The 57,421-nt window shown below is 67.8% G+C and carries 55 protein-coding genes (1 of these 55 cut by a window edge); 23 read left to right on the top strand and 32 right to left on the bottom strand.

Annotation, left to right across the window (positions count from 1 at the left end):
• The 3 genes from AWC18_RS09735 to AWC18_RS09725 all read right to left on the bottom strand — a co-directional run.
• On the bottom strand, window positions 1-802 hold the 5' portion of the coding sequence (locus AWC18_RS09735; RefSeq protein WP_234806478.1) for an SDR family oxidoreductase. 50 nt of this gene lie to the left of the window's left edge; only the first 802 of its 852 coding nucleotides appear in the window; the start codon lies at window positions 800-802; its stop codon lies beyond the left edge, outside the window.
• A 108-nt stretch (window positions 803-910) separates the two neighbouring features.
• Complete coding sequence (locus tag AWC18_RS09730) at window positions 911-1,951, bottom strand: NAD(P)H-dependent amine dehydrogenase family protein (protein ID WP_085138546.1); 1,041 nt, start codon at window positions 1,949-1,951, stop codon at window positions 911-913.
• A gap of 13 nt (window positions 1,952-1,964) precedes the next feature.
• Window positions 1,965-3,131, bottom strand: a complete 1,167-nt coding sequence (locus tag AWC18_RS09725) for a cytochrome P450 (protein ID WP_085138672.1) — start codon at window positions 3,129-3,131, stop codon at window positions 1,965-1,967.
• Between the two features lie 196 nt (window positions 3,132-3,327).
• Between AWC18_RS09725 and AWC18_RS09720 the strand changes: the two genes are divergently transcribed.
• Window positions 3,328-4,392, top strand: a complete 1,065-nt coding sequence (locus AWC18_RS09720) for an NAD(P)H-dependent amine dehydrogenase family protein (RefSeq protein ID WP_234806477.1) — start codon at window positions 3,328-3,330, stop codon at window positions 4,390-4,392.
• On the opposite strand, the gene AWC18_RS09715 is transcribed toward AWC18_RS09720, so the two are convergent.
• Entirely contained in the window at window positions 4,384-5,529 is a 1,146-nt protein-coding gene (locus AWC18_RS09715) for an ABC transporter substrate-binding protein (RefSeq protein WP_085138544.1), read from the bottom strand. The two genes, AWC18_RS09720 and AWC18_RS09715, sit on opposite strands and share 9 nt — an antisense overlap.
• A gap of 40 nt (window positions 5,530-5,569) precedes the next feature.
• Here AWC18_RS09715 and AWC18_RS09710 point away from each other — a divergent pair, with 40 nt between their 5' ends.
• The 4 genes from AWC18_RS09710 (at window position 5,570) to AWC18_RS09695 (ending at window position 9,796) form a co-directional block, all read left to right on the top strand.
• Window positions 5,570-6,202 carry a TetR/AcrR family transcriptional regulator gene (locus AWC18_RS09710; protein WP_064997224.1) on the top strand — a complete coding sequence of 211 codons (633 nt, stop codon included), beginning with the start codon at window positions 5,570-5,572 and terminating at the stop codon, window positions 6,200-6,202.
• Between the two features lie 161 nt (window positions 6,203-6,363).
• Window positions 6,364-7,155, top strand: coding sequence for an SDR family oxidoreductase (locus AWC18_RS09705; protein WP_064997223.1), 792 nt, complete (start codon window positions 6,364-6,366; stop codon window positions 7,153-7,155).
• 14 nt (window positions 7,156-7,169) lie between these two features.
• The gene (locus tag AWC18_RS09700) at window positions 7,170-8,639 is read left to right on the top strand and encodes an aldehyde dehydrogenase family protein (RefSeq protein ID WP_234784401.1); all 1,470 of its coding nucleotides are present in this window, start codon (window positions 7,170-7,172) and stop codon (window positions 8,637-8,639) included.
• Window positions 8,636-9,796: an NDMA-dependent alcohol dehydrogenase gene (locus AWC18_RS09695; RefSeq protein WP_064997269.1), complete on the top strand. Its 1,161-nt coding sequence runs from the start codon at window positions 8,636-8,638 to the stop codon at window positions 9,794-9,796. The genes AWC18_RS09700 and AWC18_RS09695 overlap by 4 nt, the downstream gene beginning before the upstream one ends.
• Window positions 9,797-9,831: 35 nt before the next feature.
• On the opposite strand, the gene AWC18_RS09690 is transcribed toward AWC18_RS09695, so the two are convergent.
• Entirely contained in the window at window positions 9,832-10,149 is a 318-nt protein-coding gene (locus AWC18_RS09690; protein ID WP_064997222.1) for a DUF4229 domain-containing protein, read from the bottom strand.
• Between the two features lie 70 nt (window positions 10,150-10,219).
• On the opposite strand from AWC18_RS09690, the gene AWC18_RS21070 reads away from it, so the two are divergent.
• Window positions 10,220-10,369, top strand: coding sequence for a hypothetical protein (locus AWC18_RS21070; RefSeq protein WP_109470315.1), 150 nt, complete (start codon window positions 10,220-10,222; stop codon window positions 10,367-10,369).
• Window positions 10,370-10,400: 31 nt separating this feature from the next.
• Here AWC18_RS21070 and AWC18_RS09685 read toward each other — a convergent pair whose 3' ends face one another.
• From AWC18_RS09685 to hemL, 7 genes are all read right to left on the bottom strand, one after another.
• The gene (locus AWC18_RS09685; protein ID WP_082961021.1) at window positions 10,401-11,750 is read right to left on the bottom strand and encodes a nucleotide-binding protein; all 1,350 of its coding nucleotides are present in this window, start codon (window positions 11,748-11,750) and stop codon (window positions 10,401-10,403) included.
• A gap of 85 nt (window positions 11,751-11,835) precedes the next feature.
• Window positions 11,836-12,813: a c-type cytochrome biogenesis protein CcsB gene (ccsB, locus tag AWC18_RS09680; protein WP_064997220.1), complete on the bottom strand. Its 978-nt coding sequence runs from the start codon at window positions 12,811-12,813 to the stop codon at window positions 11,836-11,838.
• A gap of 2 nt (window positions 12,814-12,815) precedes the next feature.
• Window positions 12,816-14,480, bottom strand: coding sequence for a cytochrome c biogenesis protein ResB (resB, locus tag AWC18_RS09675; RefSeq protein WP_085138542.1), 1,665 nt, complete (start codon window positions 14,478-14,480; stop codon window positions 12,816-12,818).
• Window positions 14,480-15,259: a cytochrome c biogenesis CcdA family protein gene (locus AWC18_RS09670; protein ID WP_085138540.1), complete on the bottom strand. Its 780-nt coding sequence runs from the start codon at window positions 15,257-15,259 to the stop codon at window positions 14,480-14,482. Before AWC18_RS09670 ends, resB begins: the two co-directional genes overlap by 1 nt.
• A complete protein-coding gene (locus tag AWC18_RS09665; RefSeq protein WP_064997217.1) occupies window positions 15,256-15,846 on the bottom strand; it encodes a TlpA disulfide reductase family protein in 591 nt (196 codons plus the stop codon). The genes AWC18_RS09670 and AWC18_RS09665 overlap by 4 nt, the downstream gene beginning before the upstream one ends.
• 2 nt (window positions 15,847-15,848) lie before the next feature.
• The gene (locus tag AWC18_RS09660) at window positions 15,849-16,457 is read right to left on the bottom strand and encodes a histidine phosphatase family protein (protein ID WP_064997216.1); all 609 of its coding nucleotides are present in this window, start codon (window positions 16,455-16,457) and stop codon (window positions 15,849-15,851) included.
• Window positions 16,457-17,776, bottom strand: coding sequence for a glutamate-1-semialdehyde 2,1-aminomutase (hemL, locus tag AWC18_RS09655; RefSeq protein ID WP_234806476.1), 1,320 nt, complete (start codon window positions 17,774-17,776; stop codon window positions 16,457-16,459). Before hemL ends, AWC18_RS09660 begins: the two co-directional genes overlap by 1 nt.
• 91 nt (window positions 17,777-17,867) lie before the next feature.
• Here hemL and AWC18_RS09650 point away from each other — a divergent pair, with 91 nt between their 5' ends.
• The 4 genes from AWC18_RS09650 to AWC18_RS09635 all read left to right on the top strand — a co-directional run bounded on the left by AWC18_RS09650 (window position 17,868) and on the right by AWC18_RS09635 (window position 21,406).
• Complete coding sequence (locus AWC18_RS09650; RefSeq protein ID WP_064997267.1) at window positions 17,868-18,251, top strand: nitroreductase family deazaflavin-dependent oxidoreductase; 384 nt, start codon at window positions 17,868-17,870, stop codon at window positions 18,249-18,251.
• A gap of 84 nt (window positions 18,252-18,335) precedes the next feature.
• Window positions 18,336-18,635, top strand: coding sequence for a nitroreductase family deazaflavin-dependent oxidoreductase (locus AWC18_RS09645; protein ID WP_234806490.1), 300 nt, complete (start codon window positions 18,336-18,338; stop codon window positions 18,633-18,635).
• Between the two features lie 5 nt (window positions 18,636-18,640).
• Window positions 18,641-19,843, top strand: a complete 1,203-nt coding sequence (locus AWC18_RS09640) for a JmjC domain-containing protein (RefSeq protein WP_234806475.1) — start codon at window positions 18,641-18,643, stop codon at window positions 19,841-19,843.
• Window positions 19,844-19,963: 120 nt separating this feature from the next.
• Window positions 19,964-21,406 (top strand): PPE domain-containing protein, encoded by a 1,443-nt coding sequence (locus AWC18_RS09635; RefSeq protein WP_085138538.1) that lies wholly within the window; start codon window positions 19,964-19,966, stop codon window positions 21,404-21,406.
• A gap of 10 nt (window positions 21,407-21,416) precedes the next feature.
• Here the strand turns inward: AWC18_RS09635 and AWC18_RS22210 are convergent, their stop codons facing one another.
• Window positions 21,417-22,874 (bottom strand): PGRS repeat-containing protein, encoded by a 1,458-nt coding sequence (locus tag AWC18_RS22210; protein WP_165757989.1) that lies wholly within the window; start codon window positions 22,872-22,874, stop codon window positions 21,417-21,419.
• Window positions 22,875-23,066: 192 nt separating this feature from the next.
• Window positions 23,067-24,407: a PPE family protein, SVP subgroup gene (locus tag AWC18_RS22205; RefSeq protein WP_085138536.1), complete on the bottom strand. Its 1,341-nt coding sequence runs from the start codon at window positions 24,405-24,407 to the stop codon at window positions 23,067-23,069.
• Window positions 24,408-24,587: 180 nt separating this feature from the next.
• Here AWC18_RS22205 and AWC18_RS09615 point away from each other — a divergent pair, with 180 nt between their 5' ends.
• The 3 genes from AWC18_RS09615 to AWC18_RS09605 are packed head-to-tail and all read left to right on the top strand — an operon-like array spanning window position 24,588 to window position 27,503.
• Window positions 24,588-25,631 (top strand): ABC transporter permease, encoded by a 1,044-nt coding sequence (locus AWC18_RS09615; protein WP_085138669.1) that lies wholly within the window; start codon window positions 24,588-24,590, stop codon window positions 25,629-25,631.
• A gap of 3 nt (window positions 25,632-25,634) precedes the next feature.
• The gene (locus tag AWC18_RS09610; RefSeq protein WP_085138534.1) at window positions 25,635-26,624 is read left to right on the top strand and encodes an ABC transporter ATP-binding protein; all 990 of its coding nucleotides are present in this window, start codon (window positions 25,635-25,637) and stop codon (window positions 26,622-26,624) included.
• A 48-nt stretch (window positions 26,625-26,672) separates the two neighbouring features.
• Window positions 26,673-27,503 carry an alpha/beta hydrolase gene (locus AWC18_RS09605; protein WP_064997264.1) on the top strand — a complete coding sequence of 277 codons (831 nt, stop codon included), beginning with the start codon at window positions 26,673-26,675 and terminating at the stop codon, window positions 27,501-27,503.
• Window positions 27,504-27,515: 12 nt separating this feature from the next.
• On the opposite strand, the gene AWC18_RS09600 is transcribed toward AWC18_RS09605, so the two are convergent.
• Genes AWC18_RS09600 through mce1N form a run of 3 tightly spaced genes read right to left on the bottom strand, consistent with a single transcriptional unit; the run spans window position 27,516 to window position 30,453 of the window.
• Complete coding sequence (locus AWC18_RS09600) at window positions 27,516-29,600, bottom strand: heavy metal translocating P-type ATPase (protein WP_085138668.1); 2,085 nt, start codon at window positions 29,598-29,600, stop codon at window positions 27,516-27,518.
• A 26-nt stretch (window positions 29,601-29,626) separates the two neighbouring features.
• Window positions 29,627-29,920, bottom strand: a complete 294-nt coding sequence (locus AWC18_RS09595) for a hypothetical protein (RefSeq protein WP_085138533.1) — start codon at window positions 29,918-29,920, stop codon at window positions 29,627-29,629.
• Window positions 29,914-30,453, bottom strand: a complete 540-nt coding sequence (gene mce1N / locus AWC18_RS09590) for a transport-regulating membrane protein Mce1N (protein WP_085138532.1) — start codon at window positions 30,451-30,453, stop codon at window positions 29,914-29,916. The genes AWC18_RS09595 and mce1N overlap by 7 nt, the downstream gene beginning before the upstream one ends.
• A 159-nt stretch (window positions 30,454-30,612) precedes the next feature.
• Here mce1N and AWC18_RS09585 point away from each other — a divergent pair, with 159 nt between their 5' ends.
• Window positions 30,613-32,826 carry a cellulase family glycosylhydrolase gene (locus AWC18_RS09585; RefSeq protein ID WP_234806474.1) on the top strand — a complete coding sequence of 738 codons (2,214 nt, stop codon included), beginning with the start codon at window positions 30,613-30,615 and terminating at the stop codon, window positions 32,824-32,826.
• On the opposite strand, the gene AWC18_RS09580 is transcribed toward AWC18_RS09585, so the two are convergent.
• The 6 genes from AWC18_RS09580 to AWC18_RS09555 all read right to left on the bottom strand — a co-directional run bounded on the left by AWC18_RS09580 (window position 32,827) and on the right by AWC18_RS09555 (window position 38,700).
• Entirely contained in the window at window positions 32,827-33,267 is a 441-nt protein-coding gene (locus AWC18_RS09580) for a hypothetical protein (protein ID WP_064997211.1), read from the bottom strand.
• On the bottom strand, window positions 33,264-34,235 hold the full coding sequence (gene hemB / locus AWC18_RS09575; RefSeq protein WP_085138531.1) for a porphobilinogen synthase: 972 nt from the start codon (window positions 34,233-34,235) through the stop codon (window positions 33,264-33,266). Before hemB ends, AWC18_RS09580 begins: the two co-directional genes overlap by 4 nt.
• Before the next feature lie 18 nt (window positions 34,236-34,253).
• A complete protein-coding gene (locus AWC18_RS09570; protein WP_085138530.1) occupies window positions 34,254-35,951 on the bottom strand; it encodes a bifunctional uroporphyrinogen-III C-methyltransferase/uroporphyrinogen-III synthase in 1,698 nt (565 codons plus the stop codon).
• Window positions 35,952-35,984: 33 nt separating this feature from the next.
• A complete protein-coding gene (hemC, locus tag AWC18_RS09565) occupies window positions 35,985-36,920 on the bottom strand; it encodes a hydroxymethylbilane synthase (protein WP_085138529.1) in 936 nt (311 codons plus the stop codon).
• Between the two features lie 5 nt (window positions 36,921-36,925).
• Window positions 36,926-38,305: a glutamyl-tRNA reductase gene (locus AWC18_RS09560; RefSeq protein ID WP_085138528.1), complete on the bottom strand. Its 1,380-nt coding sequence runs from the start codon at window positions 38,303-38,305 to the stop codon at window positions 36,926-36,928.
• A gap of 134 nt (window positions 38,306-38,439) precedes the next feature.
• Complete coding sequence (locus AWC18_RS09555) at window positions 38,440-38,700, bottom strand: glutaredoxin family protein (protein ID WP_064997206.1); 261 nt, start codon at window positions 38,698-38,700, stop codon at window positions 38,440-38,442.
• 137 nt (window positions 38,701-38,837) lie between these two features.
• Here AWC18_RS09555 and AWC18_RS09550 point away from each other — a divergent pair, with 137 nt between their 5' ends.
• Genes AWC18_RS09550 through AWC18_RS09540 form a run of 3 tightly spaced genes read left to right on the top strand, consistent with a single transcriptional unit; the run spans window position 38,838 to window position 40,825 of the window.
• Complete coding sequence (locus tag AWC18_RS09550) at window positions 38,838-39,293, top strand: nuclear transport factor 2 family protein (protein WP_085138527.1); 456 nt, start codon at window positions 38,838-38,840, stop codon at window positions 39,291-39,293.
• A 56-nt stretch (window positions 39,294-39,349) separates the two neighbouring features.
• Window positions 39,350-40,237 carry an HAD family hydrolase gene (locus AWC18_RS09545; protein WP_085138526.1) on the top strand — a complete coding sequence of 296 codons (888 nt, stop codon included), beginning with the start codon at window positions 39,350-39,352 and terminating at the stop codon, window positions 40,235-40,237.
• A 60-nt stretch (window positions 40,238-40,297) separates the two neighbouring features.
• Entirely contained in the window at window positions 40,298-40,825 is a 528-nt protein-coding gene (locus AWC18_RS09540; RefSeq protein WP_064997203.1) for an FAS1-like dehydratase domain-containing protein, read from the top strand.
• Between the two features lie 196 nt (window positions 40,826-41,021).
• Here AWC18_RS09540 and AWC18_RS09535 read toward each other — a convergent pair whose 3' ends face one another.
• The 9 genes from AWC18_RS09535 to AWC18_RS09495 form a co-directional block, all read right to left on the bottom strand.
• On the bottom strand, window positions 41,022-42,050 hold the full coding sequence (locus AWC18_RS09535) for a lysophospholipid acyltransferase family protein (RefSeq protein ID WP_085138525.1): 1,029 nt from the start codon (window positions 42,048-42,050) through the stop codon (window positions 41,022-41,024).
• Window positions 42,051-42,054: 4 nt separating this feature from the next.
• Window positions 42,055-43,170 carry an SDR family oxidoreductase gene (locus AWC18_RS09530; RefSeq protein ID WP_064997201.1) on the bottom strand — a complete coding sequence of 372 codons (1,116 nt, stop codon included), beginning with the start codon at window positions 43,168-43,170 and terminating at the stop codon, window positions 42,055-42,057.
• A gap of 81 nt (window positions 43,171-43,251) precedes the next feature.
• Window positions 43,252-43,353 carry a 30S ribosomal protein bS22 gene (locus AWC18_RS09525; protein ID WP_003402602.1) on the bottom strand — a complete coding sequence of 34 codons (102 nt, stop codon included), beginning with the start codon at window positions 43,351-43,353 and terminating at the stop codon, window positions 43,252-43,254.
• Between the two features lie 184 nt (window positions 43,354-43,537).
• Window positions 43,538-43,747, bottom strand: coding sequence for a helix-turn-helix domain-containing protein (locus tag AWC18_RS09520; protein WP_024442553.1), 210 nt, complete (start codon window positions 43,745-43,747; stop codon window positions 43,538-43,540).
• 139 nt (window positions 43,748-43,886) lie between these two features.
• Window positions 43,887-44,738, bottom strand: coding sequence for a pyrroline-5-carboxylate reductase (gene proC, locus AWC18_RS09515; RefSeq protein ID WP_109560035.1), 852 nt, complete (start codon window positions 44,736-44,738; stop codon window positions 43,887-43,889).
• Between the two features lie 219 nt (window positions 44,739-44,957).
• The gene (locus AWC18_RS09510) at window positions 44,958-45,791 is read right to left on the bottom strand and encodes a thioesterase family protein (RefSeq protein WP_085138523.1); all 834 of its coding nucleotides are present in this window, start codon (window positions 45,789-45,791) and stop codon (window positions 44,958-44,960) included.
• Window positions 45,792-45,823: 32 nt separating this feature from the next.
• Window positions 45,824-46,666 (bottom strand): sugar phosphate isomerase/epimerase family protein, encoded by an 843-nt coding sequence (locus AWC18_RS09505; RefSeq protein ID WP_085138522.1) that lies wholly within the window; start codon window positions 46,664-46,666, stop codon window positions 45,824-45,826.
• Between the two features lie 17 nt (window positions 46,667-46,683).
• Window positions 46,684-47,598: an Rv0497 family membrane protein gene (locus tag AWC18_RS09500; RefSeq protein WP_085138521.1), complete on the bottom strand. Its 915-nt coding sequence runs from the start codon at window positions 47,596-47,598 to the stop codon at window positions 46,684-46,686.
• Window positions 47,595-48,590: a Ppx/GppA family phosphatase gene (locus AWC18_RS09495; RefSeq protein WP_064997196.1), complete on the bottom strand. Its 996-nt coding sequence runs from the start codon at window positions 48,588-48,590 to the stop codon at window positions 47,595-47,597. The genes AWC18_RS09500 and AWC18_RS09495 overlap by 4 nt, the downstream gene beginning before the upstream one ends.
• Before the next feature lie 71 nt (window positions 48,591-48,661).
• On the opposite strand from AWC18_RS09495, the gene AWC18_RS09490 reads away from it, so the two are divergent.
• From AWC18_RS09490 to AWC18_RS09465, 6 genes are all read left to right on the top strand, one after another.
• Window positions 48,662-49,468: a DUF3109 family protein gene (locus AWC18_RS09490; protein ID WP_085138520.1), complete on the top strand. Its 807-nt coding sequence runs from the start codon at window positions 48,662-48,664 to the stop codon at window positions 49,466-49,468.
• A 289-nt stretch (window positions 49,469-49,757) separates the two neighbouring features.
• The gene (locus AWC18_RS09485; RefSeq protein WP_234806473.1) at window positions 49,758-50,555 is read left to right on the top strand and encodes an ABC transporter ATP-binding protein; all 798 of its coding nucleotides are present in this window, start codon (window positions 49,758-49,760) and stop codon (window positions 50,553-50,555) included.
• Entirely contained in the window at window positions 50,537-53,068 is a 2,532-nt protein-coding gene (locus AWC18_RS09480) for an FtsX-like permease family protein (RefSeq protein WP_085138519.1), read from the top strand. The genes AWC18_RS09485 and AWC18_RS09480 overlap by 19 nt, the downstream gene beginning before the upstream one ends.
• A gap of 29 nt (window positions 53,069-53,097) precedes the next feature.
• Window positions 53,098-54,465, top strand: a complete 1,368-nt coding sequence (locus AWC18_RS09475) for an FAD-binding oxidoreductase (protein ID WP_085138518.1) — start codon at window positions 53,098-53,100, stop codon at window positions 54,463-54,465.
• 94 nt (window positions 54,466-54,559) lie between these two features.
• Window positions 54,560-56,005 (top strand): amidase family protein, encoded by a 1,446-nt coding sequence (locus tag AWC18_RS09470; protein ID WP_085138517.1) that lies wholly within the window; start codon window positions 54,560-54,562, stop codon window positions 56,003-56,005.
• Between the two features lie 132 nt (window positions 56,006-56,137).
• A partial coding sequence (locus AWC18_RS09465; RefSeq protein ID WP_109560034.1) for an HNH endonuclease signature motif containing protein occupies window positions 56,138-57,421 on the top strand: 1,284 nt, incomplete at its 3' end.

Below are 57,421 nucleotides of genomic sequence, written 5' to 3'. Positions count from 1 at the left end.
TGTGGCGGTCCATCGTGACGGCGCCGTTCCATCCCCCGTCGGTCCACAGCACCGTACCGCCTACGTAGCTGAGTCTGCGACTGCCGAGGCACACCAGGGGCCAGGCCTGCTCCTCGGGCCTGGAATAACGTCCGACCGGCCCGACAGCATCGTCCAGCGTCTTCTTACCGAAAGAGTCTTGAAACACCGGCATCATCGCGGTCTCGGTGGGACCGGGGTTGATGCAGTTGATGCGGATGCCCTTTCGCCCGAGCTCGGGGTACCACCAGCCCACCCACGCATCGATGACGTATTTGGAATAGGCGTATCCACTCCACGACCACTTGCTCTCGTTCGCCTTCAACCACTCCACGGCGCCGTCGAAACCGTCCGTCTCGAGCAGGCCGGTGACGGTCTTGATGTGGTTCTGCCATCCGATGGCGGCCGACGACGAAATCACACTGATCGCCGATCCCTCGGACATTTTGGGCACCAGCTGTTCGGCAAGATGGCGTGCCCCGACGAAGTTGACCAGGATGGTGTCCCATTCGCTGAACGGCGGTCCCGGCAGGCCGGCGCAGCTGAACAGACCGTCGATGGGACCGTCGATCGATGCCGCGACCTCTTCGATACTCGTCCGGTCCCGAAGGTCGATCGTCAGAGTGCGGGCGACCTTTGCGCTGGTGGGCTTGATGTCGAGCGCTGTGACCTCCGCGCCGAGATCGGAGAGGATGCGGGCGGTGGCCTCCCCCATGCCCGATGCCGCACCGGTCACCACAACGGACTGCCCTGCGTAGCCCAGCACGTCCTCCATCAGCAGCATCCCTTCGATCTCATGATTGCGAGAGCATTGTTTAACGAATAACGAGAATTGATATTATCACGCAGCTACCCCCGCTTGACTTCAAGCGGGACAATCGATTTGCGCACCTCACCGTCCCCCCACGCGATACGGCTCTATGGTCGACAGGTCGTAGAGTCCCGGCGCCGCGGCAAGCACCGTCGGGATGGTATTGATGGCGTGCATGGCGGTCGCCAGGCAGCCCTGCTCGGCATGGTCTTGGCCCTCGGAGCCGATCACGAACTGCAGCCGCATGTCGGGTTCTCCGGAGAAGGTCACCTGGTAGCCGATGTCGGTCGGCCAGGCCGGCGCCAGGTCATCGGCCATCCGGGTCAGATGCTCGACCGACAGGGTGAGCTCGCCACAATCGACATGCACGCCGAAGCGCATTGCCGCCACGGTGCCCTCGGGTATGTGACCGGCGGCCACGGTCAGCGCGCGAGGTGTGGTGACCACTTCGCGGTACCCCTTGTACCCCTTGATCTCCAGGCCGAGCGCCTCGGTCAATACGGTTGCGCTGCCGATCCAGGCGATCGCGGCGTATTCCGGATTGGACAGCAGTGGCGTGGTGTCATCCGGCAGGTGGCCAAAACCCATGGCGTTGAAGATCAGATCGTGGCTGGCATAGGTCGAGTAGTTCAACACCTCCCGCACCCCGATGTGGGTGGTGTGTGCGGCCAGGCGCGCCAGGACCGGCGCGAGCGATTCTCCGATGAATCCTGGGTACAGGCCCAGGCCGAGGAAGGACGACGAGCCCGCGCGGCAGGCGGATTCGATGCCATCCGCCAGTCCGGCGTCCAGTGAGCGGGGGTGGACGAATCTGCTGCCGGTGGCGACCACGTTCTTGCCGGAGGCGAGCAGGTCGCAGACGTCGCGGAAGCAGCCCGGGGTGTCGGTCTCGACTTTTCCCATGTAGAGCACGATGTCGGCATCTGCCGCGATGAGCGCGTCCCGGTCGTCGGTCGTCCTCACTCCGGTGTGTGGCAGCCCGCAGAGTTCTCCGGCGTCTACCCCCGATTTGGCCGGGTCGTAGACGCGCACTCCCACCAGCTCCAGATCGGGCCGGTTGATAACGTGCCGCAACGACATCATGCCGGTCACGCCGGTGGCCCACTGGATCACTCGCGTCATGCGCCGCCTCTTCTCAGTCCCAGATGACGTCGAGTCGCGGCGGTGACCGGAATATGGTTCCCGATATGTACGGCGGTGCCGCATCGGGATCCAGCCGAAGACCGGGCAGTTCGTCGAAGAGCGCCTGGAAGATCTTGGTGGTTTCCAAGCGGGCCAGATGCATTCCCAGACATACGTGTGCGCCGTGGGCAAAACCCAGGTGCGGCTTGCGTTCCCGGAAAATGTCGAATTCCTCCGGCTGCTCCCACCGAGTCTCGTCATGGTTGGCGCTGCCCAGACTGAGCATCATCGTCGATCCCTGCGGAATGCGGACCCCGGCCAACTCGGTGTCGCAGGTGACTTCCCGCATGAAGTTCAACAACGGAGTCTCCCAGCGAATCCCCTCCTCGATGGCCTGGGGCAACAGGCTGCGATCCGCACGCACCGCCTCGAGCTGATCGGGGTGGGTCAACAGTGCCAGCGCCAGGCTGGCGGTGGAGCGGGCTGTGGTCTCAGCCCCGGCCGGCAACAGATTTCGCATGAAACCGTAGATCTGCTCATCGGACATCTTGACGCCGTTGACTTCCGCGGCAGCCAGTATCGAGACCATGTCGTCGCCCGGCTTACGCCGCTTCTCCGCAAGGATTTCCACAAAGTACTCGCGCAGCTGCGCTGAGGCGTTCATCGCGGTGTCCATATCGGCACGAAAGCCCAGGAGGTCGATCGCCAGCCGATGGAACCACAGCACGTCGGCTTCGGGAAGTCCCAGAAGGGCGGCGATCACCCGCACCGGGATCGGTGAGAAGACGGCGTCGACGAGGTCCGCCTGTTTGTCGGCCTTGAACGCGGCGATGGTGCGGTCCACCAGGGGTCCGACGAGTTCGCCGTCCCATCTCTTCATCGATGACCTCGCGAAGGCGAACTCGTGCAGCCTGCGATAGGTGGCGTGTTCGGGCTCCTGCATCTCCAGGATGGTCGGGCCCTGCAGCGGACGCACCACGTTCTCGTAGCAACGCGTACTGAAGGTCAGGTTGTCGGTGAATACCGCTTTGACCGCATCGAAGGAGTAGGCCGTGAAGGTCTGCGGTCCGTCGGTGTCTTTGCCGGCCAGCCCCATCTCGGGCCAGCCGGGATGCACTGCGGCCTGTTCACGCAGCGTCTTGAGGAGGGGGTAGGGCGACGCGTCGCCGTCTGCGCCCATTCCTTCGTTGAATCTGCGTTGAGCGTCGCGAACACCCTGTTCGAGTTCCTCCACGCTTGCCTGCTGGACCACGCGATAACTCCCACCGTTGCGCCGACAGGCTCAACATTCATCCTGTCGGTTGTCAACGTACATGATGTATGTTGATGGGCGCCAGGCATGAGCCGTCCGCTAATGCCCAACCAGGAGTGATTGATTGACGCCACGAGTGGTTCAGTGGGCGACCGGCGCCGTCGGGCGCGCGGCGCTGCGGGAGATCATCGAGAAGCCCGACTTCCACCTGGCCGGTGTGCTGGTCTACGACCCGGCCAAGGAAGGCGTGGATGCCGGCGCGCTCTGCGGTCTGCCGCCGACGACCGGCGTCCTGGCAACCACCGACAAGGACCGGATCGCGCAGCTGCGCCCGGACGTGGTGATACATACCGCCAGCAAGGCCCATGCGGTGGACACCAACGCCGCGGATATCTGCCGACTGCTGGAAGCGGGAATCAACGTCATCACCACGACGTCGTATAACCACCTACCCACCTATGGTGCGGACACCGAAGCGGCGTTCGTCGCAGCCTGCCGCACCGGCGGTGCCCGCTTCCATGCCGCGGGCGAGAATCCCGGCTTCATGTTCGAACGCCTGGTGGCGACCGTGACCGGGTTGAGCAAGACCGTCGACAGAATCGACCTCTACGAAGCGACCGATGTTTCCGGGGTGGACAGTCGTCCCATGCTGTTCGACCTGATGGGTATGGGACGCCCGCCGGCCGACGTCAGCATCGACTCCCCCATCGTCAAAAAGCTCGACATCGCCTACCGCCAAGCGCTGAACGCCACCGCCGATGTGCTGGGGATCGAACTCGACAGCGTCGAGGTGTCCGTCGATGCCACGACACTGCCCCATGACATCGAGGTGAAGGCCGGGACCATCGAGGCAGGGACCGTTGTCGGACAACGCTTTTCCTGGGTCGGGCATTGGGCGGGCCGGGCGCTGCTGGCCATCCACGAGGAATGGGTTCTGACGCGCGATCTGCCGCAGTGGGGTCTGAGCCCGCTGAAACCAGGTGAGAACGTGCCGCTGATCCGCGCGGAGATCAGGGGAGATCCCAGCTTCACGCTGCAGCTCGACGTGGGGGACGGGCCCAGCGGGACGGAAACCATGCCCGGCCATCTGATGATCGCGATGAGCGCGGTGCGCGCCGTCCCATATGTGCTCGCCCAGCCGCCGGGCATCGTGACCGCGCCGGTGTTCGGCGCCATCCGGCTAGCCTGAGCTGAGGCCCACTGCGCGGGCGATGTTGTCGCTGGGCACGGCATGGAAGACGTGTGCGCTGCCGTCGGGTACCACGCGGCGTGCCACCAGATAGTCCGAACCCAGCCAGCCCTGGCGAAGGTAGCGGCCGAAGCGCAAGAACGTTCCCGGTGCACCACTGGCCGCCGGGATCAGCTTCACCTGCTCGATGCCGGCGCGCACGCCGTCCCCGGTCAACGGGCGGGCCGCCGACAGGCCGCGAGCGATCACGGTCGCCGCATCATGGGCCAGGCCCGGCATCGAATGTCCGGGACGTCGGCCGTATTTGGCTTCGAACCTGTCCAGAAAGCGCTGGCCGACCATATTGCGCTCGTCATAGCTGTCCAAGCCGATCCAGCCACGCAGCTGCCACATCCACTCGGCGTTGATATGCGCCATCTCGAAGGCGGTGGTCGTGTATCGCGGCGGATCCCAGCCGGCACTCAACAGCGCATCGGAGAACCCCCAGAGTCCGTGACCGAACCCCACATGCACCAGCGCGTCGGGGTTGGTGGCCCGCAACTGCTCGACTGCTGCCTCTTTCTCCGCCTCCACCTGGGGAATCGCCACCGTTGCGGTGATCGTGAGACCGGCTGCGGTGTACGCCTTCTCAGAGAACGCGAGGTACTCCTTGCCGATCAGCGAGGACTCATAGGCGATGGCGATCCGTTTGCGACCGTCGCCGATCATCACTGCCGCCAGCATCACCGGCTCCTCGGCCATCGAGCCGTTGTTCAGCGCGAAACTCCACTCCCCGAGCGCGCCCTCCGAACCGGACAACGTGATGATCGGGGTACGCGCCGTGGCGTCGACATGCGGTCGAAGCGGGACCACGTTGTCCGACACCCAGGGCCCGAAGATGGCCAGGCAGCCTTCGGCGACGAGCTCGTCGAAGGCCCGTTCGACGACGTGGTACGTCCCGTTGGGCAGGCCCACCACGTCCCGTCGGACGATCTCCACCGGACGATCGATCAGGCCGGTCGCGTGCGCTTCCTCCATCACCAGCGTCAGAGCTGCAAGGGTGTCGTTGTCGGTGTCGCCCTTCGTCGGATAGTCGTTGAGCAGACCCACCTTCAGCGGAGCGACCGCGCCGTAAGCCCGATCCTTCTCGTCAGCCATACCGGCAACATACATGATGAATGTTGCTAGGATCGCCCTCATGGCCAGGCGCGGAGGCACCGACGACGAACGCCGCGAAAGAGGCGATCAGACGCGGCGCAACCTCATTGATGCAGGTCGCATTTTGTTTGTGGAGAAGGGTTACTTCAACACCAGCATCGGCGACTTGGTCGAGCGATCCGGCGTGGGAACCCGCGGGGCCTTCTATCACCACTTCAAAGACAAGTCGGAACTGTTCCGCGCGGTGTTCGAGGAAGTGGAACGCGATCTGACACTGCGGTCATTGGCATCGCCACCGCCGGGGACGGATACCTGGGCGCGACTCAGCACCGGGCTGCACGGTTTTCTCGACGCCGCACTCGAACCGGAAGTTCAGCGCATCATGCTGCTCGACGGTCCGGTCGTGCTGGGCTGGGAGACGCTTCGCGCCATCCAGGAGGGCAACAGCATTGCGCTCATCGAAGAGGCGGTGCGCGACGCCATCGCCGAGGGCATCATCGGCGACCAGCCGGTCACCGAACTGACCCATATGTTGGTTTCGGCGTTAGAGGAGGCAGCCCTGCTCGTGGCCCATGCCGACCAACCCGACCAAGCCCGCGAACGCGCGGCCCGGGTCTTCAATCGTCTACTGATGAGCTTCAGCGCAGACGACCGAAATACGTTGTTGCCCTAGCACACAACACCTGCGGTAGATACCTGCCGCAGTGACGAAAATCGTAATTATCGGATTTGGTTAGTGGAGGTTTCTACAACGTGATAATTTCGTTCTCTGCGATACAGAGGAGGCTCATGACCGTCCAGGCCCATCGGACCACGCCACTGGGGGAGAGCTGAATGGCTGACCGAACCGAGCCGCTGCGGGTGGCGGTGGTGGGAGCCTCGGCCGGGCTGGGCCGCTGCATCGGCATGGGCCTGGCCGCCAAAGGCGCCCGCGTCGCCTTTCTCGCCCGGCGCCTCGAGCGGCTCACCAAAGCCGCCGACGAGGCCGGCAACGGAGCGGTCGGTGTGGTCTGCGACGTCACCGAGTCCGAATCGTGCCAGTCCGCAATGGCCACGGTGGCCGACACATTCGGTGGTTTGGACGCCATCGTCTACACCACCGGGATGGGCATCCTGGCACCGCTGGCAGACCTCGACGCCACGCAGTGGGCCCAGATGTTCGCGACCAACGTCACCGGCGCATCGCTGGCCACCGCTGCGGCAGCGCCACATCTGGCGGCGTCAGGAGGATCCGCCGTCTACCTGTCCTCGCTGAGCGCCTCCTACACCAATCCCTGGCCCCTGCTCGGCGCGTACGCGGTGACCAAGGCCGCGCTCGACAAGCTCGTCGAGGCTTGGCGCATCGAACACCCCAACATCGGTTTCACCCGGCTCGCAGTCGGCGACAGCTTCGGTGGTCAGGGCGACTCGCAGACCGAATTCAACAAGAACTGGGAACCCGCCGCCTTCGAGAAGGCCATCCGGCTGTGGATGGAACGAGGCGAGATGCAGGGCGGCTTGGTCGACGCCGAACACCTGGCCGATGTCGTGCACTCCGTACTGGTCTGCGGCAACAGCAGTTTCATTCCGTATCTGACACTCGCCCCCCGGCCGTCTTCGGCGGTCAAAGAGCTTCGACACTGGTAAAGGACAGCACCCGCATGGCTCACGAATCCCGCATGCTCATCGACGGCAAACTCGTCGAGTCCGAGACCGGACATCAGTTCGACAACATCAACCCCGCGACCGAGGAAGTTCTGGGCAGCACCGCGGACGGTACCCGCGCCGATATGGAGCGGGCCGTGGCCGCGGCGCGGCATGCCTTCGACAACACCGACTGGTCGCGCAACCCCGACTTGCGGACAACCGGGCTTCGGCAACTGCAGGCGGCACTGGAAGCCGAACGTGAAGAACTGCGTGCGGAACTGATCGCCGAGGCCGGGTGCCCGCTGCTGAGCACCTACGGTCCCCAGCTCGACGTACCCCTCAAGGAAGCGCTCACCTGGCCGACCGACATGATCGGTCAATTCCCCTGGAAGCGTTCCCTTCCCGACAAGGATGCGTTCGGTATCGGCGCCCCCACCGCCCGTGAGGTGTGGAAGGAGCCCATCGGGGTGGTCGGGGTGATCACACCGTGGAACTTCCCGGTCGAAATCATCCTCAACAAGATCGGCCCCATTCTGGCCATGGGCAACACCATGGTGCTCAAACCGGCGCCCGACACCCCGTGGAATGCGACCCGGATCGGCCGGATCATCGCCGAACAGACCGATATCCCACCCGGCGTCATCAATATCGTGCCGTCGTCGGATCACCTGGTCGGCGAGGTGCTCTCGACGTCTCCCCTGGTGGATATGGTCGCCTTCACCGGATCCACCGCCACCGGCCGGCGCATCATGACGGCCGCCGCACAGACCCTCAAGCCGACCTTCCTCGAGCTCGGCGGGAAATCGGTGTATCTGATCCTCGAAGATGAGGGCGACATCAGCGGGGCGGTCGGCGGAAGCGCCTTCATCTCCATGCACGCCGGCCAGGGCTGCGCGATGCCCACCCGTCTCCTGGTCCCCCATTCGCGTTACGACGAGGCCGTGGAGCTCGTGAAGGCCGCGATGGAGAGAAACAAGTACGGCGACCCGACCGACCCGTCCGTCCTTCAGGGGCCCCAGGTGTCCAAACGGCAGCAGGAACGGGTACTCGGCTACATCCAGAAGGGCAAGGACGAGGGCGCCCGGCTGGTCACCGGTGGCGGAGTTCCGGCCAGTACCCCCCGGGGATTCTTCGTCGAGCCAACGATTTTCGCCGACGTCGACAACAAGATGACCATTGCCCAGGAAGAGATCTTCGGACCCGTCTTGTCGGTCATCGGCTTCGCCGACGACGACGAGGCGGTCAGAATCGCCAACGACTCCATCTACGGGTTGTCCGGGGTTCTGTTCGCCAATGATCTGGAGCGCGCCAAATCCGTGGCCAGCCGAATACGTACCGGCACTCTCGGCATCAACGGCGGGCTGTGGTACGGCGCCGATGCACCGTTCGGCGGCTACAAACAGTCGGGGATCGGACGCCAGTGCGGTCTCGAGGGTCTGGAGATTTTCACCGAGACCAAGACCGTCGGTTGGCCGGCATCATGAAGTGTGCAGCGGCGGTGCTGCCCGGCGTCGGAATCGACTGGGAAGTCAGCGAAATAGAGCTCGACCCGCCCAAAGCGGGTGAAGTGCTGGTGAAAATGGCCTACGCCGGCATCTGCCACTCCGATGAGCACTTCTATTCCGGCGACAGCGTGCCCAGCGCCGAGATGGAGGAGATGATGCGGGCTGCCGGCGTGCCGGTGCCCGAATGGTTCCCCATGCTCGGGGGACACGAGGGCTCAGGCGTCGTCGAAGAGGTGGGACCCGGCGTCACCACCCTCAAGCCCGGCGACCATGTGGCCGTCTCTTTCTTTCCGGCATGCGGCAGTTGCCGGTTCTGCGTGACCGGTCATACCTACCTGTGCGATGTCGGCGCCGACATCTACAGCAAGGAGATGACCACCGACCACACCCGGCGCCGTCATCTGGGCGGCGAAGATCTCATGGCCATGATGCAGGTCGGCACGTTCGCCGAGTATGTCGTTGCCTCAGAACGTTCGCTGGTCAAGATCAACGACTGGATCTCGCTGGAGGCCGCATCGTTGGTGTCTTGCGGTGTGACAACGGGTTTCGGTTCGGGCTCCGTTGCCGCGGGTACCGAGGTCGGCGACACCGTGGTGGTCTGCGGGGTCGGCGGTATCGGCATGAACGCCGTGCAGGGAGCCAAGGCCGCCGGCGCCAAGCACATCGTCGCGGTGGATCCCAATGAGTTCAAACGCGAGGTCGCCCCGAGCTTCGGCGCCACCCACACCGCCCCGGACGCCGCCGCCGCTCTCGAACTGGTCAAGGAACTGACCTGGGGGGTGATGGCGGATCGGGTCGTGCTGTCCCCCGGTGTGGTACCGCCGGAGCTGGTGATGATGGGCATGATGCTGCTGCGCAAGGGCGGAACCTGCGTGCTGACCGGCATGGCGAAGGTCTCCGACATGATGGTGCCGCTGATTCTGCCGGACATGGTGAGCTCCTGTAAGACGCTCAAAGGCGTTCTCTACGGGGAGATGAACCCGCGCGAGGCGATGCCACGGCTGCTGTCGATGTACGAAGCGGGAAACCTCAAACTCGACGAGTTGGTCACCCAGAGATACAAGCTGGACCAGATCAACGAAGCCATGCAGGATCTGCGCGCCGGCAAAAATATCCGCGGAGTGATCGCCTTCTAAGCGCCGTTGACCTCGCGGCGAGTCACGGACAGCTCCTAGTCGTCGCCCTCTGCGTCCCCACGCAGCCGCGCCTGCAACTGCTCACGTTCCCGGCGGCGACGCTCACCGGCGACGGTCAGGCTCTCGGTCGCGCGTTTACGCAGCGGTGTGAAAATCCACATTCCCAGCGGCAGCGCGACGATCAGGGCCAGCATCGCGGCGATGATCGGCGGAAAATCGCTGAGCCCCAGCAGCCGGCCCAGACCGTAGATGACCGCCGTCAGCGCAACCACCAGCGCCAGCCGCGCCGCCGAGTACACCGCCACATCGACTACCGCACGGCCCACCGGGGCCCGACCTGTTGCCACGGTCATCAAGCTTACTGGCGGGCGTGACCTGCATAACCTCGCTTACCGGTATATTCGACGCCAGGAGGTGTCGCGAGTGCTCTACCTGCTCCTCATCCTGACTCTGGGAACGCTGGTGTATCTCAGCCTGCGCGCCACCCGCGCCCGGCCGAAGACGCGCGTCATCGGGCCGGACGACGACCCGGAGTTCCTCTGGCGGATCAGCCACGGCGACAACCAGCCCTAGGGCTGCCACCCGGGCCTGATCCGGCCCCGAGCTAGACGAAGTGCTGGTTGAACCGGCTGTCGCCCGGAAACGCTTCGGCAACCACCGCAGCCAGCTCGACCAGTGCCTCGCGCGTCTCCCTCTTGAGCCGCATCAGATCGATCTCCGCGCCCTCTTCCAGATGCGGGTCGAACGGCACCAACCGCACCGCGCGGCAGCGCCGGGAGAAGTGGTCGACCACCTTCTGCATGTCGACCTTGCCCGAGCGTGGCCGCACCGCGTTGATCACCGCGATCGAGTTACGCACCAGGTCTTCGTGACCGTGCGCGTCGAGCCAGTCCAGCGTCGCCGAGGCGCTGCGGGCGCCGTCGACCGAGCCGGAGCTGACCACGATCATGGTGTCGGCCTTGGCGAGCACCGCTGACATGGCCGAGTGCATCAGACCGGTGCCGCAGTCGGTGAGCACCAGACTGTAGAACCGCTCCAGGACCTGCAGGGTGCTGGCGTAATCCTCGGCGCTGAATGCTTCGGAGACCGCCGGGTCGGTGTCGGAGGCGAGCACTTCCAGGCGGCTGGGGCCCTGGTTGGTGTAGCTGCGGACATCGCTGTAGCGCTGGATGCCCTCCGCGTCGCGCAGCAGGTGCCGGACCGTGGCCGGGGTCTCCATCGGCACCTTCTGGTTCAGCGTGCCGCGGTCGGGGTTGGCATCCACGGCCACCACCCGGTCACCTCGGATGGAGGCGAATGTGGCGCCCAGGGTCGCGGTGATGGTGGTCTTGCCGACGCCGCCCTTCAGTGACAGCACCGCGATGCGGTGGCAGCCCTGCAGCGGCCGGTTCACCTGGTTCACCAAGTCGTTGAAGCGGATGGTGCGCGGGCTCTCGCCCACATTGATCAGCTGTCCGGACAGCACGTAGAGCAGGCGACGCCAGCCCGACGTCGGCGGCGGCTTGACCTGCCGCAACAGTGAGGTGGTGGACAGATCGGAGAACGGGGCGATGGGCTCAGAAGCACGATACGGTGCCTGCCCGCCGCCACCGGCGGCACTGCCGGAACTGCCGCCGAGGTAAACCGGAGCGGGATTCTCCATCGGCTGCGGAACCCATGTGGTCGATGCGCCTGAACTCCAGGACTGCTGCTGCGATGGGGCCTCCGCGGGCGCCGGCGGCCATGGGTCGACCGGTTCGGAGAACCGGCGCTCGGTGCGGAAACCGCCGAAGGAGCGCGTCTCCTCGCCCTGGGGCCGCGGGCTGAACGACCCGGTGGCCCCGGGCTCGGAAGCGTCCGAGGGGCCATCGGCTGCCTGGCTGACGTGCTGAAGCGGCCGGAACTGGGTGGTCGGATGATCCGTCACATCGTGGCTCGCTGTGACATCACCGGGTGCATGGTCGGACACTTGTATCTCCCCCTGTCGCACTGGTCAGGACGTCAAGGACGTCGCTAACCGCAGGGTAGCGCAGCTGTCATAAAGGAAACTGTCAGCTGGATTAGCCGACTCCGGCATATGAGTGCAGGCCGACGGTCACCAGGTTCACGAAAAACAGGTTGAAGATCATCGCCGCGAACCCCACCACGTTGATCCACGCCGCCTTGTAATCGCGCCACCCCGCGGTCGACCTGGCATGCAGATAGGCGGCGTAGACCACCCAGGCGATGAACGACACCGTCTCCTTGGGGTCCCAGCCCCAGTAGCGGCCCCACGCGCCCTCGGCCCAGATCGCCCCGAAGATCACCCCGAAGCCGAACACCGGGAAGGCGAAGATCGTGGTCCGGTAGGCGATGCGGTCCAGGGTCTGGGCATCGGGCAGCCGGCGCACCATGCGCGCCAGGGCCCCCGGCGCGTCCGGATCGCTGAGCCGTGACGAGCGGATCAGAAACAGGATGCTGGCCATCCCGGCCACCAGGAACACCCCGGAACCGATGCTGACCACCGACACGTGGATCGGCAGCCAGTAGGACTGCAGCGCGGGCATGACCGGCGCGGCGGTGGCATAGAGCCAGCGCCCGGAGACCGTCAGCAGGATCAGCACCGGCAGCAGCACGAACACCCACAGGCTGCGGTGCTGCGGCCGGCGCAGTGCCACGGCGGCGGCCACCAGCCCGGAGAAGCACGTCAGGTTGATGAACTCGTACATGTTGCCCCACGGCGGGCGCAGCGTGGCGGCGCCGCGGAAAGCGATGCAGGCCAGCAGCAGGGCGATACCCAGGTAGACCAGGGCCAGACCGGCCCGGCCCACCCGCTCGCCCAGGGGCCGTCGCGGTGCGGGTAGCACCACGCCCGGCGTGGCGCTGTCGGAGCGCACACCGCCGGCGGAGACCAGCTCGGTCTCGACAGGTGTGCGGCCACGGCTGGAGGCCAGTTCGACGGCGAGCAACAGCAGCGCGAGGACCAGCACGACCATCGCCGAGGTGAACGCCCAGTCGGAGTAGCGCGCCAGCCCGATGTCGATATGACTCGTATTCACACCTACGTCTCCTTGCCGAACAGCCGTGTGCGCAATCGCTCGAACTCGTCACCCCAGCCGGCGTTGTCGGTGCGAGCCAGCCCGCCCAGCTCGACGTTCACCGTACCGGCCTGCCCAGGGGCCTCGGTCGGGGGCGAAGCGGATCCCGGGTCCGTCGATGCGGCGGGGGTGATCCGAATCCAGATCCGGCGGCGGCGCACCAGCAGCGACACCACCAGCCCCGCCATCATCGTCATCGCGAACACCAGCACCCAGATCTCGGCCGGGTCGTGCGACACCTGGATGTTGACGAACGGCACCGCACCGTCGAAGCGCACCGTGGTGCCGTCGTCGAGGCGGATCTGCTCACCGGCCTTCAGGTTGGACCGGGCCACCTTGGTCAGCCGGCCCTGGTCGATCAGCCGGGAATCCAGCGTGAACAGGTTCTGCGGCCGGCCGGTGTCGAGCCCGGTGTCGCCGCGGTAGACGTCGATCGCGACCGCGGGGTCATTCATCGCGGGGAACGCCGACGACAGCAGTCGATTGTCGAGCTGTTCGGTCGGGGCGAACAGGCCCTGAATGCCGATCTGGTGTTTGCGGCGCTCGGTCGCGTCGGGGTAGACCCCGGCCGGGGGATCGATGCGGACCGCACCCGACGACAACAGCGTCAGCGGGTTGTCCGGGCGGAACTGCACCGTCTGGCTGCGGGTCTGTCCGTCCGGGAACGTCACGGTGAAGGTGGGTGCGTAGCCGTGTCCCTGCAGGTACGCCCGCACGCCGCCGACCCGCAGCGGATGGTTGACCTCCAGCAGGTAGGGCCGCCACTGATCGGTGCGCAGGTCCTCACCGGCCTGGTAGTCGATATGCGCGGTGAAGGACGTCGCCAGCCCGGAGACCAGGTAGTCGGCGGTGAAGTCGTTGACCCGCACGCACAGCGGGTGCAGCTTGGTTCCGTCGACGGTGGCGCCGGCCCGGAAGGAGTCGAACGCTGCCGGCGACGCCGAGCAGAATCCCGGTCCGCCGTCGGCGATGACCATCACGTTGCCTTCGTAGCCGAACATGCGGCCGAGCGCGACGGCGGCCAGCAGCCCCAGCAGCGCGAAATGGAAGATCAGATTGCCGAATTCGCGCAGGTAGCCCTTCTCCGCCGAGATTTCGATGACCCCGGTGTCCGAGGAGCGCGTGATCCGGCGCCAGCCGCGCAACTCTGCGGCCATCTGGGCGCCGAGTTCGGTGGCGTCACCGGCCAGTTGCGTCGTCGCGTGCTTGGGCAGCCGAGACAGGTTGCGCGGTGCGGCGACCGGGGTGGCGCGCAGGTTTCTCAGATGCTCGAAAGTCCGCGGGGTCAGGCAGCCGATCAGCGATACGCACAGCAGCACGTAGATGGCGGTGAACCAGAAACTGGAGAAGACGTCGAAAGCCTCCAGCCGGTCCAGCCAGGGTCCCAGGACCGGGTGCAGCGCCAGATATTCCTCGACTTTGGCGGCGTTGAGGCTGCGTTGCGGCAGCAGTGCCCCGGGAATGGCGGCCAGTGCCAGCAGCACCAGCAGCACCAGGGCGGTGCCCATGGACGTCAGCGCCCGCCAGGTGTTGCGGATCTTCCCGGCGAGCAGACGTGAAGTCCCCCTAAAGCGCGCCAATTTGGGGGCTTTCGCGTCTGCTCGCGGTGAAAAAAGTGGGGTGGTCATCAGATCGGCAGCCTGACATCAGAGACCAGTCCGTCGCGAACCGCGGCCACGAAGTGGTCCCACACGCCGGTGACCAGGGCGAGCCCGACGGCGATCAACAGCACACCGCCCAGCACCTGGATCGCCCGGGTGTGCCGGCGCAGCCAACCCAGCCCGGCCACCGCGCTGGCCGACCCGAACGCCAGCGCCACGAACGGAATGCCCAGCCCCAGGCAGTAGGCGATCACCAGCACCACCCCGCGGGCCACCCCGGCACCGTCGGTGGTCGAGGCGACCGCGATCACCCCGGTCAGGGTGGGCCCCAGGCACGGGGTCCAGCCGAGCGCGAACACCGCGCCCAGCAGCGGCGCCCCCAACACGGTGGACAGCTGGGCCGGCGTGAAGCGCAGTTGACGCTGCAGCGCCGGAACGAACCCGATGAACACCAAGCCCATCAGAATCGTCACCGCGCCACCGATTCGTTGCAGCAGCACCTGATTGGTGATCAACGTGGTGGTCATCCCCAATACGGCCACCGAGCCCAGCAAGAACACCGCCGTGAACCCGGCGACGAACAGTGCCGCCGACCCGGCCACGCGCCACCGGGCGCCGGGCGGGGGCTCCAGTGCTCCGGCCCGCGGCGTCTCATCGACGCCCACCACCGCCGCCAGGTAAGACAGGTATCCCGGCACCAACGGCACCACGCACGGCGAGGCAAACGACACCAGCCCGGCCAGGGCCGACACGGCGACGGCCAGCAGCAGCGGACCGGTGGTGGCGGTGGCGGTGAAGCCGCTCACGGCGCCGCCTCGGCGGCCAGTCGCTGCACGACCGGCTGCAGGTCTTCGGCCAGAACCTCACGCAGGAACACCGCCGCGACCCGATGCTGCCGGTCGAGCACCATGGTTGCCGGGATCACCGACGAGGGGTAGCGGCCACCGAACGCGATCATGGTGCGCATCGCCGGGTCGTAGATCGAGGGATAGGTGATGTGACGGTCGGAGATGAAGTCGCGCGACGCCTGCGGCTCCGGGTCCCGGACGTCGATGCCCAAGAACGCCACGCCCTGGGACCGGGTGTCGTCGTAAACCTTTTGCAGCTGGCTGATTTCGGTACGGCAGGGTCCGCACCACTGCCCCCACACGTTGATGACGACGACCTTGCCCTCGAAGTCATCGAGGCTGATGGTGCGCGATGGGTCCATCAGGTCGGGCCCGGAGATCGGGCCGGGCCGGCCGCGGTCCTGCGGGGGATCGTAGAAAATGTCGGTCTTGCCGCCGGGCGAGACGAATTCGAAGGTGCCGCCGTGGGTGACGGCGTCGTCGCCGACCGAGCAGCCCGAGATCAGCGCGGCCAGCACTGCCCCGACGATCAGCACTGCCCGCATCGTCAGCCGCCGGCCGGAACCTGGTAATCGACGTCGACGAGACGATCACCGTCGTAGATCAACGTGGTCACCGACCCCACGCCGCACTCCCGCCGGCGCGGGTCGTGCCAGAGCCGCTTGCCGGTGAGGTGCAGGCGCGCAGTCCAGACCGGCAGCTGATGACTGACGCACACCACCTCGCGGCCGGCCGCGCGAGCGCGCGCCCTTTTCACCGCGGCAGCCATCCGAGCCGCGATCTGCTCATACGGTTCGCCCCACGACGGGGTGAACGGGTTGCGCAGGTGCCACCAGAACTGCGGGTTGCGCCAGGCACCGTCGCCGGGCGAAACACGCTTGCCCTCAAAGAAGTTGGCCGACTCGATCAGGTCCTCGTCGGTGTCGATGGCCAGGTCGTGACGCGCGGCGATCGGGGCGGCGGTCTCCTGGGCGCGCTGGAGCGGCGAGGCGATCACCGCGACGATGTCGCGGCCGGCCAGCAGTTCGGCGGCGGCGACGGCTTGGGCGCGGCCGGTGTCGGAGAGCCGGAAACCGGGCAGCCGACCGTACAGAATGCCGTCGGGGTTGTGGACTTCGCCGTGGCGGATCAGGTGTACGCGGGTCTCTTCTGCCATCAGGATTTCGGCTCCGGGGTGGTCGCGGCGGCATGTGCCGCGGCGGGGAGCGCAGCGGCGATCTGGTCGAAGGCCTCGTCGGTCAGGGCGGCTGAGACGAACCATGCCTCGAAGGGGCTGCAGGGCAGGTAGACACCGGCTTCCAGCATGGCGTGGAAGAACGCCGGGAAACGCCAGGTCGCACTGGCGCGGGCGGCGGCGAAGTCGGTGACGGGTTCGTCGGCGAAGAACACACTGAACATGTTTCCGGCGCGGGGGATCTGGTGCGGCACTCCGGCAGCGGTGAACGCCTCGGCCAGCATCGCGGTCAGCCGGTCGGCGTTCTTGTCCAGCGCGGCGTAGACGTCGTCGTCGGCGGTGCGCAGCGTGGCCAGGCCGGCCGCGGTGGCCACCGGGTTTCCCGACAGCGTGCCGGCCTGATAGACCGGCCCCAGCGGTGCCAGCCGATCCATCACCTCGGCCCGGCCGCCGAATGCCGCGGCCGGCAGCCCGCCGCTGATCACCTTGCCGAAGGTGAACAGGTCAGCCTCCACCGGGTCGATGCCATACCAACCGCGGGCGCTCACCCGGAAGCCGGTCATCACCTCGTCGATGATCAGCAGTGCCCCGTACTCGGCGGTGATGGACCGCAGCTCGGCGTTGAAACCGGGCGACGGCGGCACCACGCCCATGTTGCCGGGGCTGGCCTCGGTGATGACGGCGGCGATCTGGTCGCCGAACTCGACGAAGGCCGCACGGACCGCGTCGACGTCGTTGTAGGGCAACACGATCGTGTCGGCGGCGGTGGCGCCGGTGACCCCCGGCGACGACGGCAGCGCCAGGGTGGCCACCCCGGAGCCGGCATCGGCGAGCAGGGCGTCGACGTGGCCGTGGTAGCAGCCGGAGAACTTGATGACCTTGGCTCGGCCGGTGAAGCCGCGGGCAAGCCGCAGCGCGCTCATGGTGGCCTCGGTGCCGGAATTGACCAGCCGGACCTTATGCACGGCGGGCACCCGGGCGATGATCTCGGCAGCCAGCTCGGTCTCGGTGCGCGTCGGCGCCCCAAAGGACAGCCCGGCGCCGGCGGCCTCACGGACCGCCGCCACCACCGCGGGGTGGGCGTGACCCAGAATCATCGGGCCCCAGGAGCAGACCAGGTCCACGTAGCGGTGGCCGTCGGCGTCGGTCAGCCAGCAGCCCTGCGCCTCGGTGATGAAGCGGGGCGTGCCCCCCACCGAGGCGAACGCCCGGGCCGGGGAGTTGACGCCGCCGGGAATCACCGCGCAGGCCTCGGCGAACAATCGCTCCGACACCGCTGTGGCTCGATCCGCAATACCCACGCGACCAGTGTCCCAGCTCGCGCGGCATCGCTCGACTACAGGGTGTAGTTGAGGGTTGAAGTGGGTCGACGGCCAGGGTTGGATGGCAGTCATGCAGTTACCACAGCGGCTGGCCCGGTTCAACCGGCATGTCACCAACCCGATCCAGCGAATGTGGGCAGGCTGGGCGCCGACGTTCGGAATCCTCGAGCACGTCGGGCGGCGCTCCGGCAAGCCCTACCGGACCCCGCTGAGCGTGTTCAGCACCGACGACGGGGTGGCCATTCTGCTGACCTACGGTCCGGACCGGGACTGGCTGAAGAACATCACGGCCGCCGGGGGTGGCACCATGCGCCGGCACGGCAAGACGTTCGGCGTGACCGCGCCGCGGGTGGTGAGCAGGGCCGAGGCCGCCGAGCACGTGAGCCCGCGCACCCGCAAGGTCTTCGCGCGGCTGCCGTTCGAGCAGGCCGTGCTGCTGACCCGGCAGGGCTGAGTGGTGCGGTTCTCTGACCGGCGTGCCCGGTTCAACCGCGTCGTGACGAATCCTCTGTTCCGCCCGTTCTGCGGCTGGGTGCCGATGTGGTCGATCGTCGAGCACACCGGCCGGCGCTCCGGCACGGTCTACCGCACCCCGGTCTCGATGTTCCACACCGCCGACGGCGTGGCGGTGCTGCTGCCGTACGGGACCGGCCGCGACTGGGTGAAGAATCTGCAGGCCGCCGACGCCGGCCGGGTCAAAGTCGGCGGGAAGACCTTCGCGGTCACGAATCCGCGAATCGTGCCGACCGAGGAGGCGGTGGGCCTGCTGAAGGCGCCGTGGCGTCAGCTGCTCGGACGCGCCGGCGTGCCGCACACCTTGTTGTTGACCCGCGCTTGAGGCCGGTGTCGGGCTTCGCGATCCCGGAGAGCCCGGACGCTCCGCTCGCCTGGCTGCTGGGGCCGGTGACGGTGGAGACCTTCCTCGATGAGCTGTGGGGCGTCAGCCCGCACCACATCCGCCGGGGCCGCGCCGACTACTTCGACCGCCTGCTGGCCGGCCCGTCGGCGGTGGATCGTCTGCTGGCGGCATTGCGTACCGAGCCGCCTGCGGTGCGCCTGGTACGCGGCGCCGATCACTTGGAGGCCGATCAGTACACGCTGCCCGACGGCACCTTGGACGTGGCGCGTGTTCGCGCCGCGGCCGACAGCGGCTACACGATCATCTGCAACAACATCGAGAAGTACCTGCGCTCCATGTCGACGCTGACCCACGGCGTCGAGGTCGAGCTGAATTTTCCGACCCACGTCAACGCCTACATCACCCCGGCGACCGCCACGGGCTTCCTGCCGCACTACGACCACCACGACGTGCTGGTGTTGCAGGTCCAGGGCAGCAAGACCTGGTATCTCTACGGCGACGACCCGGTGTCGCCGCACCTGATGCAGCGGATGTACGAGGTCGACCCCGCTGGTCTGCCGGAGCCGACGAGTCTGCACCTTCAGGCGGGAGACACCCTCTACCTGCCGCGAGGCGTTGTGCACTCCGCGGAGACGGGGGCCGAACCGTCGCTGCACCTGACCGTCGGCATCCACGTCCCGACGGTGCTCACGCTGCTGACCCACGCCTTACACCTGTTGAGCCTGCGTGATGACGTCGTGCACACTCGACTGCCGGCACGCCACCTGGACGATGCGCAGGTGCAGTCGAGCCTGAGCTCATTGATCAGTTCCGGCCTGTCCGTGGTCGGGTCCCCCGACGCCGTCGCGGAAGGCCTTGGCGCCATGCAGGATTTTCTGCTGCGGCGCGCCCGTTGTCCGGTCGTCGGGCAGGTCAGCGACACCGTCGGGCTCGACGTCGATACCTGGGTTCGAAAGCAGCACCCGCTGTACTCGCGTGTGACCACGACGGCCGACGGCGTCGGCCTGCAGTTCGCGCAGCTGATCGTCACCGCCGGCGCGGACCACGCGTCCGCGATGCGATTCGTGTCGGAATGCTCTGAGCCGTTCCGGGTCGGAGAACTGCCCGGACTGGCCACCGCGCAACAGATTGAACTGGCACGCAGTCTGATCATGAGCGGCTTTCTGGTGCGTTCAGACGCCCAATAGCCTCGTCGAAGCATCTGCGGGCCCCATTCACGCTTTGGATCCTCATCCCGAGTAAATCCCCAGGAAATAGTCAAGATTTGAGGTTTAGGATTTCGTCTGTTCACCGCGCGGAAGGCGACCATGACGGAGCCGATTTGGATGGCCTCGCCACCGGAGGTGCACTCGGCTCTGCTGAGCAGCGGACCGGGTGCGGGACCACTGCTGGCAGCCGCCGCGATGTGGGATGCCCTGAGCACGGAATACACCGAAGTGGCGCAAGAACTTTCCACCCTGCTCTCGGCCGTACAGGCGGGCTCATGGCAGGGCCCGAGCGCGGAATCCTATGTCGCGGCGAATGTTCCGTATCTGGCCTGGCTGACCAAAGCCGGCGCGGACAGCATGACGTTGGCAGCTCAACATCAGACCGCCGCCACCGCGTACACGTCCGCGCTGGCCGCCATGCCCACGTCGGGCGAGCTGGCCGCCAACCACGCCCTCCATGCCGTACTGGTGGCGACGAACTTCTTTGGGATCAATGCGATTCCGATCGCGGTCAACGAGGCCGACTACACCCGGATGTGGGTTCAGGCGGCAACCACGATGTCGACGTATCAGGAGGTGACCGCAGCGGCGGTGGCGTCATCGCCGGCGGCTTCGACCGCGCCCACGGTCCTCAATCCCGACACCCCGAAGCATCGCGACCACCAGCACCGGACCGGCCAGGCGCCCTCCCAGGACTTCGGCAACATCTACCAGGAGAGCTGGTGGACCACCCGGATCGCTGAGATCAACGAGGCCATCCAGGCCGACTTGTCCAGCAACAATCCCCTCACCAGCCTGATCAGTGACCCGGTGCTGATGACCATCGCGCCGCACTACGCCGGTGAGATCGTGCTCGGAATGGCGCCGGCGGTAACCGCGCTGACCGAAACCATGCTCGGCTTGGTCGCACCCGTGTTGCCGCTCGGTGGGGTGGTCGGTGTCACCGGGCTGGCCGACGTGGCGGTAAGCAACGCACCCGCCGCACCTGCGGCGCCCTCTCCGAACCCCGCACAGCCCGTGCCCGCTGCCGCGGCAGCCCCGACGGCGGCATCGCCGGCTCCCGCCGCGGCAGGTCCCCCGGCCCCGCCGGCGCTGGCGCCGGCCGCCGGCGTGGCCGGTGCCGCCCCGCCACTTCCGCCGCCGTTCACCGGCACTGAATCAGCATTCCTCCCCTACCTGGTGGGCGCCGGCCCGGCCAGCGGGACGCCGATGAAAGTACGCTCGAGCGTTTCTGCGCAGGAGCAGCGTCGCGACGCGGTCGAGGCGACAGTGGGCGGCGGCGCCTCCACAGACCGGGCGCGCCGACGCCGGCAGCGCAAGGCCCTGACCGACCCTGGACACCGCTACGAATACCTCAACTCACCGGAGGCTCTGGCCGACCGGCAGGGCGCGGTCCAGATGGGGTTCTCAGGCACTGCTGGGCATGAGAAATACTCTGCGGCAACCGGTTTGCACGCAATTGCCGAGAGCGCCACCGGACCCACCATCCCGATGCTGCCGCATGACTGGCCGGCACCCGAAGGCCCGGATCAGCTCGGCTGACCCGATCCGGTCACGAGCCGCCGGGCGGCCCGGACTGACCGTCGCTGCCATCGGGGTTGCCCGCTCCGCCACTACCACCCTTACCGCCTGCCCCCGGCGCAGGAGCCTGACCGCCCACGCCGCCATTGCCGCCGTCGCCGCCGCGACCGACCGACCCGCCGGGCCCGGCCGCGCCGCCCGCCCCACCGGCGCCCCCGGATCCGGCCGCATCCGCAATCGCTCCGTTTCCGGCGTCACCGCCATCCCCGCCGCGCCCTCCGGTGCCTCCTATGGGGTCCCCGACCGTGCCGGCGCCGCCGGCGCCACCGTTGCCTCCCTTGCCACCGCCACCACTCTCCCCGCTGCCGGGCGCACCGACCATGCCGTTTCCACCGATGCCGCCGTCGCCACCGTTGCCCGCTATGCCGGCAGGCGATCCCGCCGCGCCGCCGTCGCCACCGTCACCGCCGACCCGGCCGTGACTCGGCACGCCGCCGTACCCGCCCGTTCCGCCCACGCCGCCGTGTCCACCGTTTCCGCCGTTGCCGAACGACCCGGCCAGGGCGTCGCCACCGTTGCCGCCCGGCGCGCTGAAGCCACCCGCACCGGGGTCACCCATGAACTGCAGGGCGCCGCCGTTGCCGGCCGCACCGCCGTTGCCACCGTTGCCACCGCTGGGGTGATCTGCGGTGCCGACACCACCATTCCCGCCGTAGCCGCCTGAACCGCCGGCACCACTGAAGCCCATGACGGCGTCGCCGCCATCGGCAGCCTTGCCGCCATCGCCACCGTCGCCGCCATCGTTGCCCCAGCCGCCATCACCGCCGTCACCGCCGCGTCCGCCCGCGCCGAACAGTGAGATCGCATCGCCGCCCAACCCACCGTCGCCCCCGTTGCCGGCAGTCCCCGAGACACTGTCGAGCCCGTCACCGCCCCAACCGCCGTCGCCGCCGTTGCCCATGAACCAGCCGCCGGTCCCGCCGACGCCGCCGTTGGCGCTGGCCCCGCCGTCGCCGCCGAAACCACCGTTGCCGACCATCCCGGCATCGCCGCCGTCGCCGCCGTTGACCCCCAACTCGGTGTTCTGGTCGGCGCCGGGGTTGTAACCGTTGCCGCCGTCGCCGAACAGCCAGCCGCCGTCGCCACCGTCGGGACTGTCCACGGTGCCGTCGACACCGTTGCAGATCAGCCCGCATGCGCCGTCAAAAGCGAAGAGCGGGTTGATGATCGGATCCACCAGGACACCTGGTCCCTGAATCCACAGCTCGCCCAGATCGTGAATTGACGCGTACAGCTGGTCCTGCGACAGCCCGGCGACGACGGTCTCAGCCGCCGAGGCCCACACGTAGATATCGGCACCGACCTGGGCGTCCCACAGGTCGCTGGCGGTGGCGACGTCGGGTACCGACGAAGCGCCCAGGCTCGCGACGTCGAAAAACTGATCCAACAGGTCTTCGACATCGGCCGAGGCCGGTGACACGGGTGCCACCGCCAGCGCCAAGCAGACCCCCGCGAGGGTATTGCGGTTCCTGCTGAGACAACCCGCACTGCCCCAATCGACCATTTCCCGCCCCCTCGCCTCACCCCTGGCAACCACTGAGTGGCCGGAGCTTAGCCAGCGAGACTTGCGTCCACAAGGGCGGTATTTGTGCGGAAGATCAACCGCAAACGCGGAATTAGATCACTGCCCTAACAGGCGCATTTTCTGCTCGTTGTACTCGTCGTTGGTGATCAACCCGCGATCCCGCAGCTCGGCGAATTCGCGGATCTCCGCGGCGATGCCCATCAGCGACGGGCCGGGGGCGTCCCCGGTGTCGCCGGCCGGCGAATCAGCCGCCGCGCCCGCCGCACGTTGAGGCAGTTGCACTTTCGCGTTCGATTCCGCGTCGGCACCCCCGCGGCCGCGACTGATCGAACCCGCCAGGGCGCTGCCACCCATGCCCGCCAACGCCATCTGACTGAAGGCGGTACCGGCAGCGCTCAGGGACGTCGCCGGCGCTCCGCCCAAGGCCGGTCCCGCCAGCGGCTTGGTGTACGACAGACTCCGGATCTCCGGGGCGTTGGCCGCCCAGTTGATCGGCACCGACAGGTTCCCGGCGGTGATCGCCTCGCCCATCGCCGCCGACAGCGACGCCCCGGGCACCAGCGGCCGCGACGGTGTCAACGGGGAGAACAGCTCGATGCTGTGCAGGATCTCGTACTCCACCAGCTGCAACTGGTCCTGCTCGGCCAAGATCTCGCGGGTGCTGGCGTCCCCCGCAGCCCAGGCGCCGATCGACATGACCAGCCCCGCCGTCGACACCGCACTCACGCCGAACAGGTCCGAGAAGCTCGGCCACACCAGCAGGTCATCGGGCCCCTGCGCCACGCCGGGAAGCGTGGCCGCCGCCGTCTGCAGCAGCGAGTTGTTCGGCGACCCGCCGATCCCCGATGCCAGCTGGCTGAGCAGGGACTGGATGTCCGACGACGAGTCGGCCTGGCTGGCCGGTCCCGCGGGATTGCTGGTCTGCGGTGGCGCCTGAAACGGTGCGAGACCGGTCGCGGCCGCCGAAGCGGCGGCGTAGGCATACATGGCGGCCGCGTCCTGGGCCCACATCTCGGCGTACTCGGCCTCGTTGGCGGCGATCGCCGCGGTGTTGGTGCCCAAGACATTGGTGGCGATCAGCAGCTGGAGTTGGACTCGGTTGGCCCCCACCACCGACGGGGGCACCGTCGCACTGTGCGCCGCGTCGTAGGCCGCCGCCGCCGCGTTGGCCTGTGCGGCCGTGTGGTCGATCTGCGCCGCGGTCTCCGTCATCCAGGCCACGTACCGTGCGGCGGCCCGAGTCAGCGCCTCAGACGCCGGCCCCAGCCAGGCCTGGGCCGTCAGTTCGGCGATCACCGCTTCATAGGATGCGACCGCCGAGTGCAGTTCGGCGGAGAGCCCACCCCAGGCGGCGGCAGCGGCGCGCATCGGCGCGGAACCCGGCCCGGTGTAGATCCGCAACGAGTTGATCTCCGGTGGCAGCGCAGCGTAATCCATCACCGACCCCCTCCCTGGGGCGTACACCGCGCTCGGGAAAGGGGCGTGTGTGTACGTGTGTGTATTTGTAGTCCAAAAGGTAGCGGTTGACCGGCAATTCCGGATTAGCGGAGGCTCTTCCGGCCTTACGCCGAGATGGCCGTCACGGCCGCAAGCTGCGATAACATCGCGGTGGTGCGGATGTTAATCACCGCCTTTCGAGATCTGCAGTGGCGACTGCGCCGTTTCATCGTCGCCGCGGTGGGCACCGCGATGGTGTTCGCCCTGACCCTGGTCCTGGCCGGACTGACGCACGGATTCCGGGTCGAGGCGGAGCACGTGGTCGATTCCCTGGCCATCGACGGCTACCTGATCCAGACGGCCGCGGTCGGGCCCTTCATGGGCTCGTCACGCTTCCCGCAGGCCGAAGCCGGCGACGTCGCCCGAATCGCCGGCGTGGACGCGGCGCTGCCGGTGGTCTACGGCAACACCATCCTGCAGGACGGCCAGTCGCCGCTGAACGTGAACATCTACGGCGTGCCCAAGGCCGCGATGCCGCCATTGACACAGGGGCGGGCACCGACCGAGCCCAACGAGATCGCGATGTCGACCACGCTCAAGCGCGCCGTCGGCGACGAAATCGAACTGGGAGCGGACAAGCTGCGGATCGTCGGCCTGGTGGAGAAGTCGACCACGCTGGCCGGCCAACCCAATGGCTTCTTGACCGTGGGGGGCGCTCAGCGGCTGATGTATTCGGGACAGCCGGTGGTCTCGGCGATCGGCGTGCGGGGCGCAGCCGCGCACGTGCCGGAGGGCTACCGGGTGGTGGACCGGGCCGCCGCCGTCGACGACATGGTCCGCCCGCTGGCGGGGGCACAGATGGCCCTGACCTACATGTCGGTGCTGCTGTGGGGGGTCGCCGCCCTGATCGTGGGCTCGCTGATCTACCTGTCTGCGCTGGAACGCACCCGCGACTTCGCGGTGTTCAAGGCGCTGGGGGTCACCACGTGGTTGGTGCTGGCCGGGCTGGCGCTGCAAGCGGTGGTGGTCGCGGTGGCCGCAGCGGTGCTCGGTGGCGTCTTGACGGTGTCGATCGGACCGCTGTTTCCGATGCTGGTGGCGGTGACCGGCTCGTCGTTCGCGCTGCTGATCCTGACCGCGGTGGGGATCGGTCTGCTGGCCAGCCTCGCGGGTCTGCGCCACGCGGTGGCCGTGGATCCGGTACTGGCGTTCGGAGGGCCGTGACTCGTGGGCGACCTGCGGATCCGTGATCTGGTCATCGAATACGCCACCGGCGGCGGCGAGCCGATCCGTCCGATCCACGGCCTGAGCCTCGATGTCCCGGCCGGATCATTGGTGGTGGTGCTCGGTCCCAGTGGCTGCGGCAAGACGACGCTGTTGTCGTGTTTGGGCGGCATCCTGAGCCCGACCAGCGGGCAGATCCTGTTCGGCGCCACCGATGTGACCACGCTCAGCCGCCGTGACATCACCTCCTACCGGCGGCGCACGGTGGGCATCGTCTTCCAGGCGTTCAATCTGGTGCCGAGCCTGACCGCGCTGGAGAACGTGATGGTCCCGATGTGGGCGGCCGGATGGACCCAGTGGTCGGCCCAGGAACGCGCCCGCGATCTGCTGTCACGGGTCGGTCTGGCCGACCGCACACACCACCGCCCCGGGCAGCTCAGTGGCGGCCAGCAACAGCGCGTGGCGGTGGCGCGCGCCCTGGCGCTGGATCCGCCGCTGATCCTGGCCGACGAACCCACCGCCCAACTGGACTACGTTCGGGCCGCCGAAGTTGTGCAACTGCTGCGCATGCTGGCGGCCGGCGACCGTGTTGTGGTGGTCGCGACCCACGACACCCGGATCGTCCCGCTGGCCGACATCGTCGTCCAACTGTCGCCGACCGCCGTACCGACGCGCCCGCAGCAGGCGCCGGTCCGGCTGGGACCGGGCTCGGTACTGCTGGAACAGGGCAGCGTCGAGGACCTGATCTACGTCGTCACCGAAGGTGAGGTGGAGATCGCCCCCGACTCGGCCGGAGCCGGCGACGGCCTGCTCAAGATCGGCAAACCAGACCAGTACGCCGGCCAGCTCGGACCCATGGTGCGGATCCCCCGCTCGGCGACGGTTCGCGCCCCGCGGGAGGCAACCGTGGTGAGCTACACGGTGGAGGCGTTCCGCCGGCAGTTCGGCCGCCCACCCGTTCCCGATGTTCCTAACGAACCCGCATCAACCTGATCAAAAACCGGGGCGCGACAGGCCAAACCGAGTAAGCGCCACGCGATGATGCTGTGCATGGCAGATCTGACCCGCCGCGCTGCGCTGCGCCTGGGGGTCGGTGCCGCGGGGGCTGCAGGCCTGTTCGGCGTGGGTGCGGGGCGGCACCCGGCCGAGTCGCGGGCGACCGGCAACACCTACCCGACCCGCGAATCCGGCTCGTTCGTGTCGGCCGCCCGCGGCGGCGTGGAGACCAACTGGATCATCGCCCGCCCGCCGGGGCAGACCGGTCCGCTGCGGCCGGTCATCGCCCTGCACTGCAAGGACGGCGACGCGGCCTGGGTGATGGATCTGGGCGTGGAGGAAGAACTGGCGAAGCTGACCGTGGCCGGCCGGCCGCCGTTCGCGGTGGTGGCCGTCGACGGCGGCAACACCTATTGGCGCCGGCACAGCTCTGGTGAAGACGCGGGCGCCATGGTGCTGAACGAGCTGATCCCGATGCTGCCGGAGAAGGGCATCGACATCACCCGCGTCGGGTTTATGGGCTGGTCGATGGGCGGCTACGGCGCACTGCAGCTGGCCACCCGCCTGGGGCCATCACGTACCGCGGGGATCTGTGCGATCAGCCCGGCGATCTACATGACCTACTTCGGCGCGCCCGCCGGCGCGTTCGACAGCGTCGACGACTGGCGGACGGGCTCAGTGTTCAACCTGGTGCCGCGACTGGCCCCGTTCCCGCTGCGCGTCGACTGCGGGACCTCGGACAGCTTCGCTTACGCGACAAAGAGTTTCATCGGCCAACTGAACCCACCGCCGGCCGGGGGGTTCTCCCCCGGCGGCCACGACGTGACCTATTGGCGCGAGCAGCTGCCGGCCCAGTTGGCCTGGCTGGACTCGTGATGCGCTTGGGCCTTAGCGCTCGAACCGCCGCAGCCGCAGGCTGTTCGTCACCACCAGAACTGACGAGGCCGCCATCGCCGCACCCGCGATCATCGGGTTGAGCAGGCCCGCCGCCGCCAGCGGAATCGCCGCGATGTTGTAGCCGAACGCCCAGACCAGGTTCTGCCGAATGATTCGCAGGGTGCGTGCGGACAACCGCAGTGCCGTCGCAACCGTGCCGAGGTCACCGCGCACCAGCGTCACGTCGCCGGCCTCGATCGCGGCATCGGTTCCGGTCCCCATCGCCATCCCGATGTCGGCAGTGGCCAGCGCCACCGAGTCGTTGACGCCGTCACCGACCATGGCGACCCGCCGGCCCTGTGCCTGCAGTCTCTTGACCGCCTCGGCCTTCTCCGCGGGCAAGACATCGGCGATGACGTCGGCAGGGTCGATCCCGACTTCACCGGCCACCGTGCGGGCCACCGCCGCGCCGTCTCCGGTGAGCAGCACGGGAGTGATGCCCATGGCCTTGAGCTCGGCCACCGCCGCTGCGCTGGTGGGCCGCACGGTGTCGGTCAGGGTGACCGTCCCGCGCACCTGACCGTCCCAGGAGACGTCGACGGCGGTGCCGGTCTGGTGAGCGACGGCCGCGCGGGTGACCTCGACGCGCACACCGTCGACCACCCCGCTCACGCCGTGGCCGGGACGGCTGGTGAACTCGGTCACCGCGGCGATCTGCAGACCGCCCGCGTTGGCCGCGGCGACGACGGCCGCGGCGATCGGGTGCTCGGACGCCGATTCGACGGCAGCGGCCCGGGCCAGCACGACATCGGGGTCTTCGCCGCCGGCGACCGCGAGACCACCGACAGCCATTTCCCCGGTGGTTACCGTGCCGGTCTTGTCCAGCACGACGGTGTCGATGTCCTTGACGGCCTCCAGGACCCGGGGGTCCTTGATCAAGATGCCCAGCTGCGCGCCGCGGCCGGTGCCGACCAGGATGGCGGTGGGTGTGGCCAGCCCCAGCGCGCACGGGCAGGCGATGATCAGCACCGCGACGGCCGCGGTGAACGCCGCCGCAACGGATGCGCCGCTGAGCAGCCAGCCGGCCAGGGTGAGTGCGGCGATCCCGAGCACCGCGGGCACGAACACCGCCGAGACCCGATCGGCCAGCCGCTGCACGGATGCCTTACCGGCCTGAGCGTCGGCGACCATGGCGCCCATCCGGGCCAGCTGCGTGTCGGCACCGACCTTGGTGGCGCGGACCAGCACCAGCCCGGTGGTGTTGAGCGAACCGCCCAGCACCTTGTCGCCCTCGGTGACCTCCACCGGCAGCGACTCGCCCGTCATCGCCGAGGTGTCCAGGGCGGTGGCACCGTCGATGACCACACCGTCAGCGGCGACCCGCTCCCCCGGCCGAACCACGATGACGTCGCCCACCCGCAGGTCGGCGATCGGCACCCGGACCTCGCTCGGCACACCGTCCTCGCGCCGCATGACCGCGGCGTCCTTTGCCCCGAGCTCCAGCAGTTCCCGCAGCGCCGCGCCCGCCGAACGTTTGGCGTGCGCTTCGGCGTAGCGACCGGCCAGCAGGAAGACCGTGACGACGGCCGCCACCTCGAAATACAGATGGCCCGCCCCGGTGATGACCGCAACAGCCGACCACAGATAGGCCGCGAGGGTGCCCAGCGAAACCAGGGTGTCCATGGTGGCGGCGCGGTGGGCGGCGGTGCGCAATGCGGCACGGTGGAACGGATAACCGCCCCACACCACGATCGGGGTGGTCAGCGCAAACACCACCCACTGCCAATCGCTGAACTGCCAGGCCGTCACCATCGACAGCACAACCACGGGCGCGGCCAGCAGCGCCGAGCCGATCAGCCGCGGTAGCAGTCGATCGGCCGGCAATTCCGGGTGTTGTTGGTCGGGGGCGTTCCCGGCCGGCCCGACCACCGTGGCCCGATAGCCGGTGCTCTCCACAACACGCACCAGGTCTGCGGCCGAGACACGCGGATCGTGTTCGACGCGGGCCCGTTCGACCGCGAAGTTCACCGTGGCGTGCACACCCTCGAGCGCGTTGAGTCCGCGCTCCACCCGCGCGGCGCACGACGCACAGGTCATTCCCCGCAGCTCGAGGTCGGTGGCGATCACGCCGCCGATGATACCCCCGTGGGGTATTGCATCCCGGGGGTGCGGCGAGCCCGGCGCAGGCGTGCAGCACCCACCACTGCCAGCACCCCGGCGGCGGTGGCCAAGACCCAGGTCAACAGCAGCATGCGGGGGTCGTAGGTCACCGAGGTGGTAGCCGGTTCACCATCGATGACCGGCGCGACCAGCACCAGGTAGCGCACCTGCAGCCAGCTGACCACGCAGCCCACCGCCGCGGCGACGGCCAGGGCCAGCTCGACCAGAGCCCGAAAGAGCGGGGCGGCCCTCACCAAGACGATCCGTCCTCGACATCGGTTTCCGCCGGCCCGCCGGGCGGGACGGTCTCCGGAACCAATTCGCTGAGCGCGGCGCGCAGCCGGCGATGGTCCCGCGCCCAGGCCTGCACGGTGCGGCGCCCGGTCAGCCGCAGTCCGATGCCCCAGCGGCGGCGAGGTACTCCGCTCAGCTCACCCAGCGCCCGGGATTCCTGCCACTTCTCCAGTTCCTGCTTGCCCCAGCCGGACGGCCGCTGGGCCTCAGGGTAGATCGCGACGATGTCAGCGACCCGAATGGTTTCGGTGCCCTGCCGCAAGGTCTCTGCCGTCAGCTCGACGGAGGTGTGGATACGCGCCGCCTTCACCTGGATGGCCAGCATCGCCGAGACCAGGACCAACAACACGGTGGGCACCAGAGGTTGAAAGCCGTAGCCGCCGGAGTTCTGGATCAGCACCAGCAATCCCGCCGAAATCGGGCCGAACAGCACCCAATACCAGCTGGCACCGCGCTCGAAGAACAGCGGTGTCGGTTGCGGCGGGGTGTCGGACATGTGGAGTCAGCCTAACTTCGGCCCCGCGGTTCGCAGCACCTGGCCGCCGCCTCCGCAGGTTTCCGCGATTCGTAAGTTGCCGGCAAGGAGCCGGGGTTAGATTTCTGCCTGCATATATGTTCTACACAGGTTTGCCGCGACTTGGAGATGATCACCAGGATGATGCGCCGCAGCTGCTCCACCGCAGATCGCCCCCGGCGCGGCCGCGTCATCGGTATCGCCGCCACTGCCGGAGCATTCGCCTTCGGATGGGCTCCCTTGGCCGCCGCCCCGGCAGCGCAGGCCGACTTCGATGACGCCGTCGAGGCGGCTTTCGGGCCCTTCCTGGACATCACCACCAACACCCTGGACTGGGACGCGGTGTTCTCACCGTCGGCCTGGGACACCTTCTTCGACCCCACCCATTGGGACGACGTCCTGACCGAACTGGCCGACACCGCCTGGGCCGCCCCGGCAGCCGCCGACCCCAACAGCCTGCTGCTGCAGTACCTCTACACACCGATCCACGACAGCATTGAAGACTGGCTCGACAGCGACCTCGGCCAACAACTCAGCTCCCTCATCAACCAGCCGTTCCTGACCCTGACCGGACGACCCCTGATCGGCGACGGCATCGATGGCACCGCCGATAATCCCGACGGCACCGACGGGGGCTGGTTGTTCGGTGACGGCGGAAACGGTTGGGACAACACGGAAACCGGCGGCGTGGGTGGCACCGGAGGCAACGCCGGCATGTTCGGCAACGGCGGAGACGGCGGTGACGGCGGTGACGGCGCGGACGGTGGCCTTGGGGGCAACGGCGGCGACGGCGGTGACGGCGGCTGGCTGATGGGCAACGGCGGTGCCGGCGGCGACGCCGGCGACGGCATCTACACCGGTCCAGGCGATCTCCCCGCCCTCGGCGGTGCAGGCGGAAACGCCAGCATGCTGCTGGGCATCCACGGCGACCACGGCAACTTCGGGATTCTCGACGGCGCGCCGGCGGCCGTCGCCGGGATCACCACCGCCGGCACGTGGATCACCGACAGCGACGGCCGGGTCCTCGTTCTGCACGGGTTCAACGAGGTCTACAAGATTCCGCCGTATGACCCCGCGGCAGGCGGATTCGATGAGGACGACGCGGCGTTCCTGGCGGCCAACGGCTTCAACTCGATACGGCTGGGCGTCATCTGGGCGGGCGTGGAGCCAGAGCCCGGCGTCATCGACTACAACTATCTGGCCTCGATCAGCCAGACAGTGCAGATCCTGGCCAAATACGGCATCGTCAGCATCATCGATTTCCACCAGGACGACTTCAGCCCGGTCTTCCGCGGCGAAGGCGCACCGGAATGGGCCACCCAGACCGGCGGGCTGCCCAACCCCGACATCGCCTTCGGACTCAACTACCCCCTCAACCCCGCACAGAACCACGCCTGGGACATGTTCTGGTCCAACGCCAAAGGACCCGACGGTGTCGGTCTGTTGAACCACTACGCGCGGATGACCCAGGCCGTCGCGGACTATTTCAAAGACGACCCCAACATCGCCGGCTACGAGATCATCAACGAGCCCTGGGCCGGTTCGACTTGGCTGTCAACGATATTCGGCAATTCCTACTTCGAAGCTCAACAGCTGACCCCGTTCTACAACCAGGTGAGCGCGGCAATCCGGTCTGTCGACCCGCACACACCGATGATCTACGAGCCCAACACCCTGTTCAACGAGGCGGTTCCGACTCAGCTGCGTGAGGTGGACGACCCACACGGCGTCTTCGCCTTCCATGACTACTGCATGCTGACCAGCATCAGCGCGGCCCTCTCACCGCTGTGTCCGGACTACATCGACCTGCTGGCCGACAACGGCGAAGCCTACACCAGCGCCTACGGTGTGCCGGGATTGATCTCCGAGTTCGGATCGGCCAACGGTGCCGACGAGATCATGCGGGTGATGAACAATGCCGACCAGCGCATGTGGGGGTGGTCGCAGTGGGCGTACAACGGCACGCCCAGCCTCACCGGCAGCGGCCCGTGGGCGGCGTTGGTCTACGACCCCGCCAAGCCACCGGTGGGCGACAACGTCGACTGGGCCAGGCTGGACGCGTCGGCGGTGCCCTACGCGCAGGCCATCGCCGGCACCCCGATCTCCTGGTCGTTCGACTCCGGCACCTTCGCGCTCAGCTACTCCACCGAAATGGCCGGCGGTGCGGGTAATTTCGCCGCCGGGGCGCAGACGGCGATCGCGGTGCCCGACATTGTCTATCCGGACGGCTATCAGGTCAGCGTCACCGGCGGGCATGTGGTCTCGGCTCCCGGCGCACCGGTGCTGCTCATCGCCTCGGACAACGGGGCCGGCACCGTCAGCGTCACCGTGACGGCCGCCAGCGGCAACGGGTAGCTACCGGATGAAGTAGGCCTGCGCATCGGACCGGTGCAGCAGGAAGATACCTGCGGCAATCAGCACCGAACCGACAATGCCGGTGACCGCCACGACCATCGCGACCGCGGGCCTGGGGTCGGCATGCCCCAGACCGCTGACGGCGTTGACCACCGCGGCAATGCCCCCGCCAGTCAACACGGTGCGCGCCCAGCGGTACCCGGCGCGCATCAACATCAGAAACGTCGCCACCACCCCAACCACCACGATCGCCGTCAGCGCGGTGATCGGGTAGATCAACGCCGTTTCGGACAGTTCCGGGGCGGTCAACATGTTGACCACGTACCCGCATGTCATCAGGGGCAGTGCGGCCAGCCACAGCCAGAATCCGGTGTCCACATCGGCAGGACGCTCAACGGGAGCCCCGACCGGGGGCCGCGGGCCATCAGGTGGAGCCGTCACGCCAGCCAACCGGCCGCTTCGGCCGCCCAGTAGCTCAGCACGATGTCGGCGCCGGCACGCCGGATACCGATGAGCGACTCCAGCGCCGCCGATCGCTCGTCGATCCAGCCGTTGGCGGCCGCCGCCGCGATCATGGTGTACTCGCCGGAGACCTGGTAGGCGGCGACCGGAACCGTGGACATTGCGGCAGCCGCGGCGATCACGTCCAGATAGGCCATCGCGGGTTTGACCATCACGATGTCGGCCCCCTCCGCGAGGTCGAGGGCGACCTCGCGCAGCGCCTCGCGGGCATTCCCGGGTTCCTGCTGGTAGGTACGCCGGTCCCCCGACAGTGACGAGGCGACCGCGTCACGGAAGGGACCGTAGAACGCTGAGGCGAACTTTGCCGCGTACGCCAGGATCACCACGTCGCTGTGCCCCGCGGCATCGAGTCCGTCGCGGATGGCGGCCACCTGGCCGTCCATCATGCCGCTCGGGCTCACCACGTGGGCGCCGGAATCAGCTTGGGCAACAGCCAATTCCACGTAGCACTTCACGGTCGCGTCGTTGTCGACCCGGCCCCGCTCGTCAAGGACCCCGCAGTGGCCGTGATCGGTAAACTCGTCCAGGCAGGTGTCGGCCATCAAGACGGTGGAATCACCGAGGTCCGCGGCGAGATCCCGCAGCGCGGTGTTGAGCACGCCGTCGGGATTCGCCCCGGCCGATCCGGTGCTGTCCTTGTCGGCCTCTGCCGGAACCCCGAACAGCATCAGGCCGCCCACGCCGGCCGCCACCGCCTCGGCAGCCGCGGCGCGCAGCGAATCGCGCGTGTGCTGATACACCCCGGGCATGGACGCGATCGGCCTCGGCTCGTCGATGCCGTCGGCGACGAACATCGGCAGCACCAGATGCCTGGGCTCCAGCGAGGTTTGGGCCACCAGCCGGCGCAGTGCCGGAGTGGAACGCAGCCTACGGGGACGTTGCCTCATGATCCCGCGCTGACTCTGTCAGCGCCTACGGCTCTTCTTACGCGGCGGCGGCAACGCTCCCTCGGCCCGCAGCCGGGCGGCGTGCTCGGCCAGCGCGTCGACCAGCGGACCCACCGCGGCCGTCTCCGGCTGCACGTCCACCCGCAAGCCGAATTCGGCTGCCGTCTCGGCGGTCTTGGGGCCGATGCAGGCCACCAGAGTCCGGGCGTGCGGCTTTCCGGCGATGCCGACGAGGTTGCGCACCGTCGAGCTCGAGGTGAAGCACACCGCGTCGAACCCGCCGGTCTTGATCATCTCGCGGATGGCCGCCGGCGGCGGAGCAGCCCGCACGGTGCGGTAGGCGGTGACATCTTCGATCTCCCAGCCCCGCTCGCGCAGCCCTTCGGCCAGCGTCTCGGTGGCGATGTCCGCACGCGGCAGCAGCACTCGGTTCACCGGGTCGAAAACGTCGTCGTAGGGCGGGAATTCGTCCAGCAGGCCCAGCGACGACTGCTCACCCGAAGGCACCAGCTCGGGGCTGATGCCGAACGCCCGGACCCGCTCTGCGGTGGCCTCGCCGACGCAGGCGATCTTCACACCGGAGAACGCGCGAGCGTCCAGACCGAACTCGGCGAACTTCTCCCACACGGCGCGCACGGCGTTGGTCGAGGTGAACACCACCCACTGGTAGCGGCCATCCACCAAACCCTTGACGGCCCTTTCCATCTGGGCCGGGCTCCGTGGCGGTTCAACGGCGATGGTCGGCACCTCGATCGGCGAGGCCCCGTGCCCGACCAGCCGGTCGCTCATCTCTCCGGCCTGGTCCTTGGTGCGCGGCACCAGAACCGTCCAGCCGTACAGTGCGCGGCTCTCCCACCAGTTCAGCTTGGCCCGGTTGCTCACGGTCTTGCCGATGGTGACCACCAGCGGCCCGGCCGAGGTCTCCTGGCCGTTGGGCAGGATGACCGGGTCGATGCTCGCCAGCGCCGAAGCCTCCGTCAGGCCGCCGAGACTGGACTCGATCGACCGCTGCGCACAGGTGGTGCCCGAGGTGGTGACCACGCACGGCGTGTTGTCCGACAGGCCGTACTCGATCAGGGTGCGGGCCGCCTCGGGCAGGTGCGAGGTGGTGGCCTGCAGGATCAGCGGCCCCGGAGCGGCAGCCAGCGCGCCCCAGTCCACGTTCGGGTCGCGTACGTCGGCCACCGTGTGCGACGAGCCGAGCGGCAGGCCGGCGTAGGTGGGCACCGCGCTCGTGGCGGGCAGTCCCGGCACGATCTCGAAAGCAATGTTGGTGCGGGCTACCGCGTTCACCTCGGTGATGACCGCGTCGATGGACAGCGGGTCACCGGCGACCAGCCGCACCACGTCGGCGCCCGAGCGGGCCTCCGCCGTCAGGGTCTTGGCAACCTCGGCCGGCTCACCCAGGGCCGGGCGGATGTCGGGACCGCCGGGAACGGTCGCCGCGGCCTCGTCGGCAGCGTCGGCGTCAGGAGCCCCGGCGTCGTCCGCCTTGGGGGCCGCCGGGGGCACCGGCCCGGCGATCGGGGGCAGGTCCGTGCCGATCAGCGCCAGCACCGCCTCGGGTACGTCGGGGTCGATGAACACCAGCGCGGCGTTCGTCAGCGCCGTCCGCGCCCGCGTCGTCAGCAGGCCGGGGTCGCCGGGACCCGAGCCGACGAAAACAATGCGGCCCGGCTTGGGCTTCTGCCCTCGCACGCTCACTTGGCGAGCCATTCGTTACTCCCAGTCACTTCACCCATGCCCGTTTCACCGTGCGTCCGCCATCAGCTCGCGCGCACCCAGCTCGAACAGTTCCGCCGCGACCGACACACCCAGTTCACGGGCTCGGTCCGGACTGCCGATGCCGGACGCGCGAATCACGTCGGATCCGTCCAGCGCCGCCACGCATGCGCGCAGCGACAGCTCCTCGAAGACGCGGCCCTCCTCATCGATGGACTCGACCACTTCGGCGATCGCGCCCACCGGTGCGGAACAACCCGCCTCCAGTTCGGCGAGCAGAGTCCGCTCGGCGGTAACCGCCAGGCGGGTGTCGGCGTCGTCCAACTCCGCCAGCAGCTCCGCCAGGGCCGTATCACCGGCGCGGCACTCCACCGCCAGTGCCCCTTGGGCCGGAGCCGGCAACATCTGTACCGGTTCCAACGTCTCGGTGACCGCGTCGAGGCGTCCCAGCCGGGCCAGACCCGCCCGGGCTACCACGATGGCGTCGAGTTCGCCGCTGCTTACCCTGTTCAACCTGCTATCTAGGTTGCCTCGTAGGGGGCGAATTTCCAAACCGAGACCCAGTGCTCTAAGCTGTGCCCCCCTCCGCGGCGATGACGTGCCCACCACGGCACCCGCCGGCAACTCACCCAGCACCAATCCGTCACGCGCCACCAGCGCGTCCCGGGCGTCCTCCCGCGGCGGATTCGCGGCAATCAGGAAGCGGGGGTCGGCAGCGGTCGGCAGGTCCTTGTGTGAGTGCACGGCGGCATCGACTCGGCCGTCGAGGATGGCCTCCCGCAGCGCAGCGGTGAACACTCCGACCCCGATGTCGGCGATAGGACCGGACGTGACGTCCCCGGCGGTGGTGATCACGACCAGTTCGGCGGGGTGTCCGGCAGCCACCAAGGCATCGCGAATGGTTCCGGCCTGGGTGGTGGCCAACAAGCTGCCCCGGGTTCCGATGCGGATTACTTCACCCAAAACAGCTACCCGGCCGACCCGGTTTCGGCGCTGACATCGAGCCCTCCGGCCACCATCGGCAGTTCGCCGGCGGTCGCGACCGCGTCGACGGCGGTCGGATCGAGCTCGAACAGCTCGCGCAGCGCCTCGGCGTAGCTGTCGCCGCCGGGAGAGCTTGCCAGCTGCTTGACCCGCACCGTGGGGGCGTGCAGCAGTTTGTCGACGACGCGGCGCACGGTGCGCGCCACCTCTTCGCGGTGAGCGGCGTCCAGGTCAGGCAGCCGGTGATCCAGCCGCAGCAATTCGGCGGTGACCACGTCGGCGGCACGCTGGCGCAGCGCGGTCACAGTCGGGGTGACCTCAGCCATCCGCTGCCCGGCCAGATAGGTGGCGACCTCGCGGGCCACGATGCTGCGCGCCGCTTCGGTGTCGGAGGTGGCCACCTGCGCCGACGGCTCGCGCTGGATTCGGTCCATGTCGATGACCCGCACCCCGGGCAGTCCGGCCACCGCGGCGTCGACGTCACGCGGCATACCCAGATCGCAGATCACCAGCGGTTGGGTCACCTCGTCACGGTTGCCCCCGGCCAGCGCGTGGTGCACGTCGGCCAACGAGACGACCGGGCTGACCGCTCCGGTGGAGGAAACCACGATGTCAGCATTGGCCAGGCTGGCCGCCATCCGGTCCAGGGCGACGGCGTCAGCTGTGATGCCGCTCTCGCGGATCTTGCGGGCCAGCCGCTGCGCGCGCGGCAGCGACCGGTTGACGACGTGGATGTGCTCGACACCGGCGCGCACCAGGTGGGCCGCGGACAACGCACCCATCGACCCGGCGCCGATCACCACCGCGGTCCGTCCCTGCAGGGCGTCGGCGCCCAACTGCTTGGCGGCGATGCCCAAGGCCACCGAGACCACCGACGCGCCGGCGGCGTCGATTCCGGTCTCGGAGTGCACCCGCTTGCCCACCGACAGCGCGCGCTGCGCCAGTTCGTGCAGCACCCGCCCGACACTGCTGTTGGCCTCGGCGGAGGCGTAGGCGCGACGCACCTGGCCCAGCACCTGCTGTTCGCCCACGACCGCGGAGTCCAAACCGCTGGCCACCGAGAACAGGTGCTCGACGGCGGCCTCGCTGTAGCGGACGTAGGCGTACTTGGTCAGGTCGGCCATCGACATGCCGGAATGCTCGGAGAGCACCTGCCCGATCGCCGACAACCCGGCGTGGAATGCGTCTACGACGGCGTAGATCTCGACCCGGTTGCAGGTCGACAGGATCATCGCCTCGGTTACCAGCGGCGACTGCAGCACCTGCTCGACGATCTTGATCTGATCGGATTCAGCGGTGCTGAGCTGCTCGAGGACGGAGACGGGGGCGCTTCGATGCGACACCCCGAAGAGCAGGACGCTCACGGCAAGATCACCTGGTCCGCTCCTTGCTGTCACCCGTGAACAAACTTCACTCCACGGTAGAGGCTAAAGCGCTGGCCCACCAAATTCGGCGGTTCAGCGAGCTTCGATGCAGGAGCGGCGGAGCTGGGACCGCCTCAGGAACCCGCCACGTCGGCACGCAGCCGCGGCTCATCGACTTCCCAGTAACTGTGTTCTCGTCCGTCGAGCAGCACCACCGGCAGCCGGTCGCCGAATTCGGCGCGCGGGGCGGTGTCCCCGGCCGCCGCGGCGGCGTCGACGTCCACGGCCTGCAGGTCGAACCCGAGTTCGTCGGCCAGCTGGGTCAGCTGGGCGTACACCTGCACGCAGACCGGGCAGCCCTCCCGGGTGAGCAGCTGAACCTGGTGGCGGGTCATGGTCCCAGTGTGGCAGGGCGGGCCGGCGCCGCCGACGCCACCGGCTCTCGCCGATTGCGGCGATGTCCCCACGCGCTGTGAATTACGGTGTGACCGGCCGGAAGCCGGCATCACCCTCACCCCGGGCGGACAGAATCATGAGCTCCAGCGCTGTGTCGATCACCAACCTGCTGTATCGCTATGCCGAGTTGATGGACTCCGGCGACCTGGACGGCGCGGCGGCCCTGTTCACCCACGCCCGGATCAAGGCTGATCCCGAAGGGTCGGTCATCCTCGACAGCGCCGGCATCCTGCAGCTGTGGCGCGGGCTCGTCACCATCCACGCCGACGGCACGCCGCGCACCAAGCACGTCATCACCAATCCGATTCTCGACATCGATGAGGCCGCCGGGACCGCATCCTGCCGGTCCTACTACACGGTGTTGCAGCAGACCGACGCCGTGGCGCTTCAGGTGATAGCCGCCGGGCGCTATCACGACACGTTCGAGCGGGTGGACGGCGTCTGGCGGTTCAGTTTCCGCGACTACTCGATGTTCGACCTCAAAGGTGATCTACGCGATCACCTGGGGGTCATCGGCCCTGCAGCCGGTTAGGGTTGTTGACGGCCGGAGCACCGGCCTGCCAGCCCAGAAGCGGAAGGAGTCGGGTGATGGCATCACCGGGCCCGGCCGACCGGGCATCCGCCGCCGATGCGACATCGCTGAGCGACGCCAGCGCAGAGCGGGCGCTCGCCGATGTGGCCGGCGCCGAGACGCCCAAACCGGTCGACCTGACCGCCGCCGCGTTCTTCGACGTCGACAACACCCTGGTCCAGGGCTCCTCGATGGTGCACTTCGGCCGTGGGCTTGCCGCCCGCAACTACTTCACGTACCGCGACGTCCTCGGGTTCATTTACGCCCAGGCCAAGTTTCAGCTCACCGGCAGGGAGAACAGCGACGACGTCGCGGCCGGCCGGCGCAAAGCACTGGCGTTCATCGAAGGCCGGCCGGTGTCCGAGCTGGTCGATCTGGGCGAAGAGATCTACGACGAGATCATCGCCGACAAGATCTGGCCCGGCACCCGCGAACTGGCCCAGATGCACCTCGATGCCGGCCAGCAGGTGTGGCTGGTCACTGCTACCCCCTACGAGCTCGCCGACACCATCGCCCGTCGACTGGGACTGACCGGTGCGCTGGGCACCGTCGCGGAGTCGGTCGACGGGGTGTTCACCGGCCGGCTGGTCGGCGAGATCCTGCACGGGCCCGGCAAGGCCCACGCGGTGCGGTCCCTGGCGATCCGGGAGGGGCTGAACCTGCGGCGTTGCACGGCCTACTCCGACAGCTTCAACGACGTGCCGATGCTCTCGCTGGTCGGCACGGCGGTGGCGATCAACCCCGATGCCGCCTTGCGGGAGACGGCGCGGAAGCGGGGCTGGGAGATCCGCGACTTCCGGACCGCCCGCCGGGCGGCGCGGATCGGCGTACCCTCCGCGCTCGCACTGGGGGCCGTCGGCGGGGCCCTGGCCGCAGCTGTGGCACACCGGAACGAGCGCACCTGACCGGCTCGCTGATAGGCTTTCCGCCGCCGAACACCACGGCGAGCGGAGGGGTAAACCGGCATGGCAGTACACACCGAATCGCAGAAAGTCATCGGTACCCACTACCGATTCCCGGACTACTTCGAGGTCGGCCGGGAGAAGATTCGCGAGTTCGCCCGCTCCGTCAAAGATGACCACCCGGCGCATTTCGACGAGGCCGCTGCCACCGAAGCCGGGCATCCGGGGCTGGTGGCATCACTGACGTTCCTGGCGGTCGCCGGTCGTCAGGTGCAGCTGGAGATCTTCGAGAAGTTCGACATTCCGATCAACATCTCCCGGGTGTTGCACCGCGACCAGAAGTTCACCTTCCACCGGCCGATCGTGGCCGGTGACAAGTTGTTCTTCGACACCTACCTGGACTCGGTGATCGAGTCGCACGGCACGGTTGTCAGTGAGGTCCGCAGCGAGGTCACCGACGAGAACGGCGAGCCGGTGGTGACCAGCGTGGTCACCATGCTCGGCGAGTCGGTCAACCAGGACGCCGACACTGAGGCCGCGACGATCGCCGCCCTCGAGGCGATGCGCGACCGGGCGCTGGGCAAGAAGTAGGCCTTTAGCTGCTTTAGCTCATTGAGCCTTTTAGCTGCTTTAGCTCATTGAGCCTTTTAGCTGCTTTAGCTCATTGAGCCTTTAGCTGCTTTAGCCCGTTGAGATTGAGTCCAGGGTCGTAATCCGGCGGCGTGCACAGCCCTGACGGCAATCTCGACGAGATGCTGCGCCTATCGGTACTGGTGAGTCGCCGAGCTCAGCCGAGAAACATGTTGCGGCGGCTGGCCAGCAGCCGGTACAGCGTCTGCTGAATGGTCTCGCGAACCTGATCGGTCAGCTCGAAGGTGATCATCGGGTCATCGGCCGCACCGGCCTCGTAGTCGCTCGTCGAGATCGGTTCACCGAACGCGATATGCCACTTCGACGGCAACGGCACCAGGCCGGCCGGACCGGCCAGCGGAAACAGCGGCGTGATCGGGAAATAGGGCACGCCGAGCAGTCGGGCCAGCAGCTTGACGTCGGCGATCATCGGGTAGATCTCCTCGGACCCGACGATCGAGCAGGGCACGATCGGCGCCTTGGTCCGCAGGGCGGCCGAGACGAAGCCGCCGCGACCGAACCGCTGCAGCTTGTAGCGGTCTTTGAACCGCTTACCCAGGCCCTTGTAGCCCTCCGGGAACACAGCGGTCAGTTCGCCGGCCTCCAGCAACCGGTGGGCGTCGGAGGTGCACGCCATGGTGTGCCCCGCCTTGCGGGCCGTCGGGCCGATCATCGGCAGGTCGAACACCAGGTCAGCGGCCAGCGCCCGCAGGTTCCGCTGGATGGGGTGATGGTCGTGGACGGCCACCGAGAGCATCAGCGCGTCCATCGGCAACACCCCGGCGTGGTTGGCCACCACCAGCGCGGGTCCATCCAACGGCAGGTTCTCGATGCCACTGACCTCGACGCGGAACCAGTCCTTGAAGAACACCCGCAGCAGCGGCAGCACTACGGCTTCGTTGAAATGCGGGTCGAAACCGAATTCGTCGACCTGGTAATCGCCGGTGATCCGCTCCCGCAGGAACGCGGCGACCCCGCTCACCCGGCGGGCGAATTCGCTGGGTGTGGGCTCGGCGGCGCCGGTGGACCCGGCGGAGCCGCGCCGCTCGCCGAGATCACGGACGACCGCGGCCGCCTGCGTGCCCGAGGCCTGGTCCACCGGACCGGCCAGCGCTGACGGATGTCGGCGCAATGAGCCCGAATGCTTGTGCAGCGGAATGACTTTCGCCTTTGAATCATCAGCCATAGCGCTAACCTCCCCGCACCCTGGTGAAGCTGATTTCCCCCATGCGCTGCGCTGCGCTCACCGTTCGCTGCTCCAGCGAACGGACCCACTTGGGATCAACGATCGGGCTAAGCCCCCGACCCCGCACGTAATCGTCAAAAGCCTCGGCGGTGGTCCACTTGGTGCTGTACCCGAGTTCGGTACGCATTCTAGTCGTGTCCATCACCCGACCAAAGCTCAAATAATTCAGCTGTTCCCGGTTGATCTCGGTGAAGTTGCTGGCCCGGCGCAGCGAGTCGATGACCCACAGCCCAGCACCCGGCAGCGGCACCGGAACGCGACCGGACCTGCGGATCGCCTGGGACATCATGATGATCCCGTCAGCGCCGATGTTGAAGGTGCCGGCCTTGCCCGCCATGGTCGCGCGCTCCAAGGCGCCCAGCGCGTCCTGCTCGTGCAGCAGCTGCAGGCGCGCGTCACGGCCCAGCACCATCGGCACCAGCGGGCCGGCCAGGTAGCGCGACAGCGCGGTGTCCATGGCCGGGCCGATCATGTTGGCCATCCGCAGGATCGTGACCGCGATGTCGGGGCGTCGCCTGCCCAAGCCGCGGGCATAGCCCTCGATGTCGATGCTGTCCCGGGGGAACCCCTGCGTCGGGGGACGGCGACTGGTGCTGTCCTCAGAGAACAACACCGGGTCACGCGAGGACGACCCGTAGACCTCCGAGGTCGACTTGAGCACCACACGGCGCACCGAGGGCGCCTTCTGACAGGCGGCGAACAACTGCATGGCGCCCATCACGTTGATCTCTTTGAGCGTCGCCCCGCCGCCGGACCTCGGCACATACGACGCCGCAGCCGCGTGCACGACGGTGTCGACTTCGCTGTTTCGAATCACCTTGGCGATGAAGGGGTTGCGGATGTCGGCACGGACAAACTCAGCACGCCCCATTCGGCGCAGCATGTCCTTGCTCGGCATGACCGCGTCCACGGCGATCACCCGGTTGATCAACGGGTTCTGCGTGAGCCTTGCGGTGAGGAATCCACCCAGGAACCGGCACGCACCCGTGACCAACACAACCTTGGGGTAATGCCGGGAGTCACTGCGCGCGCCGTCGCTCGGGGGTCCGGCCTCGTCCACCCCGACAGCCTAACGGCCGCGCCGGAAAAGCAATACCGGCGAACGACCTCGGCGCGGGGCTCCGGACGGGCCTGGGCAGGGTTACTTACCGAGTTTTCTGCGCTGCACGCGGGTACGGCGAAGCAGCTTGCGGTGCTTCTTCTTCGACATGCGCTTGCGCCGCTTCTTGATGACTGAACCCATGAACTCCGCTATCTGCTTCTGCCCGCGCCGACAATTGGGCGCTGCTGAACTTGATCGACCCGGTTACTTTACCCGTAGGCGGGCACGGACCGGAAAACCGCACCTGACCCTACCCAGGACAGCCGACCCCGGGCGTCGCCGTGCGGCGACGCCCGGGGGGCGCTTACCTGTCGACGCGCTCTTGTTAGCCCGCGTCGAAGAAGGAGGTTTCCAGCAGGTCGTGCACCGCCTTGGCGTGTACCCGGAAAGACCGGCCTACCCGTACCGCGGGCAGCTCGCCGTTGTGCACCAGGCGGTACACCGTCATCTTGCTGACCCGCATCAGCGCAGCCACCTCGGCCACGGTGAGAAATTGTGTCGTGTCACGCGCCGAAGGCCCGTTCGCAGACGTCATCGTTACCCATTTCAATCAGGCACGTGCAGTCCCAGCGGCTTCCCCTCCGCTGCGCCCACACGCACAGACATAGAGGAGAATAGCGGGACGGATGGGGTTCCTGCGACTAGTGAGAGCCAATATGTGAAAAATAAGTGAATTACTCTGATGTAATTCTTAGCTGCTCAGAGCGTGTTTTTGCGGCCTGAACCGCCCGATCGATCGCGCTTCGCAGGCCACCGGCCTCCAGTTCGCGCAGCGCGGCCGCAGTGGTCCCCCCAGGCGAAGTCACCATCGCTCTCAGGTGGGCGGGAGAGGTGTCGATACTGCCCGCCTCGGCTCCGTCCTGGCGGTCCAGCAGCATCTGGGCCGAACCGGCCATCGTCTGCACCGCCAACTCGGTGGCCGCCGGCCGGCTCAGTCCGGCCGCCACCCCGGCATCCACCAGCGCCTCGACCACCAGGAAGAAGTAGGCCGGTCCTGAGCCCGATACCGCGGTCACCGCGTCCATCTGGTCCTCCGGAACGATCGCCACCGTCCCGACGCACTCGAACAGCGCCGCGACCTCGCTGACCTGCTCGTTGCTGGCGAACCGTCCCTTGGCCAGTGCGCTGGCGCCGGCACCGACCTTGACCGGAGTGTTGGGCATGACGCGCACCACCGCGGCGCCGGCCGGGAGCTTGGACTCCACGTACCCCGTGGTCAGACCGGCCACGATCGTGACCAGCACCTGCTCCACGCTGTCCCCGGAGGCGGCGGCGACGCTCTTGGCGAACTCCGCCACCACGGCGTCCACATCCTGCGGCTTCACCGCGACGATCACGATCGCGGCGTTCTCGATCGCGTCGGCGACGGAGGTCACCAGGACCGAGTACTTCTCCGACAGCTGCCGAGCCCGCTCGCCGTACCGTTCGGCGACCACCAGGTCCTTGACCGGGCGGCCGGCAGCCAGCAGCCCCGCCAGCAACGCTTCGCCCATGTTGCCGCCACCGATGATCGCGATTCTGGTCATGGCGGACATGATTTCAGACCGGGCGACCGCAAGCGTGGCGGAGCCACGCGCGGCGGGTCGCCCGCATCAAACCCAGCGCGACCGCAAGCGCGGCGGAGCCACGCGCGGCGGGTCGCCCGCATCAAACCCAGCGCCACCGCAAGCGCGGCGGAGCCACGCGCGGCGGGTCGCCCGCAAATAAGAACAAGGCGATCACAATCACCGCCAACTGGTCGGCCGCTACCGCGCCGGCACCATCGCCAGTTGGCGGGACTGCACCACGATTCGTCCCTCGCAGTCGACGACCGTGTGGTCCTCGTCGAACCAATCCTGGCCGATCTGCACGCAGCTGCAGATCACCCGCAGCCAACCGTCGGCCGGGATGGCCCGCAGGTAGGCGGTGAGCTGCACGGTGGGCGCCCAGCCGTTGCGGTTGACCGAGTAGGTCACCGGCGCCGACACATCGCCGCACAGCAGCGCGAACAGCACGTCGGGCGCAGCACCTTTGGGGCGCACCCACATCTCGATCACCGGCGGTCCGCCGTCCGAGCGCGGACCCAGGGTGGTCAGTGCCGGTCGGATGTCGCAGCCGTGGGCCAGGTGCACGATGTGTTCCATCGGGTGGCCCGGGCCGATCGGCTCCAAACCGGGCGGCGGCTCCGGCGTCATCAGCGGCACCACCGGGTTGAACGACAGCAGCGGCGGCGCCTGGTGCTCCGGCTCACTGAGCGTGATGACGGCACGCACCGCGGTGCGCTCGCCCTGATTGAGTTCGACGTCGACGAGGCTCACCCGGCGGCCACGCTTGCGGATCGTGGTCACCAGCTGCATCGGCCCGGGGTCGGGAGCCCACAGATAACTGGCCGACACCGCCACCGGCTGCAGCGCGTCTGTGTCACCGCACGCCAACCGGGCGGCGTTGGCGCACAACGCCAGCATCGCGCCACCGTGCACCTTCGGCCCGATGGTCCAGTGCTCGTTGAGCTCGCCGGCAAATGCCGCGACATCGCCACCGTCATGGCCGTCGGTGCGCACCAGGGCCATGGCGTCGGTGAACAGCGTGGATGAGGTCACGCAAGAACTCCTTGTGTTCAGCTATCCGGCGATCAGCGCAGCAGATGCGTCCGGGCGAACTGCAGCGATTCGGTCAGCAGCGCCTCACGCTCGTGCGGCGTGCGCGCCTGCGCGGTGGTCACTTCCAGCACCACATGACCGGTGAAGTCGCTGGCGGCCAGCAGCTGACACACCTCGGCGGTGGGCTGGTCACCGCGGCCGGGCACCAGGTGTTCGTCGGCCGGCAGCCCGGTGCCATCGCACAGGTGCAGATGGGTCAGGCCTGCACCCATCTGGTGCGCGATCTCCAAACCGTCACCGCCGGCGGTCGCGGCGTGCGACAGGTCCAACGTGTAATGCGCATGGTTGCCGTCGAGCGGATCGTGGGACGGCGCAAACGCCGAAATCCCCACTCCCGGACCGCCTCCGCGGCGACGCATCCGCTCGCGGGACTGATCGGCGCCGAAGAACCGGTCGGCGCGGAACGGGAACATGTTCTCCACCGCTATCGCCACATCGCTGGTGGACTCCAATTCGGCGACCTGATCGCTGAAGCCCTCGGCATAGCGTCGCTGCCAGCGAAACGGCGGATGCACCACCACGGTCTGGGCTTCGAGCTGCTCGGCGGCCCGGACGCTTCGCTCCAACTTGGCAATCGGGTTGGAGCCCCACACCCGTTGCGAGATCAGCAGGCACGGTGCGTGCACCGACAACACGGGCACCCGGTACTTGCGCGACAACTTCTGGACGGCGCCGATGTCCTGGCTGACCGACTCCCCCCAGACCATCAGCTCGACACCGTCGTAGCCCAGCCGGGCCGCGTACTCGAAGGCGGCCTCGGCCCGCAGTGGGTAGACCGAAGCAGTCGACAATCCGACCTTGATTGCGGGGCGCACGAAGTAATAGTGAACGGCTAATTGGCGTGCAGCGCCAGCGGCCCCAACGTAACCAGCAAACCGACCGCGACGGCGATCAATGTACTGACGATGTCGACGGTCTTACGGACCGCCTGCACCGCGGCCACCAGACCCAGCGTGACCAGCACGGTGAGCACCAACGCCACGATGCTGTTCCACCGCCACAGCTCGTCGAAGACGATGAACAGGCCGCCGCCGAACGCCACCGCCAAGATCGACTGCAGCACCACCAGCAAGCCGCCCACCACACCTGGGCGGCCTACGTATTGCTCGTCGTCAACGGCCACCTCGGCGTCGCCGGCGTCGGAGTCGGTGGCATCCGCCTCGAGGGCGGCCAGGTCGGCTTCACGAACGGCCTCCATGACACCGGCGGCGATGTCGCTGTAGGTATCGACCGGATCCGGACGCATCTGTTCGGCATCCGAACCCGCTGACCCGGTGTCGGCCGGCTGACCGTTCTCGGCGACGGCCGACCGGCGAATCGGCCGGGGGTAGGGACTTTGTTCCGGTCCGTTGCCACGGGACCCCAGCGGCAGCGCGGACTTGGGCCAGCGCGGCTCTGCTGCCGGCGGCGTGACCGGTTCCGCCCACTGCACGGGGCGCGGGCCGGTGACCGGCCGCTCCTCCTCGACGAAGCCGGGCGCCGGACCGATCGGCAGGACACCGCTCGGCTCACTGTCGGCACCTGCCGACGCCGGGGCAGGGGCTTCGGGCTCGGGTCGCGGCTCGTCGCGGATGATCGGGATCTCCCCGGTCAGTTCCGCGACGGTGACGGCATCGGCATTGCCGCGCCTGCGCCGGCGGCGCCCGGTGACCGGCGGGGAACCGATGGTGCCGTTTTTGGCGAGGAGTTCAGCAACCGAGATGGGTCGCGTCTCGACGTCCCGGGGATCAGGCTTGGGTCCGCTCATCGGTGCCCTCCCTTTGACCGCGCCGCGGCCACGTTCGCCGCTGGAGATCCGAACAGTGTGACACCGTCGGCTTCACTGTCGAGTCTGCGCAGGATCAAGCCCTCCCGCAGCGCCCACGGGCAAATCTCGACTGTTTCGATCGACAGCGCTCGCATGCTCGCTTCCGCCACCAAAGCACCCGCCACGATCTGTGGCGCGCGTTCGGCGCTCACCCCTTCCAGTTCGGCCCGATCAGCCGTGGTCATCCTAGAGATGAATGATATGAGCTGCCTAAGGCCTGTGGCGGTCAATGTGCGACGGACGCGCGGGCCGGCGGCCGAGGGAGCCGCCCCGGTGAGGCGCGCCAGCGAACGAAACGTCTTGGAGCTTGCGACGGCGAGATCCGGTGGCCCGGCGTCCAGCACGGCCGCTGCAGCGCCTGCCAACTCGGTGTCGAGCCAGTCCCGCAGCATGGCTACCCGGCGCCGGCCGGGCGGGTCCTCGGTCAGCCATTCCCGGGTGAGTCGTCCGGCACCCAACGGCAGCGACAGTGCGACGTCCGGCTCCTCGTCCACGCCGCTGGACATCTCCAGCGAACCCCCGCCGATGTCGAGGTTGTTGATCCGGCCGGCACTCCAGCCGAACCAGCGCCGCACCGCCAGGAATGTCAGCCGGGATTCGTCCTCGCCGGCGAGCACCTGCAACTCGACACCGGCCTCCGAACGCACCCGAGCCAGCACTTCTTCGGAGTTGGATGCGTCGCGCACCGCCGAGGTGGCGAAGGCCACCAATTCGGCACAACCCGAACTCGCTGCGATCGTGGCGAATTCGCCCACCGTGGACACCAACTTGTCGGCTCCGCGCCGAGTGATCTTGCCGGAGCTGTCAGTGGCCTCGGCCAGACGCAGCGTGGCCTTGGTCGAACTCATCGGAGTCGGGTGACCACCCCGGTGGGCATCGACCACCAACAGGTGGACGGTGTTGCTGCCGACGTCGAGCACCCCTAATCGCACGCACCCAACTTAGTGGGGCGGGACCCGGACATTGTCAGGCAACGTGAATTTCTGGTCTAGCGTGGAGTTTCGTGACACCCGAGCCGCACCGCTCCCACCCCGGCCGCCATCCCCGGGAAGTCGGTCTGGACTTCCCGCGCGAATGGGTGGAGTTCTACGACCCCGACGACTCCGAACACCTGATCGCCGCCGACCTCACGTGGCTGCTGTCCCGTTGGACCTGTGTGTTCGGTACCCCCGCCTGCCGGGGCATCGTGGCCGGCCGCGCCGACGACGGGTGCTGTTCGCACGGCGCCTTCCTGTGTGATGACGACGACCGGGCCAACCTCGATGACGCAGTCGCCCAACTCACCGACGCGGACTGGCAGCTGCGCGACAAAGGCCTGGGCCGCAAGGGTTACCTGGAGTACGACGAGAACGACGGCGAGCAACAACTGCGCACCCGCACCGTCAAGGGCGCCTGCATCTTCCTGAACCGCCCGGGATTCCCCGGCGGCGCGGGCTGCGCCCTGCACATCAAGGCCGTCCAGCTCGGCGTGGAACCCCTGACGATGAAGCCCGAGGTGTGTTGGCAGTTGCCGATCCGGCGCAGCCAGGAATGGGTTACCCGCCCCGACGAAACCGAGATCCTCAAGACCACGATCACCGAATTCGATCGACGCGGTTGGGGCCCGGGCGGTGAAGACCTGAACTGGTACTGCACCGGCGACCCGGCGGCGCACGTCGGCGCCCGGCAGGTCTGGCAGAGCCTGGCGCCGGAACTGACCGCGTTGCTGGGGGCCAAGGCCTATGCGGAGTTGGCCGCGATCTGCGGGCGGCGCAATGAACTCGGACTGGTGGCCGTTCACCCCGCCACGCAGGCGGCGCGGCACACCTGACCGGAGCACCGTGCACTTGGGTGGCCGAAAATTCATAATCACCGATCGTCGCAGGTCAAGCATCCCTTTCGCGCCGGCGCAACGCTGGGGCAGGCGTCGGCCGGGCGTGCTGCCGCAAGAGCGCGGGGTGACCGGGGTCGCGGTCAAACGATTTTCGGCAGGGCACCCGCGCCGGTATGATCAGCCCTTAGCGCCGCGTAGCGCACCAACTTCGCGGAGTGCGTAAGGAATTGAGAAACGCGCCCATCGCGGGCATGATCGGTTTTATTACGACGCCCGCCGGAGATTCATGATCAGGACCGAGATGCATACCGTGGATATGGAGCTCAACCGGAACGGACACACGCCGCCGGTCGTCCTGAGGCCTCCGGTGGTCCTCGAAGCACGCAAACTCAACAAACAGTTCGGCGAGGGCGATACTGCCACGCCGATTTTGCGTGACATCGATATCCAGATAACCCGCGGCGAATTTGTCGCCATGGTCGGCCCGTCCGGTTCGGGCAAGTCCACCCTGCTGAGCATCCTCGGCCTGTTGGACCTGCCGACCAGCGGCGATGTGCTCATCAACGGCCAGAGCGTCTCACAGCTCTCACGCAAGCAGCTGGCCGCCGTGCGCTGCCAGACCCTCGGCTATGTCTTCCAAGCCTTCAACCTTCTGGCAGGCCTCTCGGTAGTCGAGAATGTGATGCTCCCGGGCCTGCTCGCCGGTAAATCCGGCCGCGACCAACACGCCCACGCGATGAACCTGCTCGATCAGGTCGGCCTGGCCGCCAAGTCCAAGCGCGTCCCGTCTGAACTGTCCGGCGGCGAACAACAGCGCGTTGCGGTTGCGCGGGCGCTTTTCATGAAGCCCGATGTCATTCTCGCCGATGAACCGACCGGCAACCTCGACACCGTAAACGGCCAACGGGTTATCGACGCGTTGTATAACTTGAATGCAGCCGGCCAAACAATTGTTTTGGTCACCCACGATCGGAAAATCGCCGACGACGCTCCCCGTCTGATTTCATTGCTGGACGGTGAAATTGAGACCGACAGCGGAATGGCATACGCGGCAAATAATGTGACATGGCTCGCGGAACATTAGCCGCGACATTCGGCCTGCTGCGGATAATCAACTTCCGCGCCGTCCGTAAACACGCATTCCGGGCCGCGCTGGCGGCGTTCTCTCTCGGTGGCGGTGTGGCTGTCGTCGTGGCCGTCATGATCGAGGTCACCAGCGTCTCCAAGGCCGTCGAAGACGTCGGCTACCAGATCGCTGGACCCGCACCCCTGCGCGTGGTCGGGGCCGCCACCCGCGGCGGCATCAGTCCCGCCGTGGTCGAAGACTCGCGGGCGGTGCCCGGGGTGGCGGCGGTGGTGCCGGTCATCCGTGGAGTGACCATGATCCGCAACGACGGCAAGGAGAGCTTCGGCCTGGGTCTGGGCGTGGACTGCTCCGCCCAGTGGATCGTCGACCCGAAGGTCTGCCAGACCGGGCAGGCCGAACCCCCGCCGGCGATCTCGAAGTCCCTGGGCGACTCCCTGGGCGCCTCGGCGACGCTGGTCACCGATGTCGGGCAGCTGTCGCTGGAGAAGTTCCAGCGAGTCGCCGACCTCGACGAAGTCAACAACGGCCTGGTCGCGGTGCTGCCGCTGAGCATGGCGAAAGTGCAGTATGCCCGCGGAGACCGGGTGGACCTGCTGTATGTGACCCTGGACAAAGACGCGGACGCCGACGAGGTCCAGCAGCGCCTGAAGACCACCCTGGGCCCCACCTACAGCGTGCAGCCCCGCAGCGAACCGGCGAAGGGCTACAACGTCAACGACGTGCTGCTGCCGCTGCTGGGGATCTTCGCGCTGATCTCGGTAGGCGTTGGGGTCATCCTGATCACCCAGATCACCCGGCTCTCGGTGGAGGAGCGCCGGCGCGAGATCGCGATCGCCTCCGCACTGGGGGCCTCGCCCGCGTCGATCATGACCGGGTTCCTCAGCGAGGCCGCGTTGCTGGGCGCGGTGGGCTCGGCAATGGGCGTCCTGACCGGCATCGTGATCTCCGAACCCATCGTGGCCAGCGCCAGCGAACTGACCGAACGGTTCGTCGGCGTCACAGTCCCGGTGATCCTCAAGCCCGCGATCCTGGTGGTCGGCATCCTGGCCGGCATCCTGCTGGCGGTGGGCGCCGCCATCGGCCCCGCCCTGTCGGCGTCGAACACGCCCATCGCTGCCGAGCTGTCGGGGCGGGCGGCCCAGGAACAGACCACGCAGCGCAAGATCTGGTTCAAGGCGCTGCTGCTGCTGGCGATCGGACTGACCGGGGTGATCGCGGCGCGGCTGGCCACACTGTCCGGCGCGCTGGTCGCCTGGCAGGCCATCATCGCCGACGCCGGAGCAGTTGTCGCCCTCATCGGTCTGCTGTTGGCCACCGCCTACTTGAGCGCGCAGGCGATCACCAGCCTGCGCACGCGGCCGGACAAGGCCAGGGGGGCGACGCTGACCATCGCGCTCAATGCGCTGCGCTCGGACCGGTCGCGCACGGCGGCCATCTCGGGAGCCATCGCGGTGCCCGTCGTGGTCGCGATCCTGCTCTCCGGATTCCTGGTGGCGATCCACATCGGCGCCACCAAGGTCGCCGAATCGCAGGCGGACGGCCGCATCGCCATCACCACGACACAGTTCGCGGATTACGGTCCCATTGATGCCCGGTTCGCGCCGCAGACGGTCACCAAACTGAACTCGGTGGACGGGGTGGAAAAGACCGAGCGGATGGCTGAAATCGAGATCAGCCTCAAAGACGGGTCGTTGGCGCATATTCAGGCGCAGGATCGGCCGACATTTCCGTTCGGATTACTCGCGGGACAGTCCCCGGAGGCAAGCCAGAAAGCCAATCAGGTTGTCATCGGCAGCGTCCTGGCCCGTGAGAAGAATCTCCACATCGGTGACACTCTCGTATTTGGAAGTGGACTCGACGCACAGGCGATGAGTATCGGCACCATCGTGGCCACACCCGAATACGGCGGACGCCGAATTTACATGCCGTACGCGGTCGCCGAGCAGATCTACGGGCCCCAGCCCGCAGGCCTGATCTTCGCCACCCCCGCGTCCGGGTTCTCCGCCGACCAGGTCATCGAGAACATCAAGGCCACGGAGTTCGACCAGCCGGTGACCGCGGTGGACACCGACGGCTACGCCGCCGACATCGCGACCTCTATCGGCCGCTATCTCACGCCGCTGAACACGCTGAAGTACGGCCTGCTCGCGATCGCCTTCATCTCGGTGCTGTCGACGCTGCTGTTGGTCGGAATCCGCCGCAGGCGTGAGGTGGCTCTGATCCAGGCGCTGGGCGCCACCCGGGTCCGGGTGTTCAGCATCACCACCGCCGAGGCTGTGCTCGCCGGTGCCGCCGGCGGGCTGTTCGGCGCGGTGCTCTCGATCGCCATCTCTGAAGCCGTACGACGGGCAGCCGTCGTCAACGTCGGTCTGATCACCCCACTGGTGTTCCCCTGGACCGACGCGGTGGTCTATGCCGCGCTGGCCACCATCGCCGCGGTCTTCGCGGCCATCATTCCCGCCTGGAAGAGCACTCGGTCCACCCCGGCGACCGAGCTCCGCGACGAGTGAGCTCGCCGCGCTGACCCGTTAAGGATGCGATGACAGCCACCACTCCCACCGTGCAGGGTTTCACCGGCGATGCCGTCTACCCGGGCGATGCCCGCTACGACGAGGTGCGCCAGGTGTTCAACGGTCTGATCGACAAGCGCCCGCGGGTGATTCTGCAGTGCCGCTCGCAGGACGACATCGTCGCCGCGGTGCGCTATGCCGTGGACTCCGGCGCCCAGATCGCGGTGCGCAGTGGCGGTCACAGCGTCGCCGGCCACTCGACCACGGATGGCGGCATCGTCATCGACCTGACGCAGATGCGTGGGGTGCGGGTCGACCCCGAGGCGCGTGTCGCCTACGTCGACGCCGGCGCCACCTGGGGCGACGTGGACCCGGTCACCAGCAAGTACGGCCTGGCCTGCCCCGGCGGGGTCGTCTCGACGACGGGCGTCGGAGGATTCTCGCTCGGCGGCGGCATCGGGTGGCTCTCCCGTGCTCACGGCATGACCTGCGACAACCTGATCGGTGCGACGCTGGTGACCGCAACCGGTGAGGTGATCACGGTCAGCGAGACCGAGAACGCCGACGTGCTGTGGGGCCTGCGCGGCGGGGGCGGCAACTTCGGCGTGGTGGCGCAGTTCGTCCTGCGCCTGCACCCGGTCGACGGTGTGGTGGCCGGCGTGCAGTCCTACCCCGACGCCGACGCCGAGGCGGCGCTCAAGCACTTCCGCGCGCAGATGGACAACGCACCCGATCACCTGGCGTCCATCCTCGACTTCTCCACCGACCTCACGACGGGCCAGTCGCTGGTCAATGTTCTGGCGTGCTCCTCGCGGACCGACCAGATCGGCAGCGACGACGTGAGCGCTCTGCTCAACGTTCGCGGAGCGGCGGCCAAGCCGGTGGTGGCCGTGCAGCACAAGTTGGACTACTCGACGTGGCAGCAGGCCCTGGACTACACGGCGCCCTACGGCTGGCTGAACTACTGGAAGTCACTGTTCGTCACCGAGCTCACCGACGAGGCCATCCGGCGTATCGCGCTGCTGGGCCGGTCGCGCCCCTCGGCGCAGACCCGCCTGCACCTGATCCGGCTCGGCGGGTACGCCAGCCGGGTTCCGGCGGACTCGACGGCGATCATCGCCCGCCAGCACCCCTACATCATCCATTTGATGGCGACGTGGACCGACCCCGCGGACAGCGCGCGCTGCACGGCGTGGGCAGGCCAGGCGTTCGAGATCCTGCGCCCGTTGGGACCGGCCGGTGCCTACCTGAACTTCGTCGGCGACGAAGGACAAGATCGCATTCGCGCGACATTCGGCGACGCCGGATACCAGCGTCTGGCCGAACTCAAGGCGCGTCTGGACCCTACCAACCGGTTCACCCTCAACCACAACATCGAGCCCGCGACGGGGAGCTGATCGCTTCGCAGTTCTCAGTGTGTCGCCAACGCGGACACACAATTACGTGTGCACACGGTGGGTATTGTTGTCCGCGGGGGAAAGGACGCAAGGGATGCCTGCCGCGCACGATGACGACTTGGCCTTCGCCGGTGTCGCGCGCCTAGCACAGTTGGTGCGCGCGCGTGAGGTGTCGCCGCGTGAACTGGTGGCCCTGTACCTGGATCGAATCGCCCGCCTAGATCCGGTTTTGAATGTCTTCCGCACCGTGATCGGCGACCGAGCGATGGCCGAAGCAGCATGTGTCGAGCAGCGTTTGGCCGCCGGAGAAGAGCTGCCGCTGGCGGGTGTGCCTATCGCGGTCAAGGATGACACCGACGTCGCCGGCGTTTCTTCGATGTGCGGCACCGGAATTGACGTCGGCCCGGCGAGCACCGACAGCGCCGCGGTGCGACGGCTCCGTGCTGCCGGCGCGGTGATCATCGGTAAGACCCATCTCTCGGAGTTCGGCGCCTACCCGGTGAGCGAATCGGCGACGTGGGGGGTGACCCGCAACCCCTGGGACCTCTACCGGACCCCGGGCGGATCCAGCGGAGGCTCGGCCGCCGCTGTCGCCGCAGGCATGGTTCCCGGTGCCACCGGCAGTGACAGCGGCGGATCGGTCCGCATTCCGGCCGCCTGCTGCGGGCTGGTCGGGCTCAAGGGCCAACGTGGCCGCATCAGCACCAAGGAGTCGCCGGAACGCGCCTACCGGTTCCACGGGCTCAACCACATCGGCCCGTTGGCTCGCAGCGTGGTCGACGCAGCGCTGCTGCACGACGCGATGACCGGTCCCGAACCCGACGACGAAATCCCCTCGCCGCCACCGGCACCCCCTCTGATGGAGGCCCTGTTGGCGCCTCCGCGACGGTTACGAATCGCGATGTCGTTCAAACCCGTGGTGCGGGTGCCCGTGAGTGACGAGGTACGCCGTCCCGTGCTGGAGACCGCAGAGTTGTTGCGCTCGATGGGTCACGAGGTCGTCGAGCGTGACCCGGTCTATCCGGTGATGGGTATCGCCGCGGTGCTCGCCCTGTTCATGAACGGGTTCGCCCACGAGATCGAGCGGCTCCCGAAAACCGAGCTGCTGGAACGGCGTATGCAGGCCGAGGCGCGCACCAGCCGGCTGGTCCCGGATTGGCTGGCTCGCCGGGCTGTCGCGGCGGAACCTCGGATCACCGCCCGCTCGCAGCGCAGAATCGCCGACTTCGACATCCTGATGACTCCGGTGCTGGCTATCCCGCCGGTGCGGGTGGGCTATTTCGAGGGCCTCGGGCCGACCCGGGCGATGCTGCGGATGCTCAAGTTCATCCCGTTCACCTTCCCCCAGTGCTACAGCGGGCAACCCGCTATCTCCGTTCCGACCGGTATCGCCGCCGACGGCCTGCCCGAGGCGGTGCACCTGGTGGCACGACCCAACGACGAAGCCACCTTGATTTCGCTTGCCGCGCAGATCGAGTCGGCACAGCCGTGGGCGCACCGCCGACCCCCGACCGAAGCGCTGCTGTCGCAAGTCAGCTGAGCGCGGTCAACGGGGTCGCTGCGGAGTAGCACCACAACCGCTCCACGCATCACTGTTTTCACTTGTGCCACAGTCGTTTTGCTTGTGGATTAAGTTCTGCGGCTTGTCGGGGGTCGGCGGTACCATTAGGACATGCGTTCGAATAGTCGGGAAGAGGTCGTCGAAGTCTTCGACGGCCTCTCGGCCTATCTGGATCGGGCGCTGGACCTCGACTTCGACGCGCTGACCCCCCGCGAATGCCTGGCACTGCTACAACGCTGCGAGCGGCTACGCCGCCGCCTGCCCGCCGTTGAGCATCCGATGATCAACCGGCTCGCCGCCACCGACCCGGTGGAGCTGGGCGGCAAACCCCGCTGGGTGATCGCCGAGGAATTACGGGTCAGCCGCGCTGAAGCGGGGCGCCGCATCAGCGAAGCCGCCGCACTCGGACCCCGCCGGGCCATGACCGGTGAAGCACTAGACCCGGTACTGCCCGCAGTGGCTAGGGCCCAGCGAGACGGCAAGATCGGGGCCGCCCACGTTCAGGTGATCCGGTCCTTCTTTCACTACCTGCCCGCCGATATCGATGCCGGCACCTTGATCCAGGCCGAACGCCACCTCACCTCGTTGGCAGGCCAGTATCGGCCCGAGCAACTGGCCAAACTCGCCCAACGGCTGGCCGATCACCTGCACCCCGACGGCAACTACACCGACGAAGACCGCGCCAAACGCCGCGGCATCGTCCTCGGCCCCCAGGACCGTGACGGCATGAGCCCGATCAAGGGCTACCTCGATCCCCAAGCCCGCGCCACCCTCGATGCCGTCCTGGCCCGCTGGGCCGCCCCCGGCATGTGCAACCCGAATGACAACACCCCCTGCACCGGCGGCACCCCCACGCAAGCGGCCATCGACTCCGACACCCGCAGTGCCGCGCAACGCAACCACGACGCCCTGACCGCCATGGGCCGCGCCCTGCTCGCCTCTGGAGAACTGGGCCAACACAACGGGTTACCGGCCACCATCATCGTCTCGACCACCCTGGCCGACCTACAGGCCGGCACCGGCAAAGCCCACACCGGCGGTGGCACCTGGCTGCCGATGCGCGACGTCATCGCCCTCGCATCACACGCCCACCACTACCTGCGCATCTACGACCGCGCCAAAGAACTCGCCCTGTTCCACACCAAACGCCTCGCCACCCCCGGGCAGCGGATCGTGCTGCACGCCAAAGAACGCGGCTGCTCCCACCCCGGCTGCCCCATCCCCGGCTACCTATGCGAAGTCCACCACGACACCGACTACGCCACCAGCCGCCGCACCCACATCAACGAACTGACCCTGCGCTGCGGCCCCCACCACCTGGGGTTGACCCCTGATGGTGGACACCTGACTGGTGGGACTGCTGGTCCCACGGGAAGGATGTCCGTATGTCGGGCA

It is taken from the genome of Mycolicibacter nonchromogenicus, assembly GCF_002101775.1.
In the GTDB taxonomy this organism is placed as follows: Bacteria; Actinomycetota; Actinomycetes; order Mycobacteriales; family Mycobacteriaceae; genus Mycobacterium; species Mycobacterium nonchromogenicum.
This window is presented reverse-complemented; position numbering and strand designations above follow the sequence as displayed.

Bases quoted from the DNA above. Each gene is read 5' to 3' on its own strand.
- resB (WP_085138542.1), bottom strand. From the start codon at position 14,480: ATGACCACCCCACTTTTTTCACCGCGAGCAGACGCGAAAGCCCCCAAA.
- AWC18_RS09475 (WP_085138518.1), top strand. From the start codon at position 53,098: ATGACAGCCACCACTCCCACCGTGCAGGGTTTCACCGGCGATGCCGTC.
- AWC18_RS09710 (WP_064997224.1), top strand. From the start codon at position 5,570: ATGGCCAGGCGCGGAGGCACCGACGACGAACGCCGCGAAAGAGGCGAT.
- AWC18_RS09570 (WP_085138530.1), bottom strand. From the start codon at position 35,951: ATGGCTCGCCAAGTGAGCGTGCGAGGGCAGAAGCCCAAGCCGGGCCGC.
- AWC18_RS09645 (WP_234806490.1), top strand. From the start codon at position 18,336: ATGTGGTCGATCGTCGAGCACACCGGCCGGCGCTCCGGCACGGTCTAC.
- AWC18_RS09700 (WP_234784401.1), top strand. From the start codon at position 7,170: ATGGCTCACGAATCCCGCATGCTCATCGACGGCAAACTCGTCGAGTCC.
- hemB (WP_085138531.1), bottom strand. From the start codon at position 34,235: ATGAGGCAACGTCCCCGTAGGCTGCGTTCCACTCCGGCACTGCGCCGG.
- AWC18_RS09725 (WP_085138672.1), bottom strand. From the start codon at position 3,131: ATGGGCGCAGACGGCGACGCGTCGCCCTACCCCCTCCTCAAGACGCTG.
- AWC18_RS09520 (WP_024442553.1), bottom strand. From the start codon at position 43,747: ATGACGTCTGCGAACGGGCCTTCGGCGCGTGACACGACACAATTTCTC.
- AWC18_RS09535 (WP_085138525.1), bottom strand. From the start codon at position 42,050: ATGGCTGATGATTCAAAGGCGAAAGTCATTCCGCTGCACAAGCATTCG.
- AWC18_RS22205 (WP_085138536.1), bottom strand. From the start codon at position 24,407: ATGGATTACGCTGCGCTGCCACCGGAGATCAACTCGTTGCGGATCTAC.
- AWC18_RS09550 (WP_085138527.1), top strand. From the start codon at position 38,838: ATGAGCTCCAGCGCTGTGTCGATCACCAACCTGCTGTATCGCTATGCC.
- AWC18_RS09660 (WP_064997216.1), bottom strand. From the start codon at position 16,457: ATGGCAGAAGAGACCCGCGTACACCTGATCCGCCACGGCGAAGTCCAC.
- AWC18_RS09485 (WP_234806473.1), top strand. From the start codon at position 49,758: ATGATCAGGACCGAGATGCATACCGTGGATATGGAGCTCAACCGGAAC.
- AWC18_RS09695 (WP_064997269.1), top strand. From the start codon at position 8,636: ATGAAGTGTGCAGCGGCGGTGCTGCCCGGCGTCGGAATCGACTGGGAA.
- AWC18_RS09705 (WP_064997223.1), top strand. From the start codon at position 6,364: ATGGCTGACCGAACCGAGCCGCTGCGGGTGGCGGTGGTGGGAGCCTCG.
- AWC18_RS09615 (WP_085138669.1), top strand. From the start codon at position 24,588: ATGTTAATCACCGCCTTTCGAGATCTGCAGTGGCGACTGCGCCGTTTC.
- proC (WP_109560035.1), bottom strand. From the start codon at position 44,738: ATGACCAGAATCGCGATCATCGGTGGCGGCAACATGGGCGAAGCGTTG.
- AWC18_RS09730 (WP_085138546.1), bottom strand. From the start codon at position 1,951: ATGACGCGAGTGATCCAGTGGGCCACCGGCGTGACCGGCATGATGTCG.
- mce1N (WP_085138532.1), bottom strand. From the start codon at position 30,453: ATGTCCGACACCCCGCCGCAACCGACACCGCTGTTCTTCGAGCGCGGT.
- AWC18_RS09600 (WP_085138668.1), bottom strand. From the start codon at position 29,600: ATGACCTGTGCGTCGTGCGCCGCGCGGGTGGAGCGCGGACTCAACGCG.
- AWC18_RS09555 (WP_064997206.1), bottom strand. From the start codon at position 38,700: ATGACCCGCCACCAGGTTCAGCTGCTCACCCGGGAGGGCTGCCCGGTC.
- AWC18_RS09715 (WP_085138544.1), bottom strand. From the start codon at position 5,529: ATGGCTGACGAGAAGGATCGGGCTTACGGCGCGGTCGCTCCGCTGAAG.
- AWC18_RS09540 (WP_064997203.1), top strand. From the start codon at position 40,298: ATGGCAGTACACACCGAATCGCAGAAAGTCATCGGTACCCACTACCGA.
- AWC18_RS09665 (WP_064997217.1), bottom strand. From the start codon at position 15,846: ATGCGGGCAGTGCTGATCGTCGGGGCAGTGCTGGCCGCGCTGATCTCG.
- AWC18_RS09500 (WP_085138521.1), bottom strand. From the start codon at position 47,598: ATGAGCGGACCCAAGCCTGATCCCCGGGACGTCGAGACGCGACCCATC.
- AWC18_RS09545 (WP_085138526.1), top strand. From the start codon at position 39,350: ATGGCATCACCGGGCCCGGCCGACCGGGCATCCGCCGCCGATGCGACA.
- AWC18_RS09470 (WP_085138517.1), top strand. From the start codon at position 54,560: ATGCCTGCCGCGCACGATGACGACTTGGCCTTCGCCGGTGTCGCGCGC.
- AWC18_RS09525 (WP_003402602.1), bottom strand. From the start codon at position 43,353: ATGGGTTCAGTCATCAAGAAGCGGCGCAAGCGCATGTCGAAGAAGAAG.
- AWC18_RS09605 (WP_064997264.1), top strand. From the start codon at position 26,673: ATGCTGTGCATGGCAGATCTGACCCGCCGCGCTGCGCTGCGCCTGGGG.
- AWC18_RS09585 (WP_234806474.1), top strand. From the start codon at position 30,613: ATGATGCGCCGCAGCTGCTCCACCGCAGATCGCCCCCGGCGCGGCCGC.
- AWC18_RS09480 (WP_085138519.1), top strand. From the start codon at position 50,537: ATGGCTCGCGGAACATTAGCCGCGACATTCGGCCTGCTGCGGATAATC.
- AWC18_RS09635 (WP_085138538.1), top strand. From the start codon at position 19,964: ATGACGGAGCCGATTTGGATGGCCTCGCCACCGGAGGTGCACTCGGCT.
- AWC18_RS09650 (WP_064997267.1), top strand. From the start codon at position 17,868: ATGCAGTTACCACAGCGGCTGGCCCGGTTCAACCGGCATGTCACCAAC.
- AWC18_RS09690 (WP_064997222.1), bottom strand. From the start codon at position 10,149: ATGACCGTGGCAACAGGTCGGGCCCCGGTGGGCCGTGCGGTAGTCGAT.